Source organism: Nocardia puris (assembly GCF_003315035.1).
GTDB classification, from domain to species: Bacteria; Actinomycetota; Actinomycetes; order Mycobacteriales; family Mycobacteriaceae; genus Nocardia; species Nocardia puris.
Window position 1 is genome coordinate 223,543 of record NZ_QNRE01000005.1, and the last position, 57,671, is coordinate 281,213.

The 57,671-nt window shown below is 70.5% G+C and carries 41 protein-coding genes and 1 pseudogene (2 of these 42 only partly in view); 26 read left to right on the forward strand and 16 right to left on the reverse strand.

Annotated features, from left to right (window positions below):
• Together DFR74_RS16900 and DFR74_RS16905 are read right to left on the reverse strand one after the other, a co-directional pair.
• Positions 1-155, reverse strand: partial view of a pirin family protein gene (locus DFR74_RS16900; RefSeq protein WP_067506279.1) — the 5' portion only. The gene continues 835 nt to the left of window position 1, outside the view; only the first 155 of its 990 coding nucleotides appear in the window; the start codon lies at positions 153-155; its stop codon lies off the left edge, out of view.
• 64 nt (positions 156-219) lie between these two features.
• A complete protein-coding gene (locus tag DFR74_RS16905) occupies positions 220-993 on the reverse strand; it encodes an N-acetyltransferase (RefSeq protein ID WP_067506282.1) in 774 nt (257 codons plus the stop codon).
• 204 nt (positions 994-1,197) lie between these two features.
• Between DFR74_RS16905 and DFR74_RS16910 the strand changes: the two genes are divergently transcribed.
• Positions 1,198-1,971, forward strand: a complete 774-nt coding sequence (locus tag DFR74_RS16910) for an acyl-[acyl-carrier-protein] thioesterase (protein WP_067506285.1) — start codon at positions 1,198-1,200, stop codon at positions 1,969-1,971.
• Between the two features lie 121 nt (positions 1,972-2,092).
• On the opposite strand, the gene DFR74_RS16915 is transcribed toward DFR74_RS16910, so the two are convergent.
• A complete protein-coding gene (locus DFR74_RS16915; protein WP_067506288.1) occupies positions 2,093-3,763 on the reverse strand; it encodes an FAD-dependent oxidoreductase in 1,671 nt (556 codons plus the stop codon).
• A 189-nt stretch (positions 3,764-3,952) separates the two neighbouring features.
• Here DFR74_RS16915 and DFR74_RS16920 point away from each other — a divergent pair, with 189 nt between their 5' ends.
• On the forward strand, positions 3,953-4,444 hold the full coding sequence (locus tag DFR74_RS16920; RefSeq protein ID WP_067506291.1) for a SixA phosphatase family protein: 492 nt from the start codon (positions 3,953-3,955) through the stop codon (positions 4,442-4,444).
• 184 nt (positions 4,445-4,628) lie between these two features.
• Here DFR74_RS16920 and DFR74_RS16925 read toward each other — a convergent pair whose 3' ends face one another.
• Together DFR74_RS16925 and DFR74_RS16930 are read right to left on the reverse strand one after the other, a co-directional pair.
• Positions 4,629-4,832: a hypothetical protein gene (locus tag DFR74_RS16925; protein WP_067506294.1), complete on the reverse strand. Its 204-nt coding sequence runs from the start codon at positions 4,830-4,832 to the stop codon at positions 4,629-4,631.
• Between the two features lie 41 nt (positions 4,833-4,873).
• The gene (locus tag DFR74_RS16930) at positions 4,874-5,452 is read right to left on the reverse strand and encodes a Uma2 family endonuclease (RefSeq protein WP_067506297.1); all 579 of its coding nucleotides are present in this window, start codon (positions 5,450-5,452) and stop codon (positions 4,874-4,876) included.
• A 160-nt stretch (positions 5,453-5,612) separates the two neighbouring features.
• Here DFR74_RS16930 and DFR74_RS16935 point away from each other — a divergent pair, with 160 nt between their 5' ends.
• Together DFR74_RS16935 and DFR74_RS16940 are read left to right on the forward strand one after the other, a co-directional pair.
• Positions 5,613-6,017 (forward strand): MerR family transcriptional regulator, encoded by a 405-nt coding sequence (locus DFR74_RS16935; RefSeq protein ID WP_232331684.1) that lies wholly within the window; start codon positions 5,613-5,615, stop codon positions 6,015-6,017.
• Between the two features lie 122 nt (positions 6,018-6,139).
• On the forward strand, positions 6,140-7,153 hold the full coding sequence (locus DFR74_RS16940) for an aldo/keto reductase (RefSeq protein WP_067506303.1): 1,014 nt from the start codon (positions 6,140-6,142) through the stop codon (positions 7,151-7,153).
• A gap of 48 nt (positions 7,154-7,201) precedes the next feature.
• Here the strand turns inward: DFR74_RS16940 and DFR74_RS16945 are convergent, their stop codons facing one another.
• Together DFR74_RS16945 and DFR74_RS16950 are read right to left on the reverse strand one after the other, a co-directional pair.
• Entirely contained in the window at positions 7,202-8,410 is a 1,209-nt protein-coding gene (locus DFR74_RS16945) for a lytic transglycosylase domain-containing protein (RefSeq protein WP_067506306.1), read from the reverse strand.
• Positions 8,407-8,730 carry a type VII secretion target gene (locus tag DFR74_RS16950; protein WP_067506308.1) on the reverse strand — a complete coding sequence of 108 codons (324 nt, stop codon included), beginning with the start codon at positions 8,728-8,730 and terminating at the stop codon, positions 8,407-8,409. Before DFR74_RS16950 ends, DFR74_RS16945 begins: the two co-directional genes overlap by 4 nt.
• Before the next feature lie 189 nt (positions 8,731-8,919).
• On the opposite strand from DFR74_RS16950, the gene DFR74_RS16955 reads away from it, so the two are divergent.
• The gene (locus tag DFR74_RS16955; RefSeq protein WP_067506312.1) at positions 8,920-9,894 is read left to right on the forward strand and encodes an NADPH:quinone oxidoreductase family protein; all 975 of its coding nucleotides are present in this window, start codon (positions 8,920-8,922) and stop codon (positions 9,892-9,894) included.
• 245 nt (positions 9,895-10,139) lie between these two features.
• Entirely contained in the window at positions 10,140-11,252 is a 1,113-nt protein-coding gene (locus DFR74_RS16960) for a winged helix DNA-binding domain-containing protein (RefSeq protein WP_067506315.1), read from the forward strand.
• Positions 11,253-11,280: 28 nt separating this feature from the next.
• Here the strand turns inward: DFR74_RS16960 and DFR74_RS16965 are convergent, their stop codons facing one another.
• The gene (locus DFR74_RS16965) at positions 11,281-11,805 is read right to left on the reverse strand and encodes an Lrp/AsnC family transcriptional regulator (RefSeq protein WP_067506318.1); all 525 of its coding nucleotides are present in this window, start codon (positions 11,803-11,805) and stop codon (positions 11,281-11,283) included.
• A 156-nt stretch (positions 11,806-11,961) separates the two neighbouring features.
• Here DFR74_RS16965 and hppD point away from each other — a divergent pair, with 156 nt between their 5' ends.
• Positions 11,962-13,131 (forward strand): 4-hydroxyphenylpyruvate dioxygenase, encoded by a 1,170-nt coding sequence (gene hppD, locus DFR74_RS16970; RefSeq protein ID WP_067506320.1) that lies wholly within the window; start codon positions 11,962-11,964, stop codon positions 13,129-13,131.
• Between the two features lie 7 nt (positions 13,132-13,138).
• On the opposite strand, the gene DFR74_RS16975 is transcribed toward hppD, so the two are convergent.
• Positions 13,139-14,713 carry a cation:proton antiporter family protein gene (locus DFR74_RS16975; RefSeq protein WP_067506323.1) on the reverse strand — a complete coding sequence of 525 codons (1,575 nt, stop codon included), beginning with the start codon at positions 14,711-14,713 and terminating at the stop codon, positions 13,139-13,141.
• A gap of 179 nt (positions 14,714-14,892) precedes the next feature.
• Here DFR74_RS16975 and DFR74_RS16980 point away from each other — a divergent pair, with 179 nt between their 5' ends.
• From DFR74_RS16980 to DFR74_RS17020, 9 genes are all read left to right on the forward strand, one after another.
• Positions 14,893-15,420: a DUF3558 domain-containing protein gene (locus DFR74_RS16980; RefSeq protein WP_067506326.1), complete on the forward strand. Its 528-nt coding sequence runs from the start codon at positions 14,893-14,895 to the stop codon at positions 15,418-15,420.
• Positions 15,417-15,968, forward strand: a complete 552-nt coding sequence (locus DFR74_RS16985) for a DUF3558 domain-containing protein (protein WP_084537439.1) — start codon at positions 15,417-15,419, stop codon at positions 15,966-15,968. The genes DFR74_RS16980 and DFR74_RS16985 overlap by 4 nt, the downstream gene beginning before the upstream one ends.
• A 371-nt stretch (positions 15,969-16,339) precedes the next feature.
• Positions 16,340-16,714, forward strand: coding sequence for a 30S ribosomal protein S12 (rpsL, locus tag DFR74_RS16990; RefSeq protein WP_014353064.1), 375 nt, complete (start codon positions 16,340-16,342; stop codon positions 16,712-16,714).
• 1 nt (position 16,715) lies between these two features.
• Complete coding sequence (gene rpsG / locus DFR74_RS16995) at positions 16,716-17,186, forward strand: 30S ribosomal protein S7 (RefSeq protein WP_014353063.1); 471 nt, start codon at positions 16,716-16,718, stop codon at positions 17,184-17,186.
• A 219-nt stretch (positions 17,187-17,405) separates the two neighbouring features.
• Positions 17,406-19,508: an elongation factor G gene (gene fusA, locus DFR74_RS17000; RefSeq protein WP_067506329.1), complete on the forward strand. Its 2,103-nt coding sequence runs from the start codon at positions 17,406-17,408 to the stop codon at positions 19,506-19,508.
• 133 nt (positions 19,509-19,641) lie between these two features.
• On the forward strand, positions 19,642-20,832 hold the full coding sequence (gene tuf, locus DFR74_RS17005) for an elongation factor Tu (RefSeq protein WP_067506332.1): 1,191 nt from the start codon (positions 19,642-19,644) through the stop codon (positions 20,830-20,832).
• Positions 20,833-20,959: 127 nt separating this feature from the next.
• Positions 20,960-21,217, forward strand: a complete 258-nt coding sequence (locus tag DFR74_RS17010; protein WP_067506335.1) for a hypothetical protein — start codon at positions 20,960-20,962, stop codon at positions 21,215-21,217.
• Between the two features lie 77 nt (positions 21,218-21,294).
• Complete coding sequence (locus tag DFR74_RS17015) at positions 21,295-21,513, forward strand: DUF433 domain-containing protein (RefSeq protein WP_067506338.1); 219 nt, start codon at positions 21,295-21,297, stop codon at positions 21,511-21,513.
• Entirely contained in the window at positions 21,510-21,845 is a 336-nt protein-coding gene (locus DFR74_RS17020; protein ID WP_067506341.1) for a DUF5615 family PIN-like protein, read from the forward strand. The genes DFR74_RS17015 and DFR74_RS17020 overlap by 4 nt, the downstream gene beginning before the upstream one ends.
• 2 nt (positions 21,846-21,847) lie before the next feature.
• Here DFR74_RS17020 and DFR74_RS17025 read toward each other — a convergent pair whose 3' ends face one another.
• Genes DFR74_RS17025 through DFR74_RS17035 form a run of 3 tightly spaced genes read right to left on the reverse strand, consistent with a single transcriptional unit; the run spans position 21,848 to position 24,666 of the window.
• Positions 21,848-22,618 (reverse strand): DNA alkylation repair protein, encoded by a 771-nt coding sequence (locus tag DFR74_RS17025; protein ID WP_067506344.1) that lies wholly within the window; start codon positions 22,616-22,618, stop codon positions 21,848-21,850.
• A gap of 47 nt (positions 22,619-22,665) precedes the next feature.
• Complete coding sequence (locus tag DFR74_RS17030) at positions 22,666-23,427, reverse strand: glutamate racemase (RefSeq protein ID WP_067506347.1); 762 nt, start codon at positions 23,425-23,427, stop codon at positions 22,666-22,668.
• Positions 23,428-23,469: 42 nt separating this feature from the next.
• Positions 23,470-24,666 carry an NAD(P)/FAD-dependent oxidoreductase gene (locus tag DFR74_RS17035; protein WP_067506350.1) on the reverse strand — a complete coding sequence of 399 codons (1,197 nt, stop codon included), beginning with the start codon at positions 24,664-24,666 and terminating at the stop codon, positions 23,470-23,472.
• 179 nt (positions 24,667-24,845) lie between these two features.
• Between DFR74_RS17035 and DFR74_RS17040 the strand changes: the two genes are divergently transcribed.
• Entirely contained in the window at positions 24,846-25,202 is a 357-nt protein-coding gene (locus DFR74_RS17040; RefSeq protein WP_067506353.1) for an SPW repeat domain-containing protein, read from the forward strand.
• Positions 25,203-25,263: 61 nt separating this feature from the next.
• Positions 25,264-25,923 (forward strand): TetR/AcrR family transcriptional regulator, encoded by a 660-nt coding sequence (locus DFR74_RS17045; RefSeq protein WP_067506356.1) that lies wholly within the window; start codon positions 25,264-25,266, stop codon positions 25,921-25,923.
• Position 25,924: 1 nt separating this feature from the next.
• Here the strand turns inward: DFR74_RS17045 and DFR74_RS17050 are convergent, their stop codons facing one another.
• The 4 genes from DFR74_RS17050 to mftR2 all read right to left on the reverse strand — a co-directional run bounded on the left by DFR74_RS17050 (position 25,925) and on the right by mftR2 (position 30,954).
• Entirely contained in the window at positions 25,925-26,740 is an 816-nt protein-coding gene (locus DFR74_RS17050) for an alpha/beta fold hydrolase (RefSeq protein ID WP_067506455.1), read from the reverse strand.
• Positions 26,741-26,864: 124 nt separating this feature from the next.
• On the reverse strand, positions 26,865-28,955 hold the full coding sequence (gene fusA / locus DFR74_RS17055; RefSeq protein WP_067506359.1) for an elongation factor G: 2,091 nt from the start codon (positions 28,953-28,955) through the stop codon (positions 26,865-26,867).
• Between the two features lie 216 nt (positions 28,956-29,171).
• Positions 29,172-30,257, reverse strand: a complete 1,086-nt coding sequence (locus DFR74_RS17060; RefSeq protein ID WP_067506362.1) for a ferredoxin--NADP reductase — start codon at positions 30,255-30,257, stop codon at positions 29,172-29,174.
• A 73-nt stretch (positions 30,258-30,330) separates the two neighbouring features.
• On the reverse strand, positions 30,331-30,954 hold the full coding sequence (mftR2, locus tag DFR74_RS17065) for a mycofactocin system transcriptional regulator MftR2 (protein WP_084537440.1): 624 nt from the start codon (positions 30,952-30,954) through the stop codon (positions 30,331-30,333).
• A gap of 215 nt (positions 30,955-31,169) precedes the next feature.
• On the opposite strand from mftR2, the gene mftA reads away from it, so the two are divergent.
• The 8 genes and pseudogenes from mftA to DFR74_RS17100 form a co-directional block, all read left to right on the forward strand.
• The gene (gene mftA / locus DFR74_RS36680) at positions 31,170-31,271 is read left to right on the forward strand and encodes a mycofactocin precursor MftA (protein ID WP_067506365.1); all 102 of its coding nucleotides are present in this window, start codon (positions 31,170-31,172) and stop codon (positions 31,269-31,271) included.
• Positions 31,272-31,288: 17 nt separating this feature from the next.
• A pseudogene (gene mftB, locus DFR74_RS37635) lies at positions 31,289-31,528 on the forward strand (mycofactocin biosynthesis chaperone MftB); the annotation flags it as partial.
• 90 nt (positions 31,529-31,618) lie between these two features.
• Entirely contained in the window at positions 31,619-32,842 is a 1,224-nt protein-coding gene (gene mftC, locus DFR74_RS17075) for a mycofactocin radical SAM maturase (RefSeq protein ID WP_067514417.1), read from the forward strand.
• 231 nt (positions 32,843-33,073) lie between these two features.
• Positions 33,074-34,477 carry a mycofactocin biosynthesis glycosyltransferase MftF gene (mftF, locus tag DFR74_RS17080; RefSeq protein WP_067514409.1) on the forward strand — a complete coding sequence of 468 codons (1,404 nt, stop codon included), beginning with the start codon at positions 33,074-33,076 and terminating at the stop codon, positions 34,475-34,477.
• Positions 34,478-34,538: 61 nt separating this feature from the next.
• Positions 34,539-35,981 (forward strand): mycofactocin dehydrogenase MftG, encoded by a 1,443-nt coding sequence (gene mftG / locus DFR74_RS17085; RefSeq protein ID WP_067514411.1) that lies wholly within the window; start codon positions 34,539-34,541, stop codon positions 35,979-35,981.
• Positions 35,982-36,107: 126 nt separating this feature from the next.
• Complete coding sequence (locus tag DFR74_RS17090; RefSeq protein ID WP_067514413.1) at positions 36,108-37,478, forward strand: GAF domain-containing protein; 1,371 nt, start codon at positions 36,108-36,110, stop codon at positions 37,476-37,478.
• A 487-nt stretch (positions 37,479-37,965) separates the two neighbouring features.
• Positions 37,966-55,779, forward strand: coding sequence for a non-ribosomal peptide synthase/polyketide synthase (locus DFR74_RS17095; protein ID WP_233444444.1), 17,814 nt, complete (start codon positions 37,966-37,968; stop codon positions 55,777-55,779).
• Positions 55,779-57,671, forward strand: the start of a protein-coding gene (locus DFR74_RS17100; protein ID WP_113975145.1) for a non-ribosomal peptide synthetase. Its footprint extends 23,418 nt past the window's final position; 1,893 of the gene's 25,311 nt are visible here — the first part of the coding sequence; it begins with the start codon at positions 55,779-55,781; its stop codon lies off the right edge, out of view. Before DFR74_RS17095 ends, DFR74_RS17100 begins: the two co-directional genes overlap by 1 nt.

The following is a 57,671-nucleotide window of genomic DNA, read 5'->3' on the forward strand; positions in this document are numbered from 1 at the left end:
GTCGGCAGATCCCGTTGCGGCAGCACCCGTTCCACGAACACGCCGCGCACGCCGCCCAGCGGCACCTCGCGCGCCGGATACAACTCGGTGACCGGTCCCGGCGCCTCGGCGGGCTCGCACACCGACTCCGCGGGATGCGGATCCAGATCGCTCACGCCGTCACCTCGCTGCGCTCGGTTCCGGCGCGCGCGATGCACGCTGTGCTGAGGGTTCGCTCGCTCACCGGACCACGCCTTTGCCGACGACGTGCGGGTCGTACTCCGGGTGCTTGTCGAGGTAGGCCTTGATGAACGGGCAGTGCGCGATGATCGTGCGCCCGCGGGCGATCACGTCGTCGAGCGCCTGCTTCGCCAGGATGTTGCCCAATCCCTTGCCGCCGAACGCCTTATCGATCTCGGTGTGGATGAAGTCGGTGTCCTGGCCGCGCTCGATGTACTCGGTGAAGCCGGCGAGTTCGCCGCCGTAGTGGATCTCGTAGCGGTTCTTCTCGGCGTTGCGTGCGACCGTGGTCGTCGTGGGGTCGGTCATGACTGCGTCCTCCTTGCGGGCCCGGGTGGGGTGCTTGCTCAGTATCGATACGCGATTGAACGCGCCGATCGTGGTGGCGATCCAGATGGTGGTCGAGATCTGGTCCGGGGAGAGCTGTTCGGCGGCCTCGGCGTACGCGCGCTCCAGTTCCGCCTCGTCCGGAAGCGTGGCCGTCACTTCGGCGAGTCCGAGCACGGCCCGGTCGCGCGCCGAGAACGGGCCGCCGCGCCGCCAGCCGGCCAGCACCGCGATCTCCTGTTCGGTGACGCCGGCGCGCAGCGCGGCGCGGTGGTGGGTGTCGAGGCAGTGCACGCATCCGTTGATCTGGGAGATGCGCAGGTTGATCAGCTCGGCGATCCGGCGGTCCAGGCCCGCGTCCTCGGCGGCCGCGCGCGCCTGTTTGGCGACCGCCAGCAGCGCCTTGTAGACGCCGGGAGTTTGCCGGTCGACCCATACTCGATCCATGTACCGGATGGTAGTCGCTCATGGTTGACATGTCACCCTAATTGAGTGAACTCCGTGCTCACGAGTCGCCGCGCGGCCCGTGGGTAGGGCGTATACCAGTCAGTACGGGCGGCTCGGCGCGAGGGTGTGACGTACGCCCCGTAAAGTCGTCTCATAACAGCACCGCAAGAAGACGCGGCACGATGTGCAGCGCGAGGAGCACCAGTGTCACTCGATCAGCCACTCGCCCCGCTCGGCCAGGAGGGCTCAGGCTTTGCCTCGGCGTGGCCCGTCCGGGCTGGTGACGTGGATGCGTACGACCGGCTTCGGTTCGACGCCGTCGCCAGATACCTGCAGGATATCGCCTGGGAAGAATTGCATCGGACCTTCCTGCATCGCTCGGACCCGGCCTGGATCGTGCGCCGCACGGTCATCGACGTCATCCGCCCGATCACCTGGCCCGACGAGGTCCAGTTGCTGCGGTGGTGCTCGAGCATGTCGACCAGGTGGACGAACATGCGGGTGCGCATCACCAGCGGCAACGGCGGGCTGATCGAGACCGAGGGCTTCTGGATCAATATCAACGAGGCCACCAACCGCCCCACCCGCATCAGCGACGAGGGCCTGGCCTACCTGGCGCGCACCACCGGCGAGCACCGGCTGCGCTGGCGGCCGTACCTGACCGACGCCACGCCCCCCGAATCGGACACCGACCTGCCCTTTCCGGTCCGGGCCACCGATATCGACCAGTACAACCACGTGAATAACGCGTGTTACTGGCAGGCGGTGGAACAGTTCCTGGTCGAATACCCCAAGCTCGTCGCCGCGCCGCACCGCGCGGTGATCGAATACCTGGCGCCGGTATGGGCGCGCCAGCACATCAGCGTGCGCAGCCGCTACGAACCCGGCGATCGCACGGGTAAGCCGGTGCTGCGGCTGTGGTTCGTGGTCGGTGACACCACCACGACCGTCGTACGGATCATGCCGCTGCCGTCCTGAGTCGGGTGTGCCGGCCGCCCTGATCGCCCGCGTCGGTCGGAGTGCCCAGTCGGACGGGCGCCCATGTCGGTTGGCCTGAGCGCCGCGCCGGCCGGGGTGGTCCCGGCCGGCGCGAACGCCGTCAGCCGCGGGCGGCCTTCAGCAATTCCTCGCGGGTGGTGAACTTGACGCGGGGACGTCCGGCGGCTTTGCCCGCCGTCTTCTCCGCGTGGTCGATGGCGCGCCACCCGTCGCGGTCCACCAGGTCGGACTGCCGCTGCGCCAGTAGCTCTTTGAGCGCGGCGCGGTCGGCGGTGGGCGCGGGCAGCACACCGGCGATGAAGTCGGCGAGGACGTGCTCGACGGTCTCCTCCGAGTCGACGCGGTTCGACCCGATGACGCCGCGCGGGCCGCGCTTGATCCACCCGCTCACGTACACCCCGGGCACCGGTGCGCCGTCGGCGCCGATCACCCGGCCCTGGTCGTTGGGCACCACGCCGCGGCGCTCGTCGAACGGCAGATCGGCGACGGGTTCGCCCCGGTAGCCGATCGAGCGCAGCACCAGGGAGGCGTCCAGGTGGTCGGTCTCGCCGGTCGCGCGGGCGACCAGTGCGCCGTCCTCCTCGACCAGTTCGTTGCGCACGACGTCGATCCCGCTCACGCGGTCCTCGCCGGTGACGGCGGTGGGGGAGGCCAGGTAGCGGAACACGATCCGCTTGTTCGCCGGGTCGGCGGACTTCGCGGCGTACTCCTGGGCCAGGGTGTACTTCAACCGCAGCGACGGTTCGGCGTCCGGGTCGTCGAGCGCGGCGCGGTCGGCGGGGCCGAGGTCGAGTTCGGACTCGTCGATCACCACGTCGACGCCCTTCAGGTGGGCCAGCGCCAGGAATTCCGGCGAGGTGTAGGCGGCCTGCAGCGGGCCGCGCCTGCCGAGCACGACGACCTCGCGGATGTTGCTGTGCCGCAGGGCCTCCAGCGCGTGATCGGCGATATCGGTCTTGGCCAGCTCGTCGGGGTCGACGGTGAGCACGCGCGCCACGTCCAGGGCGACGTTGCCGTTGCCCACGATCACCGCACGCTCGCCCGACAGGTCGAACTGCCGGTCGGCGTAGTCGGGGTGGCCGTTGTACCAGGCGACGAATTCGGTGGCCGAATGGCTGCCCGGCAGGTCCTCACCGGGCACGCCCATGCGGCGGTCGGTGGCCGCGCCCACGGCGTAGATCACCGCGTGGTGGTGGGCCAGCAGCTCCTCGTGCGAGATGTGCTTGCCCACCTCGACATTCAAGTAGTACTGGAGCGTCTCGCGGCGGAAGGCCGATTCGAACATGCCCGACACCGTCTTGGTGCCCGGATGGTCGGGGGCGACGCCCGCGCGGACCAGGCCCCACGGGGTGGGCAGGCGGTCGAACATCTCGACCTCCACGTCGCAGCGGCGCAGCAGTTCGTCGGCGGCGTAGCAGGCGGCCGGACCGGCCCCCACGATCGCGACGCGCAGCGTGCCCAGGCTCTTGGGCGGGCGCACCGGCGTGGCGAGCGGGTCGAAGTTCGATTCGAGCGGGTGGCGTTCGAACCAGGCCGCGTTGATCTCGCGGAACCGCGCGAGGGAGGCCGTCAGATCGTCCTCGGAGACGATGGCGTCCACGGGACAGGCGTCCACGCAGGCGCCGCAGTCGATGCAGGTGTCCGGGTCTATGTAGAGCATTTCGGTCGTCGCGAACTCCCGCTGCTCCGGGGTGGGACGGATGCAGTCGACCGGGCACTCGGAGACGCAGCTGGCGTCGTTGCAACAACGCTGCGTGATTACGTAGGCCATAGTGTGCAGATCCTCGGGACGTACGTGGGCTGAGCCGCCTGTGTCGGGGACGGTCCAGCGGCGCCGCAGGGAGCGGGAAGCGAGATGTGACGCCGCTTTCAGTTTGCCTCGAGTGTGGCGCGTACCTCATGCGGGGCCGTTTTCCCGCCTGTCGCACGGTGGCGCGGCGGGGCGGCCTACGGTAGGTCCATGGTGCGGACCCTGATCCTCATGCGGCACGGCAAGTCCGGCTACCCCGAGGGCGTCGGCGATCACGAGCGCCCGCTGGCCCCGCGCGGGCTACGCGAGGCCGGGCTGGCGGGTGACTGGCTGCGGGCCACACAGCCGCCGATCGACGCGGTGCGCTGCTCCACCGCCGTGCGCACCCGCGAGACCCTGGCCGCGACCGGCGTCACCGCGCCGGTCGTCTACGAGCGCGGCATCTACGAGGCCTCGCCCAACACGCTGATCGAATTGGTGCAGCTCGCCGACGACGACGTGCGCACCTTGATGCTCATCGGCCACGCCCCCGGAATGCCGTGGACCGCTTGGGAACTGGCCGCCAACCGCGACTCAGACGCGGCCGTGGAACTGAGCCGTAAGTTCCCCACCTCGGCGCTGGCCGTCCTGGAGTTCCACCACCCCTGGGCCGAAATCCACCCGGGCTCGGGCGAACTGACGACGTTCCATATTCCCCGCTGAACCCGGACGCGCCCGGCGGGGTCGAACTTCGCCGGGCGCAAGGGGTCTCGACAACCGCGTCGACCTCGCTCGCGCTCGGCGGGTAGCCCCGGCCGGGTCATGTCGACTCGCGTCGCGCGCGACAAATCACGGGCCGTCGACGCTACGTCCGAGGGCGGACTCCGGGCCCCCCACCCGGCTCAGCTCATTTGAGCAGCTTGCCGCCCACGACGACCCCCACCCCGAGCAGCACCAGCAGCAGGAACGCCACGAAGCCGTTCGTCAGCCACCACACCACCCCGAGCACGACCACCACCGGCGCCACCGCGATAGCCGCGATCACCGGACTCTCCTTGACCGTCGCCCAAGCCGACCGAGCCCGGATCCGATCTATGTCTTTGCCTGCCATACGACCAGGGTAGGCCGGTTCGGGGGATCGACAAGGAGAGGTCAGTCGGCCAGCCTGTCGAGGTCGATCTTCATCGGCGCGGGCGAGGCTACGGAGAATGCGCCACTCCCCTCGAATTCCTCGACGTAACCGAGTTCGTCGGTGAGGCGCAGCGCGAGCACGCTGATCGGTGAGCTCGGGTCGATGATCCAGTAGTGCGGTATGCCGGCATCGGCATACTCGGCCCGTTTGATGACGTAGTCCATACGGCGCGAGCCGGGAGAGACGATCTCGACTACCAGTCGCACACTCTCGGCGCGGACGATTCCACGCTTGCCGCGAAGCCGGTCGCGCTCATGACGCTCGATCACGATGAGGTCCGGTTTTCTGACCGTCGCGGGCTGGTCGCCCGGCACCAGCTGTAGATCGACGTCCATGTCGAGTGCGGCCGCCAACCTCGATGGCAACTGTGTACGCATCTGGAAGAGGAGCTCGCCGGCCGCCATGTTGTGATCCAGTGTCGGCGACGGTGCCATCGCGAGCTTCCCCTCCTGCAGCTCCCAGCGATTCAGTTCGTCCTGCTCGAGCGCTTCATAGTCGGCGACCGTCAGCAGTCGCCACGGTTCGGGTAGCGCGGTCACCCTCACCCTCCTCAGCTCGCTCCCCCAAGTCGTATCCAGTGTCCCACAGTCCTCGTGGCTGACGAGCAAGCGCGAGAGGGCGCGTCTCGGGGGACGGGAGAATGGGGCTTGCTTGGAGTGCGCTCCAGGTGGATAGCGTCGAGTGGGTTCGAGGAGAGGGGTGAGTGCGGTGAGTGTGAGCGTGCGGGCCGAGGGGAATGCGGAGCGGGAACGGCCGCGGTATTCGATCGGCGAAGTGGCCGAGCGGACCGGGCTGACCAGGGACACCTTGCGGTGGTACGAGCGGATCGGGCTGATGGACTACGTCGGCCGCGATCACGCGGGCAAGCGGCGGTTCAGCGACCGGGATCTGGAATGGCTCGCGCTGATCGGCAAATTGCGCACCACCGGGATGACGGTGGCCGACATGGTCCGCTACGCCGAACTCGTGCGCGAGGGGGAGCAGACCTTCCCTGAACGACTGGAGATGTTCCGCCGCACGCGCGCCGACGTACTCGCCAAGATCGCCGAACTGCAACAGGCCGTGGACGTCCTGGACTACAAGATCGCCATTTACGAGGGGTGAAGCCAACGCCTTCGGCGTATTGCTCGGCAATTGGTGCCAGGTCCACAGGTGAGGACTGTGCCCGGCTGGATGTTCATGTGCGGGAGTCTTCGTGCTCCTGCGACCGTGAAAGGAAACGACGTATGACTACGACGACGCTGCCCACCACCGCCCTTGGCATGGACGGCTTGGAGGTGGGCGCTCAGGGGCTCGGCTGCATGGGCATCAGTGAGTTCTACGGCCCTAGTGACCTGGACGAATCGCGTGCGACGCTGGATCGCGCGCTCGAACTCGGGATCACCTTGTTCGACACCGCCGATATCTACGGCTCCGGCCACAACGAGGAATTCCTCTCCGATTTCGTGCGGGCCAACCGCGAGCAGGTGGTGCTGGCCACCAAGTTCGGCATCGTGCGCAAGGCCGACGATCCCGCCTTCCGGGGTTTCGACAACTCGCCCGACTACATCCGCGAGTCCGTGGACGGCAGCCTGCGCAGGCTCGGCATCGACGTCATCGACCTGTACTACATGCACCGGCGCGATGTGCGGGTGCCGATCGAGGAGACGGTGGCCGTGATGGCCGAACTCGTCGCGGCGGGCAAGGTGCGCGCGCTGGGGTTGTCCGAGGTGACGGGCGCGGAACTGCGCGCGGCGCACGCCGTGCACCCGATCGCGGCGGTGCAGTCGGAGTGGTCGCTGTTCTCCCGCGACGTGGAGCGCTCCGCCGTGCCCGCGGCCGCCGAACTGGGTGTCGCGTTCGTGCCGTACTCACCGCTGGGGCGCGGGTTCCTCACCGGGTCGTTCGCCACCGCTGGCGAACTGGCCGGTCGGGACTTCCGCAAGGCGATGCCGCGCTTCTCCGGTGACAACGCCGCGCGCAACGCGGCACTGCTGGCCCCGGTGCACTCCATCGCCGCGGCGCGCGGCGTGACGCCCGCGCAGGTCGCCCTGGCCTGGGTGCATGCCCGTTCGGACGCGCACGGCCTGCCGGTGGTGCCGATCCCCGGCACCCGCAGCCGCACCCGGCTGGCGGAGAACGTCGCCGCCGCGACCCTGGCCCTGACCGCCGACGAACTGGCCACCCTCGAGCCCATCGCGGAGCAGGTCGCCGGAAACCGCTACGCGGACATGTCCTTCACCTCCGCCGGACGGGAGTGAGCGTCGCCGCGCCCGGTCCGAGATCCGGGCCGGGCGCGGCGACGGCGCTCAGTAACCCTGGTACGCCCCACCGGAATTGACCGCCGCGACGCCCGGCACGTTCGACAGCGATCCGTACCGGTCGATCGAGTAGCGGGTGGCGGCGACGATGTTGTGCACCGGATTCCAGATGTCGTCGTAGCCCGGCGCCTTGTAGGCGTTGAACGTGCTGTCGATGGTCTGCATGATGCCCTTGGACGGCGTGCCGTTGAGCCAGTTGCTGTCCCAGCGGTTCTCGGCGTGCGGGTTGCCGCTCGACTCGTGCTCGATGATCATCGCGATGGCGCGCTCGTCGATCTCCTCGGGCTTGTAGCCCATCTCGATGAGGATCTTCTTGGCCTCGGCGATCCAGTCCGCGACCTCGCCGGTCGGCATCGGGCCGCTGGGCGCGCCGGAGCCACCGCCCGAGCCGGAATACGGTGTGCTCGAAGACGATCCGGAGTTGCCGCCACTGCCCGACATCAGGTAGCTCGGCGTGTTCGACGGTGACTGGCTGGGGGTCTGCGTCTGGCTGGGGGTCTGCGTCTGGCTGGGTGTCTGCGTCTGGCTGGGGGTCTGCGTCGCCGCGGGTGTGGTGCTCGCCGGGTCGGTGGCGGGGGACGGGGAGGCGATGAGGCTCGGATCGTTCAACGCCTCGACCGCGGCCTGCAGCTTGCCGACGGCCGCGTCCACCTTGGTCTTCGCGGCGGTCGCGACGTTCTGCGCGGTCTGCAGGGCCGTGGTGATCTGGGTTTCCCAATTCGCGGCGTCGGCCGCGATGCGGATGCGCAGGTCCTCGGCCGCCTGGCCGGTCAGATCGCCGAGCAGTTCGGTGGTGCGGGCGGTGGCGTCGACGGTGCCGTCGGGTTTGACGGTGAACCCGGTGATCAGGCCCGCGCCCGCCGCGGGCACGGGCCCGGCCGCCGAAGCCTGGTCGCGCAGCCGCAGCACCGCCGATTTGGCCTCGTTCAGGTTTCCGACCTCGGCGGCGAAGGCGGTGGAGAGTTCGAGCAGCGCGGCGCTCACCGCCGACGCGCGGGATTTCTCGGTGTCCATCCGGGAGGTCGCCGCGGCGGCCGCCGCGCCGGACCAGATGTTCTCGGTCCCGAGCTGGGCGGTCGTGTCGGACGCCGTGCGCACGGCGGTGTCGAGGTTCTGTGAGAGGGTCGAGGCCGCCGTGCCCGCCGCGGCCAGCTGGTCGGGCTGCCAGCCGGCGACGTCGTCGATGGAGAGGGTCATGGCAGCTCCAGGGCGATGGTCTGCAACCGGGTCGCGAAGTCGCCCTCCGCCACCTCGTAGGCGCCCGCGGCATTGCGGGTGGTGTCGGCGACCTTGTCGAGCCGGGTCGAGATCCGCGTGAGCGCGGTGTTCACCGCATCGGTCGCCGGGGTGACCGACGCACCGAACTCCGTGCCGGGTAGCGCGCCCGCGGCGGGGCCGAACCCGTTGCCCGCGTTGAGTCCGCGAATCGTCCCGGCCCCGGTGGACAGTGTGTTCGCGAAGGTCTTCAGCGCCTCAGGATTCACCTGGAGCTGTCCGGCCTGCGGTCCCTCGACCATTGGAAATCCCCCATCTCCCCGACCTGAAAGTCGCGGCCAGCATAACAAAGGCGGGCCCGCGAGGAGAGGGTCTCGACGCTCTGATCAGCCGGTGTCGGTCGCGGCGGTTATGTTGGTCGAGGTGTCTCCGGCGGCGGGCCCGCGTGGGCCGGGAGCGACGGCCGCCGGATCGGACAGAGAGGTCGGCACATGCGCGCAGCTCAGGTCAGCAAGCTGGAGGGTCCCGAGGCCATCGAGGTCGTCGAGATCCCCGAACCCGCGGGGTACGAGGGCGGGGTGGTGATCGACGTGCACGCCGCGGGCGTCGCGTTCCCCGACGTGCTGATGACGCGCGGGCTGTACCAGATGAAGCCGCAGCTGCCGTTCGTCGTGGGCGGCGAGGTGGCGGGCGTGGTCCGCGAGGCGCCCGAGGGCGCGCAGGTGCGCGCCGGTGACCGGGTGCTGGCGCTGACGATGCTGGGCAACGCGATCGCCGAAGTGGCGGTGGCTCCGGCGCCGATGGTGTTCCGCCTGCCCGACAACATCTCGCTGGAGGCGGGGGCCGGCATCCTGTTCAACGATCTGACCGTGCACTTCTGCCTGCGCAACCGCGGCAGGCTGGCCGAGGGCGAGACCGTGCTCGTGCACGGCGCCGCGGGCGGCATCGGCACCTCCACGCTGCGCATGGCCGCGGCGCTGGGCGCGGGCCGGGTGATCGCCGTGGTGAGCACGCCGGAGAAGGCCGAGGTGGCCAGGGCCAACGGCGCGAGCGATGTGGTGCTCACCGAGGGCTGGCTCGCCGCGGTCAAGGAACTCACCAGCGGGCGCGGCGTCGACATCGTGCTCGACCCGGTGGGCGGGGACCGGTTCACCGACAGCCTCCGCTCGCTGGCCCCGGCCGGGCGGCTGCTGGTCGTCGGGTTCACGGCGGGGGAGATCCCCACCGTGAAGGTGAACCGCCTGCTGCTCAATAACGTCGAGGTGGTCGGCGCGGCGTGGGGCGAATGGGTCATGCGCAACCCCGGTTACCTGGCCGAACAGTGGGCCGAGGTGGAGCCGCTGCTGGCGTCGGGCAAGATCGCGCCGCCCGAGCCGGTGCTGTTCCCGCTGGAGCGCGCCGCCGACGCCGTCGCCTCCCTGGACAACCGCACCGCCACCGGCAAGGTCGTCGTCACGCTGCGCTGAGGTGCGGGCCCGTCCGCCGCGCCGATGACCAGAACGCCGATCCGGGTGGTGGCCGGATCCTGCTGACGCCGGAGACCCCGCATCGGCGCGGCATCGGCGCGGTCACCGACCTCGAGGCGCCCTACCGGGCCGCCCGCCATCCGGTCGGTGGCCGCAGCTCGATCCGGACCTTGCCTAGGCCGGGCCGGTCGAAGCGGACCGGTCCGGCACCGACCTCACCGCCGCCGAACGAGAGACCATCGACCATGACACTCACCGACCGGGTGCTCAACCGCACGCTGCTCGAGCGCCAGCACCTGCTGGAACGCTCCACCCTCACCACGCCGCGGATGTGCGAGCACCTGATCGGGTTGCAGGCCCAGGACGTGCCGCCGCCCTTCGTCGGATTGTGGAGCCGGATCGCGGATTTCGATCCGTCGACGGTGTCGGACGGTTTGGACGACCGTTCGCTGGTGCGCATCACGTTGATGCGCGGCACGGTGCACCTGGTCACCCCGTCCGACGCGCTGCGCATCGCGCCGCACATCCAGCCGGAGCTGGAGAAGGTGCCGTTCCGCAAGGGTTTCAACTTCGGCGCGATGGTCGGCATGGACCCCGACGAGGTGCGTGCGCGGGGTGAGGAAGTGCTCGGCGACGAGCCGATGGCCGCCTCCCAGATGCGCGGCCGCGCCGCCGAGCTCTGGCCGGACCGCGACGCCGGGGCCGTGCTGCAGACCTGGCTGTACCAGCTGCCGGTGTTGCAGACGCCGCCGCGCGGACGCTGGAAGGACAACAGCCGCCCGGTGTGGTCACGCGTGGAACCCTGGCTCGGCGCACCGCTCGACCCCACCTACCCGCTCGCCGAACTCCTGCTGCGCTACCTGCGCGCGTTCGGCCCGGCCACCACCTCGGACATGCAGGCCTGGTCGAAGCTCACCGGCATCAAACAGGCCGTCGATCAGCTCGGCGAGCGGGTCCGCACCTACACCGACGCGCGCGGGCGCACCCTCTACGACGCGGCCGACGCCGCGCTCGCCGATCCCGATCGCCCCGCCCCGGTCCGCCTGCTCGGCTGGTACGACAACCTGCTGCTCTCCCACAAGGACCGCGCGCGTGTGATCCCCGAGGGCGGCGCGTCGCATCCCGCGTGGAGCCGGATCAACGTGTCGTCGGTGCTGATCGACGGCTTCGTCGCGGGCGTCTACAAGATCTTCCCGAAGGCGGGCGTCGCCGAGCTGCGCGCCGCCCCGACCCGCCCCTGGACGCGCGCCGAACGCACCGAATTCGACGCCGAGGCCCACGCCCTGCTCGGCTTCCTGGAACCCGATCTCACCCCACGCGTGGAGATCCTGGACGTCGGCGCGGATTTACGCCCCTGAGCGCTGCGGCGGACCCTCTCGCCCACCCTCACCGCTCCCGCGCCTCCCGGTACGCCGGCGCCTTGCTGCTCCCGGTCGGCGTCAGCGTGCGCAGCAGCGGCAGCGCCCGGCGCTCGACCACGGTGGACAGCACGATCACGCTGTGCGAGCGCACCACCGCGCTGGTCCGGTCGATGCTCAGCAGTACCGCTTGCAGGCCGGCGTGCGAGTCGGCGCCGAGGCGGCACAGCACATCGCCGGAGCCGGTGGTGGCGTAGGCCTCCAGCACGCCGGGGATGGCGTCGAGTTCTGCGCTGACGATGTCGAGCGCGCCCTGCGCGATCTCCAGCGTGACGAACGCCTGCACGTCGAAACCGGCCGCGGTGACGTCGATCTGCGGGTCGTAGGAGGCGATCACCCCGGCCTCCTCCATCCGTCCGATGCGGGATTGCACGGTGGCCCGCGCGACCTTGGTGCGGCGGGACAGCTCCAGGATCCCGGCCTTCTGGTATTCGTGCATCGCGGTGAGGATGGCGAGGTCGAGCTCATCCAGTTTCGCCGGGGTGCGGGACATGGCGGCCTCCGGTATCGGGCGCGGGCGGACGGCGGTGTCCGCTCTCTACTATTCAAATTGTCCAGCATCGAGCGCGCTCAGCTAGCCGAATCCGCCACTGTGTCCACAGAATTTCGGGGAAGTTGCCTACCGTAAGCCGTGGCGATTTCCTGGGGTATGACCATCGAGCACCTGCCCTCCGACGGCGAGCTGCGCGGCCTCGTCGGACTGGTCGACCACGACGACAGCGTCGATCCGTTCCCCGTGATCGGCTGGGACGCCCTGGTCTGGGTGGTGGGCAACGCGACGCAGACCGCGCATTTCCTCCGCTCGGCGTTCGGGATGCGGCTGGAGGCGTACTCCGGTCCGGAGACCGGCAACCGCGACCACAAGGCGTACGTGATGCGCAGCGGCGCGGCGCGTTTCGTGGTGACCGGCGCGGTGTCCCCCGACAGTCCCCTCATCGAGCATCACGCCAAACACGGCGACGGCGTCGTCGACATCGCGCTGGAAGTCCCCGACGTGGACCGCTGCGTGACATGGGCCCGCGAGCACGGCGCGACCATCTTGGACGAACCCCACGACGAGACCGACGATCTCGGCACCATACGCACCGCGGCTCTGGCGACGTATGGCGACACCAGGCACACCCTGGTGGACCGTTCCGCCTACTTCGGCCCCTACCGCCCCGGCTATGTCGCGCGCCGCGCACCCGAACCTAGTGAGGGGACCAGGCTGTTCCAGGCCATCGATCACGTCGTCGGCAACGTCGAACTGGGCATGATGGACCGCTGGGTCGAGTTCTACCGCCGCGTCATGGGTTTCACGAACATGGCCGAATTCGTCGGCGACGACATCGCCACCGAGTACTCGGCGCTGATGAGCAAGGTCGTGGCCAACGGCAACCACCGGGTGAAGTTCCCGCTCAACGAGCCGGCGGTGGGCAAGAAGCGCTCCCAGATCGACGAGTACCTGGAGTTCTATCGCGGCCCCGGCGTGCAGCACATCGCCCTGGCCACCTCCGACATCCTGGCCTGCGTCGACGCGCTGCGCGCCGCGGGCGTCGAGTTCCTGCCGACCCCCGCCACCTATTACGAGGACCCGGAACTGCGCGCCCGCATCGGCCACGTCCGGGTGCCGGTGGAGGAGTTGCAGCACCGCGGCATCCTGGTCGACCGCGACGAGGACGGCTACCTGCTGCAGATCTTCACCAAACCGCTCACCGACCGCCCCACCGTCTTCTTCGAACTCATCGAGCGCCACGGTTCCCTCGGCTTCGGCAAAGGCAACTTCAAGGCCCTCTTCCAGGCCATCGAACGCGAACAACAGGCCCGCGGGAATCTGTGACAGCGGTCTAGGTTTGAGTCAACCGGCTGCACGCGTCATCGGCCAGCGCCTTACCCGCCTCGCCGTAGAGGTGGAACACTTCGTCCGCACCGCGCTCGCGCAGCTCCTCGATATCCTCGGCGTGCGTTACGACGCCGGCGATCACGGCACGGCAGTGCCCCTTGCGCAGCTGGTCGAGCGCTGCCAGATTGCCGCGCTGATGTGGCATCGCCAGCACGATGAGCTCGACCTCGTCGGACAGGTTCAGGCGTTCCCAGAAGTCGGAATCGGCGGCATCCCCCTGGACGATCCGGTAGCCACGCGCCCGCAACTCGTCGGCTACGGTCGGGTCCTGTTCGACCCCGATCACGGTCATGCCGTGCTCGTCGCGAAGTTGATCGTAGGCGCCCCGCCCGACCCGGCCCATGCCGAGGATCACCGTGCGCGCGTCGTCCACCATCATGGGCCGGTCGATCGGCAGCAGTGGGTCGCGTTCGAAGCGCCTCCACCGGTCGGCGTAGGCCTGGTACAACCGGGGAGCATTCGAGTTGAGCACGGCGGAGGCGGTGAAACTCATCGCCACGGTCAGCGCGATCACCACCAGCCAGTCCGGTGACAGCAGGCCGCTCGCGGTCGCCAGCGCGCCGACGATCAGCCCGAACTCCGAGTAATTGGTCAGCGCGGCGCCGGACAGGAGCGCGGTGCGCGCGCGCAGCCTGGCGCGGAGGAACAGCGCGACGAACAGGGCGCCCTTGAACAGCGCCAGCAGCAGCAACCCGGCCGACACCGCGAATGTCTGCGCGGTGGGCATCCCGGCGAGTCCGATGCTCAGGAAGAAACCGACCAGGAACAGCTCTTTCAGTGCGAACAACGACTTCGCCAGCGGCGCCGAATTCGCCGCGGGCGCGATGAGTACGCCCAGCAGCAGAGCGCCCAGATCGCCTTTGATGCCCACTAGATCGAACAAACCGTAGCCGAGGACCAACGCCGCGACCACGCCGAAGAGTACCTGCATCTCACCGTGTCCGATCCGGTCGAGCAGCCGGTGCAACAGGGGCGCCATCGGGATCAGCAGCAGCAGTGACAGCGCCCACAAGCTGGGGTAGTTCCCGGTCGACGCCGTGATGTAGACGACCGCGAAGATGTCCTGCATGACCAGGACGCCGATGGCGGCCCGGCCGTAGAGCGAGGAGGCCTCGCCGCGTTCTTCCAGCACCTTCACCGCGAAGACCGTGCTCGAGAACGACAACGCGAATCCGATCAGCAGCAGGTCGGTCCACCCGCTGCCGGACAGCAGCGACAGCCCCGTGTATTTCAACGCGCCGACGAACAAGGCGATCGCCAGTGTCGAAACCGCCATATGCGCCGTGGCGGTGCCCCAGATCTCGCGGCGAGCCAGCGAACGTACGTCCAGTTTGAGCCCGATGGTGAACAACAGGAGCGTCACGCCGAGGTCGGCGATCGTTCCCAGTCCGTCGGTGAGTTCGTAGCCCATCCCGTTGAGTACGAATCCCGCGATGAGAAATCCGACGAGCGGTGGCAGGCGAACCGCCATGGCGCAGAGACCGCCGACGAACGCGGCGATGATGAACGCGATTTCCATGACCCCTCGAGGGTGCGCGCGGTGGAAGGGAACGCCCGACACTAACCGGCGTCGCCGAATTTCGCCGTCCGTGCGGGACGGGTGACGGGCCTGACCGGCCGGCCGCGATCACGCCGGTGACGGGCCTCCGCCGAGCTCGGGCCGACCGCACTCGTGGCGGTCTGGGTAGAGTTCATGGCATGCGGATCCCAGCGGCGCTCGTCATCGGAGTGGCGGTCGTGGGTGTAGTGACGGCGTGCGGTTCCAGCGGTGACGGTAGTTCGGGTGACGTCCCGCTGCGCCCGCCGCCCAAGGTCGCGACGCTGGGCCCGTTCGTGGGGGAGTGCGGCAACGTGACCGATGACGAAGTGCGCGAAATCGCGGGCCTGCAACAACTTACGACGGTGTTCAAGAACTCGGTCGGCTGCAACTACCAGTCCGGCGGGCTGGTGTCGCCGAGCGTGACCTTCGCCTCCTATCGCGGCAGCCCCATCGAGCGCGAGCGCGCCTGGGTGGCCAGCGTGGGTCGCGAACCGGACAAGATCGAGGTCAGCGGCCACTCCGGATTCATGGCACTGTCCCCGGGCGGGCAGGTGTGCGATCTGGCCGTGCAGTTGGAGGACGACTTCTTCGAATGGTCGATGTCGTACGGGATCTACGAGCCCACCGGCAACGCCTGCGACAAGATGCGCAGGCTGGCCGAACTCACGGTGGAGCGACTCGGATGAGCGGGCTGCGCGCGCGACGCGCGGCGCTGGCCGCGGCGATGCTGGCGCTGGCCGCCACGGCGGCGGGCTGCGGGCAGACGATCGAGGGCTCGGCCTACCCGGTCGGCGGCAGCCAGCCGGTGAACACCAATTTCGACAAGCTGCTGCGCGAATGCGAGGTGGTGGAGCCGGCCCAGATCGGCAAGGCCGTCGGCGACGCGCGCGACGTGCAGGGCTCGTTCAACGGCGCGATCTGCATGTGGGACGTGTCGGATGCGCCGGGCGGGCTGGCGATGGTCACGCTCAACTGGTACGAGATCGGCTCGCTGAGCAACGAGAAGATCACCAACGACAAGCTCGGCTACACCTCGGAGAGCATCCAGGTGCAGGGCAGGCGCGCGCTGCAGACGCGCCGTCCCGACGACCCCGACTCGTGCGGTGTGAGTGCCAGCGCGGCCGACACCGGCGTCATCGGCTGGTGGATCAACTACCGCGCGGGCTCGTCACATCCCGACCCCTGCGTCGGCGCCAAACAACTGGTCGAGTTGACCTTGAATCTGGCCAGGTGAGCGGCCCTTCCGCACCGGGGCGCACCCGGGTCGGAGGACCCCGCTTTGACCCTGCCTGAGCGTCGCGAGTATCGTGGATCGCTGTGCCCGGAAGCTTGCGGGCAAGTTCGTGTGCGGGACGTAGGCCAGCGAGAGCGGCCGACACCTCCGGCATGCCCGGAACCAGGGTTCCGTCCGGCGCGCGACACGCCCGACCTCGGGACGCGAGAAACGTGGTTGGACGTGCGAGTGAATGCTCGATGAACGGCGGTGCGAGCGCCGGAACCGACAGGCGCGAGCCTGCGAGACCGTGCCCGGATCCGCGCGTACGCCCGCCAATTGAACACAGACACGAAGTCCAGACACCGCGTATCAACAAGGAAAGCCGGTCTATGCCAACCATCAACCAGCTGGTCCGCAAGGGTCGCCGCGACAAGGTCGCCAAGACCAAGACCGCGGCCCTCAAGGGGAGCCCGCAGCGTCGTGGCGTGTGCACCCGCGTGTACACCACGACCCCGAAGAAGCCGAACTCCGCGCTGCGCAAGGTCGCGCGTGTTCGCCTGACCAGTGCGGTCGAGGTCACGGCGTACATCCCCGGTGAAGGCCACAACCTGCAGGAGCACTCGATGGTGCTCGTCCGCGGCGGTCGTGTGAAGGACCTCCCCGGCGTTCGCTACAAGATCATCCGCGGCTCGCTCGACACCCAGGGTGTCAAGAACCGCAAGCAGGCCCGCAGCCGCTACGGCGCCAAGAAGGAGAAGAGCTGATATGCCGCGCAAGGGCCCCGCTCCCAAGCGTCCGTTGATCAACGACCCGGTCTACGGGTCGCCGCTGGTCACCCAGCTGGTCAACAAGATCCTGCTGGACGGCAAGAAGTCGACCGCCGAGCGCATCGTCTACGGTGCCCTCGAGCAGGCGCGCGAGAAGACCGGCACCGACCCGGTCGTCACCCTCAAGCGCGCCCTCGACAACGTCAAGCCGTCGCTCGAGGTGAAGCCCCGCCGCGTCGGTGGCGCCACCTACCAGGTGCCGGTCGAGGTCCGTCCGGGCCGCGCCAACACCCTCGCGCTGCGCTGGCTGGTGAACTTCTCCCGCGCGCGTCGTGAGAAGACCATGGTCGAGCGGCTCGCCAACGAGCTGCTGGACGCGAGCAACGGTCTGGGCGCTTCGGTGAAGCGTCGCGAGGACACCCACAAGATGGCCGAGTCGAACCGGGCGTTCGCGCACTACCGCTGGTGATCGCCGCCCGGCCCGTCGCTGGTGTCGGCGCCGGAAGGCTCACGGCGTGAGAGGTCAAGCCCGGAGGCGGCAGCCGGTCGTCACCACGGAGGGCTCCGATCACGCCAAGTCGCAGCAGTGTCGGAGGGCACTTCGGTGCCCTTTCCGGCGTTGACATAGTGATGACCCGACAGGGTCCGACCCGAAGATCCCAACTAGCTACGAGCGGGGAAGATTTCCGTGGCACAGGACGTGCTCACCGACCTCAACAAGGTCCGCAACATCGGCATCATGGCCCACATCGATGCCGGTAAGACCACCACCACCGAACGCATCCTCTTCTACACGGGTGTCAACTACAAGATCGGTGAGACGCACGACGGCGCGTCGACCACCGACTGGATGGAGCAGGAGCAGGAGCGCGGCATCACCATCACCTCCGCCGCGGTGACCTGCTTCTGGAACCAGAACCAGATCAACATCATCGACACCCCCGGCCACGTGGACTTCACCGTCGAGGTGGAGCGTTCGCTGCGCGTGCTCGACGGCGCCGTCGCCGTGTTCGACGGCAAGGAAGGCGTCGAGCCGCAGTCCGAGCAGGTGTGGCGCCAGGCCGACAAGTACGACGTCCCGCGCATCTGTTTCGTCAACAAGATGGACAAGCTGGGCGCGGACTTCTACTTCACCGTGCAGACCATCAAGGACCGCCTCGGCGCCAAGCCGCTGGTCATCCAGCTGCCGATCGGCGCGGAGGACACCTTCGAGGGCATCGTCGACCTGGTCGAGATGAACGCCAAGGTGTGGACGGGCGAGACCAAGCTCGGTGAGAAGTACGAAGTCAAGGAGATCCCGGCCGACCTCGCGGAGAAGGCCGAGCAGTACCGCCAGGAGCTGCTCGAGACCGTCGCGGAGTCCGACGAGGCGCTGCTGGAGAAGTTCTTCGGCGGCGAGGAGCTCACGATCGACGAGATCAAGGGCGCCATCCGCAAGCTGACCGTCACCTCCGAGCTCTACCCGGTGCTGTGCGGCTCGGCGTTCAAGAACAAGGGCGTGCAGCCCATGCTGGACGCCGTCGTCGATTACCTGCCCTCCCCGCTGGACGTGGAGAGCGTGCAGGGCCACGTCCCCGGCAAGGAGGACGAGGTCATCACCCGCAAGCCGAGCGCGACCGAGCCGTTCGCGGCGCTGGCGTTCAAGATCGCGGTGCACCCCTTCTTCGGCAAGCTGACCTACGTGCGCGTGTACTCGGGCAAGGTCGACTCCGGCGCCCAGGTCATCAACGCGACCAAGGGCAAGAAAGAGCGTCTGGGCAAGCTGTTCCAGATGCACGCCAACAAGGAGAACCCGGTTCCCGAGGTGACCGCGGGCCACATCTACGCGGTGATCGGCCTCAAGGACACCACCACCGGCGACACCCTGTGCGATCCGCAGAACCAGATCGTGCTCGAGTCCATGACCTTCCCGGACCCGGTCATCGAGGTCTCCATCGAGCCCAAGACCAAGTCCGACCAGGAGAAGCTGGGCACCGCCATCCAGAAGCTCGCCGAGGAGGACCCCACCTTCTCCGTGAAGCTGGACGCCGAGACCGGCCAGACCGTCATCGGCGGCATGGGCGAGCTGCACCTGGACATCCTCGTGGACCGCATGAAGCGCGAATTCAAGGTCGAGGCCAACGTCGGTAAGCCGCAGGTCGCCTACCGTGAGACCATCACGCGGCCGGTCGAGAAGCTCGAGTACACCCACAAGAAGCAGACGGGTGGCTCCGGCCAGTTCGCGAAGGTGATCATCGGCCTCGAGCCCTTCGTCGGCGAGGACGGCGCGCACTACGAGTTCGAGAACAAGGTCACCGGTGGCCGTGTGCCGAAGGAGTACATCCCTTCGGTCGACGCGGGCGCGCAGGACGCCATGCAGTACGGTGTGCTCGCCGGTTACCCGCTGGTCAACCTGAAGGTCACGCTGCTCGACGGCGCCTACCACGACGTGGACTCGTCGGAAATGGCGTTCAAGATCGCGGGTGCGCAGGCCCTGAAGGAAGCGGCCCGTAAGGCCGGTCCGGTGATCCTCGAGCCGCTGATGGCGGTCGAGGTCATCACGCCCGAGGACTACATGGGCGATGTGATCGGCGACCTCAACTCCCGCCGTGGCCAGATCCAGGCCATGGAGGAACGCAGTGGTGCCCGTGTCGTCAAGGCGCTGGTTCCGCTCTCGGAGATGTTCGGCTACATCGGTGACCTGCGGTCGAAGACCCAGGGCCGGGCGAACTACTCCATGGTGTTCGATTCGTACGCGGAGGTTCCGGCCAACGTGTCGAAGGAGATCATCGCCAAGGCGACCGGCGAGTAGTCCCTCCGGGGCGAGTGGCACACTTGCCCCGGAACTCACCGGGAGTCTGCAAGACCCCGAATTCCCGCACTCGCGGGGATGACCCCCGCACTGCTGCAACTGCAGGAACCAACACAGTCCAGGAGGACCCAAAGTGGCGAAGGCGAAGTTCGAGCGGACGAAGCCCCACGTCAACATCGGCACCATCGGTCACGTCGACCACGGCAAGACCACGCTGACCGCGGCGATCACCAAGGTGCTGGCTGACAAGTACCCGGATCTGAACGCGGCCTTCGCGTTCGACCAGATCGACAAGGCGCCGGAAGAGAAGGCGCGTGGCATCACGATCAACATCTCGCACGTCGAGTACCAGACCGAGAAGCGCCACTACGCTCACGTCGACGCCCCGGGCCACGCTGACTACATCAAGAACATGATCACCGGCGCGGCGCAGATGGACGGCGCCATCCTCGTGGTCGCCGCCACCGACGGCCCGATGCCGCAGACCCGTGAGCACGTGCTGCTCGCCCGCCAGGTCGGCGTGCCCTACATCCTGGTCGCGCTGAACAAGGCCGACATGGTCGACGACGAGGAGATCCTCGAGCTCGTCGAGATGGAGGTCCGCGAGCTGCTGGCCGCGCAGGAGTTCGACGAGGAAGCCCCCGTCGTGCGCGTGTCCGGCCTGAAGGCGCTCGAGGGCGACGAGAAGTGGGTCAAGTCCGTCGAGGAACTGATGGACGCCGTCGACGAGTCCATCCCGGACCCGGTGCGTGAGACCGACAAGCCGTTCCTCATGCCGATCGAGGACGTGTTCACCATCACCGGTCGTGGCACCGTCGTCACCGGTCGTATCGAGCGCGGCATCATCAACGTGAACGAGGAAGTGGAGATCACCGGCATCCGCCCGGAGACCACCAAGACCACGGTCACCGGCATCGAGATGTTCCGCAAGCTGCTCGACAACGGCCAGGCGGGCGACAACGTCGGCCTGCTGATCCGTGGCATCAAGCGCGAGGACGTGGAGCGCGGCCAGGTCGTCATCAAGCCGGGCACCACCACCCCGCACACCGAGTTCGAGGGCCAGGCGTACATCCTGTCGAAGGACGAGGGCGGCCGCCACACCCCGTTCTTCAACAACTACCGCCCGCAGTTCTACTTCCGTACCACCGACGTGACCGGCGTCGTGACCCTCCCCGAGGGCACCGAGATGGTCATGCCGGGCGACAACACCGAGATGAGCGTCAAGCTCATCCAGCCGGTCGCCATGGACGAGGGCCTGCGCTTCGCGATCCGCGAGGGTGGCCGCACCGTCGGCGCCGGCCGCGTCACCAAGATCATCAAGTGATTCCCTGAATCACCGATCTCCTTGCGGCGCCGCTCCTTCCGAGGAGCGGCGCCGTTCGGCGTTTTTTGGGGGGGAGGGCTGCGAAAAGCGAACGCTGATCACGGCATCCGAGATGTAGGTTGGAGCGATGAGCGCCGCCGATGCTGTGCGTGAGGTCCCGCCGGGTGCGGCGCATTGGGTGTCGCTCCTGCCGCCCGAGGACCTGAACGAATTTCTGGCGGAGCTGATCGCGGTCGTGCGCGGCGGCGTCGCACCGGAGGCCCAGTCGACTCTGTTGACCCAGTGGCGGCACACGGCCGAGATCTACGCTGATCCCGCACTATTGGCTGCCCTGACACGCGAACCCGAAGGCGATCTCGGCCCGGTTCCTTACCCTGATCGCTGACAAGCATCTCTTGGGCCAGACGAAGGGCGCCGCGAAGATGCGAGCAGAAGTTCCAATCGCCGAAGTATGCTTGTTTCGTGTCCAGGATTACCTTCGATCCCAACCAGTGCGGTGGTCGGCCGTGCATCCGCGGGATGCGGATCAGGGTGAAAGATGTGCTCGAGTTGTTGGCGGCGGGGGACACCGAGGACGACATCCTCGCTGACTACCCGTACCTCGAACGCGAAGACATCCGAGCCGCATTGGCGTTCGCAGCCGCAGAATCGGATCATCCGATCTTGCGGACCGCGTCGTGAATTTCCTGGTCGACGCTCAGCTACCACCCGCCTTGGCACGAATGCTCGTGGAATCGGGGTACGAGGCGGTTCATGTGTGCGATATCGGGATGACTTCGGCCCCCGACCTGGATGTCTGGGAAGTGGCGTTGCAGCGCAACGCTGCGATCGTCTCCAAGGACGAGGATTTCGTGTTGATCGGACAAGCGCGAAGCGACCTGCCGGCGCCCGCCGTGGTCTGGATCAGGATCGGAAACTGCTCGCGCAAAGCGTTGCTCGACGCGGTCCGCTCGGTTCTGCCGCTGATCGTGGACATGCTCGTCGCGGGCGAGAAGGTTGTCGAAGTGCGCTGAACTCAGCGGGCGGTGCGGTAGGTCGCTCGTTCTTCCGGGGTGAGGTGTTCGGTGGCGTAGCTGAGTGCGGTGCGGCTCATGGTGGGGGCGTGGGTGTCGAGGAAGGTGGTGAGGGTGGGGCGGGAGACGCGTTTGCCGACCTCGCGGAGCATCCAGCCGACGGCCTTCTGGATGAGGTCGTGGCGGTCGGGGAGCAGTTGTTCGGCGAGGGCGAGGGTGGTGGAGGGGTCGCCGGCCTTGAGGAAGGCGAAGGTGGTGAGGACGGCGACGCGGCGCTCCCACAGGTCGTCGGAGGCGGCGAGTTCGAAGAGCAGGTCGCGGGGGCGGTCCAGCAGCCAGGGGCCGAGGATGTGCTCGGCGGAGGTGTCGACCAGGTCCCAGTTGTTCACGCGGCCCCGGCGCACGGCGGCCAGGTAGAGCTGGACCATGTCCTCCTGTGCGGCCACGTCGAGCGTGCGCGGTTTCGACGCCTTGGCGAACCGGGCGTTGAGAATCAGCAGCGCCGCCAGTCGCTCCTCGTGCACCGGACTGTCGAGCAATGTGTCGATCTCGGAAAGCGGAAGGGCCGCAAAGCGTTTCGCGATCGCCCGCGTGACGGGTACGCGCACACCCGCGAACACGTCCCCCTCGCCGTACTCGCCCGGCCCGGTCTTGAAGAACCGCTGGAGGTGCACCGCGTCGGCCGGATCACCCGCCTCCTGAACAGCTGCCCGCACCTGCACCGCCGTCGGCTCGCCCACCACGCACCTCCGCTCTCGACGAACTCCGCCCATTCAACACCCGCCACCCGACAGAACCCGGGGCGACGAGCCTGGAACCCTCAGAGCTCCGCGCCGAGCAGCCGCCCGGATTCATACGCGGCGGCGCTCGCGGGCAGCGCGCCCGGCCGCCCGCTGGCGAGGACGCGGACCACACCGTTCCCGGTGGTCGGCCGCCCGAGCGCGTCCATCCGCCGCAGCGTCTGGGCGGCGACGGCCTGGGCGCTGTCGAACAGCCGCACACCGACCGGCAGCGCCGCCACGATGGCATCGGTGACCAGCGGATAGTGGGTGCAGCCCAGCACCACGCCGGTCACGTCGCCGGGGGTCTGCTCGGCCGCCCGCGCGATCGCGTCGGAGGCGGCGGGCAGATCGCCGCGGTCGATGGCGTCGGCTAGCCCGTGGCACGCGACGCCGGTGACCTTCGCGTCGCCGGCGAACTTCGCGATCAGATCGGCCTGGTAGCGGCTGGACGTCGTCGCCGCCGTCGCCCACACCGCGATCGAATCACACACCGCCGCAGCGGGTTTGATGGCGGGCACGGTGCCGATCACCGGCACGTCGGGCCCCACTTCGGCGCGGACCTGTTCGAGCGCGGTCACGCTGGCCGTGTTGCAGGGGAGCACGATGACCTCGGCGCCCGACGCGATGGACGTGCGCGCCGCGCCGACCACCCGCTCGATCGTCCACCGCTCGGGTTTGGGCCCCCACGGCGCGCCCTCGGGATCGAGTTGCAGCAGCAGATCCACATCCGGCCGCAGCTTGCGCAGCCAGGCGGCCGTTGGCAGCAGCCCCAGCCCCGAATCGATGAGCGCGACGATCACCCGACCACCGTATTACACGCCCGTCCGGCGCTTCGGCCCCGCTCAGGTGGGCGCGAGCAGCTCCGCCACCGGCACGCCCGCGGCGATCTTGGCGCGGGCCTTCATCACCTGGGCGGTCATGCCCGCGCCGACCACGCCGGTGAGCACGCCGTCGTGGGCATAGTAGGCGAGGAACTTGCGGCCGTCGTCGGCGACGACGCGCACCTCGTCGGTGGCGGTGGGAGTGCCGAGCGCCTGGATCTTCACGTCGTACTGGTCGCTCCAGAAGTAGGGCACCCGCGCCGCGGTGGGCGGTTCCGCGCCCAGCAGCGCGCAGGCCAGCAGTTTCGCCTGCTCACCCGCGTTGGTCCAGTGCTCGACGCGTTTGCGTTCGCCGGTGTCGTGCCGCCAGGCGGCCACGTCGCCCACGGCCCACACCCGGTCGGCGGAGGTGCGGCCCACCTCGTCGGCCAGCACGCCGCCGCCGTCGGCGGGCTCGGCCAGCGCGATACCGGAGTCGGCCAGCCATTCGGTGGCGGGGCGAGACCCGACACCGATCACCACGAGATCGGCCGGCTCCTCCGTGCCGTCGGAGAGCACTGCCCCGCGCACGCGCCCCGCGTCGTCGGCGAGGAAGCTGTCCAGCCCCGTCCCGCAGCGCAGGTCCACGCCTTCGGCGCGGTGCATCCGCGCGACGAGTTCGCCGACCTGTTCGCCGAGCACCGAGGCCAACGGGGTGGGCTGCGGTTCGATCAGCACCACGTCCACGCCGGTCGCGCGGAAGCTGGCGGCCAGCTCGCATCCGATGAATCCCGCACCGACGACGAGAGCCTTTCGCGCACCAGCCAATTCGTCCCGCAGCGCGGTGGCGTCGGCGTGGCCGCGCAGCACGTGCACGCCGCGCAGATCGGGTAGACCCGGCAGGCGGCGCGGGCGCAGGCCGGTCGCGATGACGAGGTGGCTGTAGTCGAGCGTGCTGCCGTCGCCGAGGGCGAGCCGCCGCGCGCCGGTGTCGACGGCGACCGCCTGCGCGCCGAGGCGCAGGTCGATGTTCTTCTCCTCGAAGAATTCCGCGGGCCGCAGGGTGGTGTCGTCGGTCTCGCCGCGCACGAACTGCTTGGACAGCGGCGGGCGGTCGTAGGGGAGGCGGGACTCGTCGCCGAGCAGCACGAGTCCGCCGTCGTAACCGCCGCGGCGCAGCTCCTCGGCGGTGCGCAGGCCGGCCAGTCCGGCACCCACGATGACGATCGGCGCGGCCATGGGCGCTCCCTTCCTCGGTGAACTCGCCCCTCACCCTAGCGTCTGCTTGGTTGACCAAGGGTGTGTCCGGCGTCACTTCAGTACTGCAGCGCAATCGTATCCGTACCGATATTGATCGGGCGGTCAATCAGGACTACAACGAGGTTAGGAGACACCATCCGAGCCCTAGGAGGCACACCATGTTCACCGAGAGCCGCGCGCAAGATCTGCTCGCCGTCATCCTCGGCGTCTTCACCGCTCTGTCCCCCCTCTGGGTGGACACCAGCGATCGCGCCATGTGGACGCTCATCGTCCTCGGCGTGGCCATCGCCCTCACCGGCCTGGCGCAGATGGCCCGTCCCACCATGGCCATGGCCGACTACGCCATGGGCCTGTTCGGTGCGCTGCTGTTCATTTCGCCGTGGGCGATGGACTTCACCGCGTACCGGGGTGCATCCTGGACCGCATGGGTCGTCGGTGTGGTCACCGTGGTCGTCGCCGTCGCGGCACTGCCCGCCGTATCGGGACGTATGCACCGCGCGGCACCGCATCACTGATCGCCGCACGTGCGCATCCTGACCCGGTTCCACCACGGACGGCAGTGAGGACGCACCACTGATGCACAGGGCCGAGCCCGGCCGTCGCCAGCGGCGGCCGGACCAGCGGGAGAGCACCGGGCGCCGCCGCAGCGCGAAGGTCGACGGCGACGCCCGGCAGCTGATTCTCGACGCCGCCGAAAGCCTGTTCGCGGCACAGGGATTCGACGCCACCGCGACCGCCGCCATCGCCGCGGCGGCCGGCGTGCCCAAGGGCTTGGTCTTCTACTACTTCCCCACCAAGGATTCGATCCTCTCCGCGCTCATGGCCGAGCGCGTGCCCGCCACGCCGATCGACGACATCGGCACCGTCATCGCCCCGGGCGACCCGGCCACCAGCCTGGTCAACCTGGACGCCGCGCTGAATCTGCGCGACCACCACTCCTCGGTGCTGCGGGTGATCATGTGGCGCGAGGCCGACACCCACCCCGACGTGCGCCGCCAGCTGCGCCACCTGCGCGATCAGCTGCTCGACGTCACCGCCCGCGTGTTGCAGGCCAGCGCGCCCGCGCCCGTGCGCCCCGGCACCGTGCGCGCGTGCGCGGCGGCCTGGGTGTCGGCGATGTTCGCCATCGCCAGCACCGACCGCCTGCACGCCCTCGACGGCGTGCCGCTGCCCACCGCCGAGGAAGTGCTCGGCGTCGCCCGGGTGGTGGCGGCCGGAATGACGCAGCTGGGTTGAGTCAGGAGAGCAGGAAGGCCGTCACGTCCGGCGTGAAGTACGGATGGTTGACCGCGCCCGTGTGCGAGGCGCCCGGATAGATGACCAGGCGCGAGTCGGGGATACCGTCGGCGGTGCGGCGGAAGATCTCGGTGGTGTAGAAGCCGTCGTTCTCGCCGCCGACGATCAGGGTGGGAACCGTGATGTCGCCGAGGCGGCCGGACAGATCGAATCCGTCCTCGGCGCGCACGAACGCGAGCGTGTCGGCCGGATTCGCCGGGCGTACAAAGGGATCCACCAGCCAGAACCCGGCGGCCGCCAGCTTCGCCACCACCGGCGACTTGAACCCGGCCGAAGCCATGTGGTGCAGCGCCCGCTTGCCTTCCGCGGCGGCCGTCGCGTACTTCATCTGCGACGATTTGGCCGGCTCCTCCAAGCGATACGCCGAGGCGGCCACCACCAGCTTGCGCACCACCTCGGGATGATCCGCCGCGAGTTGCAACGCGACGGACCCGCCGGAGGAGATCCCGAGCACGTCCACGGGCTCGCCGAATTCCGCGTGCAACGCCTCGGCGTGCTGGGTCGCGATATCCGCCATCGTGGTGCCCTCGGGCATCCCGGGCGCGCGGGTCACCGCGTAGATCCGGAACACCCGCGCCAACCCCGCCAGCGCCTTGACTTCCGAATTCCGCATCCACCCTTTCGGATTCGCGTGATCGGGGGTGAACCACCGCAGGAACACCAGCGGCCGCCCTTCGCCGAACGCGTAGTACGGCATCCCGTGCTCCAGCGTCCCTTCGGTCACCACCAGATCCCGCACACCGGCCGACCTCGCCATCACAACCTCCCGATTCACCATCACCGTCGCCGAGAACGTAACCCACCGACGGGCTGCGCGCGATAACTGCGGAGGTCATGGCGAGTGCCCGCGCCACCGGGAGGGTGGCGCGGGCACCGGCCGGTCAGCGACGGGCGTCGCCGGCACCACCCCGGCCCGGGACCTCGGCGTAGGTGTCGAACGCCATCGTGTAGGTGGCCCGGCCCTTCGTCCGCGAGCGCAGATCGCCGATGTAGCCGAACATCTCGGCCAGCGGGACCGACGCGTCGACCACGCGGGCGCCCGCCCGCTCGGTGATCGCGCGGACCCGGCCGCGCCTGCCGTTGAGGTCGGCGATCACGTCGCCGAGGTGCTCCTCGGGCGTGACGATCTCGACCGACATCACCGGCTCCAGCAGCGCGGGCCGCCCCAGCTCGAGCGCGCGGCGCACCGCCCCGGCGGCGGCCGTGCGGAACGTGAGCTCGCTCGAATCCCGCACGTGCGCGGCGCCGTCCAGCAGTTCGACGCGCACGCCGACCACCTGGTGCCCGGCCAGCACACCGTCGGACAGCGCGTCCTGCGCGCCCGCGTCGACGGCGGGCACGAATTCCTTCGGCACCCGGCCGCCGACCACCCGGCTGGCGAACTCGTAGGTCGCGCCGTCCTCGGCCGCGAACGGCCGCACCGCGAGCACCACCTTCGCGAACTGGCCGTGCCCGCCCACCTGCTTGCGGTGGGTGAACTCGACCCGTTCCACGGCGGCGGTGATCGTCTCCCGGTACGCCACGCGCGGCGCGCCCGCGTTCGCCGACACCCCGAACTCGCGGCGCATCCGGTCGACGTACAGGTCGAGTTGCAGCTCGCCCATGCCGCCGAGGACCGTCTGCCCGGTCTCCGGGTCGACGCGCACCGCGAACGTCGGGTCCTCCTCGGCGATCCGCGCGATGGCCAGCGCCAGCTTGTCCCGGTCGGCCGCGGTGCGCGGTTCGACCGACACCTCCAGCACCGGGTCGGGGAAGGTCACCGGCTCCAGCACGATCTGGTGGTGCGGATCGCACAGGGTGTGGCCGGTGGTGGTGTCCTTCAGCCCGATCACAGCGCAGATGTCGCCGGCGAGCGCCTCGGTGACCGGCAGCTCGCGGTCGGAGTGCATGCGGAACAGCTTGCCGATCCGCTCCTTTCGTCCGGTTGTCGAATTCAGCACGGCCGCACCGGGTTCCAGTCGCCCGGAGTAGACGCGCAGGTAGGTGAGGCGCCCGAAGTACGGGTGGGCCGCGACCTTGAACGCCAGCGCGGCGAACGGCGCGTCGACGCTCGGGTCCCGGCTCTCGAGCGCGAACTCCGCGCCGGGCCGGTGCCCGACCGCCGGGCCCACGTCCACCGGAGCGGGCAGGTACTCGACCACCGCGTCGAGCAGCGGCTGCACGCCCACGTTGCGGAACGCCGAACCGCACAGCACGGGGTGCAGGCGTGCGTCCAGCGTCGCGCGGCGAATGGCCGCGGTGAGCCGGTCGATCGTCGGCTCGACGCCGTCGAGGTAGCGTTCCATCAGCTCGTCGTCGGTGTCGGCGACGGCCTCCACCAACAGCGTGCGGTACCGAGCGGACAAGTCGCGCAAGGCTTCCGGGATCGCGACGGTTTCGTAGCGGGTACCCGAGGCGGTGTCGCCGCGCCACACCTTCGCGTTCATCGCGATCAGGTCGACGACGCCCTCGAAGGTGTCCTCCGCGCCGATCGGCAGCTGAATCACCAACGGCCGCACCCGGAGTCGCTCCTCGGTGGACCGGACAGCGGCGAAGAAGTCCGCGCCGAGCTTGTCCATCTTGTTCACGAAGCACAGGCGCGGCACGCCGTACCGGTCGGCTTGGCGCCAGACCTGTTCCGACTGCGGCTCGACACCCTCTTTGGCGTCGAAAACCGCCACCGCGCCGTCCAATACGCGCAGCGAACGTTCCACCTCGGCCGTGAAATCCACGTGGCCGGGCGTATCGAGGATGTTCACGCGATACCCGCGCCACGCGCAGCTGGTGGCCGCCGCCGCGATGGTGATGCCGTGCTCGCGCTCCTGCTCGGTGCGGTCCATGACCGTGGTGCCGTCGTGCACCTCGCCGAGCTTGTGGGTCACGCCGGTGTAGAACAGGATGCGCTCGGTGAGCGTGGTCTTGCCCGCGTCGATATGCGCGGTGATGCCGATATTGCGCAAGCGGGTGCGGTCGATGCGTGTCTCGCGAGTCATGGGAATTCCCCGGTCCGTCAACTGGATTCGTCGTCTGTCGCGACGCTCGCCTGGTTGTTGCGTTCCGGGGACGGCACGAGCATCGTGTCGCGCGGAGCCTGCAGGCGCCCGCGGGGGACACGCTGCCGATCTACCTCCGCGCTCGCGGAAATGCCGTAATCATGGGGAATTGTCTACCCGCCGGGGCGGACGTTTGTCGACCGAATTTCGCGGACCTCAGAACTGGATGCGGAGTTTGTCGGTCACCGGCCGGGCCTGGCAACCCAGAATGTAGCCGTTCTCGATGTCCTCGGGGTCGAGGATTTCGGCGTTCTCCATCTCGACCTTGCCCTCGAGGACGGTGCAGGCGCAGGAGCCGCACTCGCCTTCCTGGCAGGAGTAGGGGACGTCGATGCCCTTGGCGAGCATGATGTCGACCAGGGTTTGTTTACGGGGCCAGGACAATTCGTGGATCTCGCCGTCGAGTTCGACCTCGACGGTGGCGGCGTCGGCGGCCTCCTCCTCGCTCACCTCGACCGGGGCCTGGTCGGCGAAGGGGTCTCCGGCAAGCGAATTGAAGACTTCGGCGTGGGTGCGGGTGCGCGGGACGTCGAGTTGGGCCAGCGCGTCGTGCACGCGGTCCATGAAGGGCTTCGGGCCGCACATGAACGCCTCGTACTCGGTGTAGGGCGCGACGAGCGCGGCCAGCGAGTCGGCGGTGGGCAGGCCCTGGAGGGGTTCGAGCCAGTGGATCACGCTGAGCCGCTGGGGATTCTTGTCGACGAGCTCGCGCAGCTCGGCGGCGAAGATGACGCCGTCGGCGTCGCGGTTGGCGTACACCAGCACGATGCGCCCGGTGCCGCGCGCCAGCGCCGACTTCAGGATCGACATGACCGGCGTGATGCCGCTGCCCGCGCCGAACAGCAGCAGGTTCTCGTCGAGGTTCTTGGGCGTGAAAACGCCGGAGGGCGGCAGGAGTTCGAGCTCGTCACCTGCTTTGACGTTGTCGCACAACCAGTTCGAGCCGTAGCCGCCCTCGGTGCGCTTGACCGTGACCTTGGGCAGGTCGTCGGTGTGCGGCGAGCTGGCCAGCGAGTAGCAGCGGGCCACCGATCCGGTGAGTTCGCTGGGAATGCGCAGGGTGAGGAATTGGCCCGGTTTGTAGTCGAACTTCTCGCGCAGGTCGTCGGGTACCTCGAACACCAGGGAGCAGGCGTCGGCGGTCTCGGTGACGACCTCGGCGACGCGCAGCACGACCGACCGGGACCCGTGGGGTACCTCGACGGTGGCCGCGCCCGTGGTCGGCTGGCTGCGCTCGGTCATGTCGTCCTCTCGAACCCGGCGGCGCCGCCGGGGCGTGCGGGCGCCGGCGGCAAAACTAGAACGTGTTTCAGTTTCATCGTACGTCGCCACCCCGCTGCCGGACAAGCTGGGCTTCCAAGCCGGCGACGAGCACCTCCATGCCGAAGTCGTAGGTGTATTTCCCGCGCAGGTCGGGCATGTACTCGGTGGCCCGGCGCACCACCTCGGGCAGGGCGACGTCGGTCAGCGGCGAATGCTCGCGCGGATTCACCCGGCGGCGGCCGAACAGGTAGGTGTGGACGGTCGCGTAGCCGGAGAGCACATTGCGATCGGAGAAGCCGGCCTCGGCCAGGATCTCCATGATCGCGGCGATGAGGTCGAGCTGTTTGCCGAGCATCTGCTCGATGAGCACATCGCCCAATCCGGGATGCTTGCGCAGCTTCTCGTCGATCTGGTCGACCAGATCGCGCAACCGCTCCTGCCATGGACCCGATTCCGGCGGCGGGGTGCGCACGCCGGTGAGCGCGGCCGAGGCCACCAGATCGAGCAGTTCCCGCTTGTCGGCGACGTAGTAGTACGGCGCCATCGGGGAGACGCCGAGCTCACGGGACAGGCGCCGCATCGACAGCTTCTCCACGCCGTCCTCGCGCACCACGCGCAGCGCGGCCTCGACGATCTCGGACTCCGACAGGGTGTTGCCGCCCCCGCTCGTCTGCATTCGCCCCATGCCACCTCTACTGCCGCGGGCATCTGCCGCCCGTCACGTCCTGTTCAGCTGCTCCCTCGGAGTCTAGAGTGCCGCGCCCGGCGTCGTCGGCGGTGCGGTCAACCCGGTCACCGGGATCGGGTGTTCCTTTTTGTCACTCTATGACGCTAAAGTGTGTGACGCGCGCTACATGGGCGCGCCCAGCCCGCATCACTCGGAGGTTTGTCATGTCGCACCGGTTCCTCGCGCCCACCGACACCGACGAAGAGCTCGTCGAGGAGACCCTCATCGAAGAGGTGTCCATCGACGGCATGTGCGGCGTCTACTGACGCCGGGGGAGCGCACCGTGCTCGATCTCGATACCCGCTGGCAACTGCACCCGAGGGTGGCGCTGCGCCCCGAGCCGTTCGGCGCGCTGCTCTACCACTTCGGCACCCGCAAACTCTCGTTCCTGAAGAGCCCCAGGATCGTCGAGCTCGTCCGGTCGCTCCCGGAGCACGCTTCGGCGCGGGGCGCGCTGCGCGCGGCGGGGATCGCCGACGCGTCGGCCGACCCGTACGTCCGCGCGCTGGCGCAACTGGCCGAAGGTGAGATGATCATCGGCGCGCCCGGCCCCGTGCCGGACGCCGCGGGAGCCGAGCCCGCGAAGGCGCGGGCCGTCCGGCCGGATGCGGGGGTGGTCCCGCGGCCGGACGGCGCCGCGCCCACCGACCGCGCGGTGCGGCTGATCGACCGGTTCGAAACCGGTCTGGCCGCGCCGATCTGCCTCACCTGGGAACTCACCTACGCCTGCAATCTGTCCTGCGTGCACTGTCTTTCGTCGTCGGGTCGCCGCGACCCGCGCGAGCTGAGCACCGAACAGTGCAAGGCGCTGATCGACGAGTTCGAGCGGATGCAGATCTTCTACGTCAATATCGGCGGCGGCGAACCGACTGTGCGCCCGGACTTCTGGGAACTGGTCGACTACGCCACCGCCCACCACGTGGGAGTCAAGTTCTCCACCAACGGCGTTCGCATCACGCCGGAGGTGGCCGCCCGCCTGGCCGCGAGCGACTACGTGGACGTGCAGATCTCGCTGGACGGCGCGACCGCCGAGGTGAACGACGCGGTGCGCGGGCCGGGCTCCTACGACATGGCGATCCGCGCGCTGGAGAACCTGGCCGCGGCCGGCTTTCGCGACGCGAAACTCTCCGTCGTGGCGACCAGGCACAATATCGCCCAGCTCGACGAGTTCCGCGCCATCGCCGAAAGGTACGGCGCCACACTGCGGTTGACGCGGCTGCGGCCCTCGGGACGCGGCGCCGACGTGTGGGACGAGCTGCACCCCACCCCCGAGCAGCAGCGCGTGCTCTACGACTGGCTGCTGCGCAACGGGGAGGGCGTGCTGACCGGCGACTCGTTCTTCCACCTCTCCGCCTTCGGCCAGGCACTGCCCGGCCTCAACATGTGCGGCGCGGGCCGGGTGGTGTGCCTGGTGGACCCGGTGGGCGACGTGTACGCCTGCCCGTTCGCCATCCACGACCGCTTCCTGGCCGGAAACGTGGTGTCCGACAGCGGTTTCGAGCGGGTGTGGCGCGAGTCCGCGTTGTTCTCCGAGCTGCGCGCGCCCAGCGGCGGCGGCGCGTGCTCGGGCTGCGCGCACTACGACTCCTGCCGGGGCGGCTGCATGGCGGCGAAATTCTTCACCGGACTGCCCGCCGACGGCCCCGACCCGGAGTGCGTGCAGGGGTACGGCGAGGCGGCGCTGGCCGACACGGGGCGCACGATTCCGCGCTCCCCGGTGGATCACTCGCGGCGGGCGGCGCCGCGGCGCTCTGGTCCGCGCAAGTCGGGTCCGGTGCCGTTGACGCTGTCGGTGGGGCGGCCCTCGCGCGCGTGCGACGAGAGCCCGCTGGGATGACCGAGGTCCGGTTGCCGGCGGTGCGCTGCCGACCGGATCCCGGCCCGTCGGCGGCGCGGGCCGCGGCGGTAACCATCGCGTTGCCAAGGGTTGTGGTCGGGGTGATCGCAACCCGGGGGCAACACGCGCTCGCGGGTGCCGCGCGCGGTCACGGTCCGATTCGTGCGGAATTCCGTCCTTTTTTACGGACCGATGATGCTCGCGCGCGAATCTCCGCCTAGCATGCCAGGAATGCGCCATGATCGATTGCCCGACGGCTTCGGGGTACGGATCGATCCACGGGTACGCGCATACTCCGGGGGACGCATCCTGGTCGGCGGTTCGCCCGCCCGGTTGCTGCGACTTGCCCCGGAGGCCGCCGAGATGATCGGCGACGGGTACCTCGAGGTCGACGGTCCCAAGTCGGCGGTCGTTGCCAGACGGCTGCTCGACTCCGGTGTCGCCAATCCGCGGCCGCGGTTGCTGCCCTCGCCCGACGACGTCACCGTCATCGTGCCGCTGTACAACAACGCCGAGGGGCTGGCCCGGTTGCTCGCGGCGCTGCGCGGCCACCACGTGATCGTCGTCGACGACGGATCCGATCAACCGGTCCGCGTGCCGGAGGGCCACGGCAGCCGCTGCCGGGTCACCGTGCTGCGCCACGACCGCCCGCAGGGGCCGTCGGCGGCGCGCAACGCCGGGTTGCGGGCGGCGACAACCGAATTCGTGGCCTTCCTGGACTCCGACGTGGTGCCGCGCAGCGGCTGGCTCGAGGTCATGCTCGGTCACTTCAGCGATCCGGAGGTGGCGCTGGTGGCGCCGCGCATCGTGGCGCTGGACCCGGAGTCCAACGCGCTGGCGCGCTACGAGCACACCCGCTCGTCGCTGGATCTGGGCAGGCGCGAGGCGGCCGTCACCTCGCGCGGCATGGTGTCCTACGTGCCCAGCGCGGCGCTGCTGGTGCGGCGGCAGGCGATGCTCGCCGAGGGCGGCTTCGACGAGACCATGCGCGTGGCCGAGGACGTCGACCTGTGCTGGCGGCTGGAGCGCTCGGGCTGGCGGCTGCGCTACGAGCCGGCCGCGCACGTCGCGCACGACCACCGCGTTTCGTTCACCTCCTGGTTCGGCCGAAAGGTGTTCTACGGCACCGGCGCGGCCCCGCTGGGCGATCGCCACGGCAAGGAGAAGGTGTCGCCGCTGTCGGTGCCGTCGTGGACGGTGCTGGCCGCGGTTCTGTTCGCCACGCTCACCCGGTGGGGATTCCTCGGCGCGCTCGTTACGCTCGCGACGGCGCTGACGCGGCTGCGGCGGGTGTTCGCGGAACTGGACAACCCCACCCGGGTGGCCGCGATCTATCTGGCGCGCGGCTTCTTCGCGGGACTGTGGCGGCTGGCTTCGGCGATGTGCAGGCACTATTGGCCGATCACGGTGCTGGCCATGGTCGCGTCGCGGCGCATCCGTCATATCGCGGTGACGATGGCGGTGGCCGACGGTCTGGCCGACTGGTTCACCCATCGCGACGCGGGCGGGCTCGACCCGTTCCGCTACATCGCCTACAAGCGGCTCGACGACATCGCCTACGGCACCGGGCTGTGGGTCGGCGCGTTCCGCGCGCGCAGCCTCGAGTCGCTCAAACCCACGGCGCCGCCGCAATGATCGCCGCGCGCTGATCTCTTCCCGCCGCCGCGCGTGGCGGCGCAGTCAGGAGCGAGTTCGGATGGTCCACACCTTGATCGTGGGTGGTGGCACCGCGGGGTGCGTCCTGGCGGCCCGGCTCAGCGCGGACCCCGCGCACACCGTCCGGGTGCTCGAAGCCGGGCCGGGCGTCGTCCCGCCGGAGCTGCGCGACGCGAGCCGGATGCCGATCGGCCCGGACTCGCCGTGGTTGTGGCGCTACCCCGCGACGCTGGCCGACGGCCCCGAGGTGACGGCGGAACTGGTGCGCGGCAGGGTGATCGGCGGTTCCAGCTCGGTCAACGGCAGTTACTTCGTGCGCGCGCCCGCCGCCGATTTCGCGGCGTGGACGAAGGAACTCGGCGGCGACGAGTCGTGGTCGTTCGACGCGGTCCTGCCCGCCTATCGCGCGCTGGAGCGCGATGCGGACTACGGCGCGGCGCCCGGTCACGGCGCGGACGGCCCGATCCCGGTGTGCCGCACCGCCGATCCGGCACCGGTGAGCCGCGCGTTCGCGGCGGCCGCCCGCGACGCCGGGTTCGCCGAACTGCCCGACCTCAACGCGTTGCCGGGCTCGGGTCCCGCCGACGGCGTGGGGCCGGTGCCCTGCAATGTGGCCGACGGCGAACGGGTCGGCACGGCGACGGCGTACCTGGCGCCGGTGCTGTCGCGGCCGAACCTCACCGTGGACGGCGGAATCCTGGTGACGCGCATCCTCTTCCGCGGTGACCGCGCGATCGGCGTCGAATACCGCCGCGGAACCGCGGCGTCGTCGGCGTGGGCGGACCGGATCGTGCTGTGCGCGGGCGCGATCGAATCGGCGGCGTTGCTGTTGCGTTCGGGGGTCGGGCCCGCCGCCGACCTGGCCGCGCTCGGCATCCCGGTCGTGCGCGACGCGCCGGTGGGGCAGTGGTGTACCGATCACCCGGAGATCGGCGTGGCCTACCGCCCCGGCCCACAGCTACCGCCCCGGGCAACCGTTCCGCTGGAGTTCGCGCTCACCGTCGGCGGGGTGGAGATCCGCCCCTACACGGTGTCGTTCGCCCCTCCCGAGTACCGGATGGGGGTTGCCCTCATGCGCCCGCGCGGCAGCGGCGCGCTCCGGTTGCGCGTGGCCGATCCGGACCGCCCGCCCGCGATAACTCAGCACTGGCTGGCCGAACGCGACGATCGCGAAACGCTGCGCGCGGGCGTCTCGGTGGCGCTCGACGTGCTCGCCCGCATGCCGGGTACGCTGCCCCTACGCGCCGACCCGGACACCCCGTGGCTGCGTGCGAATCTTTCCATCTCGCAACATCTCTCGGGTAGCTGCCGGATGGGCACGGCGGACGATCCGCGCGCCGTGGTGGATGCCCGTCTCGGCGTGCGCGGCCTGACCGGGCTGTCCGTCGCCGATCTGTCGGTGGTGCCGGTGCCGCTGGGGCGCGGGCCGCAGGCGAGCGTGGTGATGATTGCCGAACGTGCCGCGAGGTACCTCACACCATGAAGTGAAAGACGCGTGGGTCACAAAACGGCGAGGAACGCACCGGGTGTGAGCTGGCGGACAAAGAAGAGCATCCGTCATTGCCTGGGGATACGCGCCGGTACAGTTTGGGGCGGGAAAGAAAGGCAAATGGTCAGCAATCTCGCAGGTGGGCGGCCGTCACGGCAGAGCATCGAGCCGGGCACGCAACTCGGCGCCCTGGAAGCCTATGCCGCGCAAGCACACGGATATCTTAGCGCCGGTGGCGAACAACTGTCGCAGCTGGCCGGTTTGCTGCGCCCGCTGGTGCTGGAGTCGTGGATGCGCAGCCTGCGCGGCGGCGTGGACCCCATGGACGTGCTCAGCGAACGCGGTCTGCGCGGCACCGATCTGCAGCGCTACCGCGACGCCCATCCCATCGCGGCGCTCATGCCGCTCATCGACAAACTGCTCGTCCAGGACGCGGCGGCGACCGGTCTCATCGTGGTGGTCGCCGACCAGTTCGGCCGCGTGCTCTCGGTGCACGGCAAACCGGAACAGGTCACCGCGGCCGCCGAGATCGGTTTGCGCGCCGGTGACGATCTGAGCGAACGCCGCGTCGGTACCAATGCCGTCGGGCTGGTGGTGCGCACCGGGCGCGCCACCTGGATTCACGGTCCCGAACATTTCCTGCACCGCATGCACCAGATCACCGGCGCCGCCGCGCCCGTGCACGATCCGGACGGCCGGTTGGTCGGCGTGCTGATGATCGCGGGCGGCGTGCGGGTGGCCAGGCCCGAGATCCTGGCGCTGGTGAAGGCCACCGCCACCGCGGCCGAGATGGATCTGGTGCTGAGCGCGATGCGGTCGGCCCAGCACGGCGGCGCGGGGCGGGCCCGGCCGGAGCCGGCGGTGAGCGCCGAATCGCGCGGGCTCGGTCTGGACGTGCTCGGGCTCGGCCAGCCGCAGTTGACCATCGCGGGCGACCGGGTGCCGCTGTCGCAGCGGCACGCCGAGATCCTGCTGTTGCTCGCCGAACATCCCGAGGGTCTCGGCGCCGATCATCTGGCGCTGCTGCTCGACGACACCGATCTGGACAACGGCACCATCCGCGCGGCCATGTCGCGCTTGCGGTCGGTGGTGGGCCCGACCGTATTCGGTTCGCGCCCATACAAGTTGCGCGTCCATGTCGCAACCGATGTGGAGGCGTTGCGGGCCGCTTTGGATTCCGGTGATGTCGATTCCGCATTACGGCTTTATGCCGGACCGGTATTACCGCGTTCGGCCGCGCCGGGCGTCATAGATATTCGCGACGAACTGCGCGTGCGGTTGCGCACCGCGGTGCTCGGCTCGGGCGAGGCGGCCGTGTTGCGCCGGTGGACGGCGGGCGCGGAGGGGCGCGACGACGCCGCCGCGTGGGCCGCCTACCGGGCGACGGTGGACCGGGACTCCCCGCTGTATGCGCAGATCGAGGCCAAGATCCGGGTGCTCGACCGGCGCCTGGGCGCCGATGCAACGCGGATGCAACGTTTCGGCTCATAGTCTGCACATCCGAAAGTGCGATAGCTCACATTCGTGACCCCTGGGCGGTCGCGCGCACGAATCTGCTCGGAGTTTGCTGTGGCCCGAGAGCGACCAGGTCGAACGTCCAGAACTTTTTAGCTGAAATCGTTCCTTTTTATTATCGAACCGCCTAGTGTTCGCAATGCGCGGGTGACATCCGTGTGATCTAGGAAACATCGCCGGGATCGAGGACCGAGGTCCCGGCAGTGACGTTGGAGGCACGATCAAGAGTTAGGCAGTACCGGGGCGCCAGTGGTGTCCGCCGCGGCGGTGGCCCACGGCCACCGATCCGTCTCACCGAATCTGTTGGATCTCGCGCGGGTGACGTCGTCACCGTCCGCGCTCATGCCGAATCGCCGAGGGCGCCGAAGCCGGGCATCCGGGTCGACCGACCCATCTGCTGCGGCCCGATCGTTGCTGCCCGAAAGCCGTTCGGACGGTTGTTGTTTCGCCGAAGGAGGCTCTGGTGCACGGTACGGAGTTGGGTGGGTTCAGCGTGCCGCCGGACGAGGAGGTCCACGGGCCCGCGCCGTTCCCGCTCGCACCCGCGCAGCTGGGTCTGTGGTACGCGCAGCTGCTGGAGCCGGACGTGCCCATCAACGTCGCGCAGTACGTCGACGTCCGCGGCGAACTCGATGTGGCGGTGCTGCAAGAGGTTTCGCGCGAGGCGGCGCTGGACTACCAGTCCACGCTGGTGCGTCTGACGCAGGACGGCGGCGAGCCCGCGCAGTGCGTCGACCCGGCGCTATCCATCGATATCCCCTTGGTGGACTTCCGCGATCACGACGATCCCGCCGCCGCGGCCATCGAATGGATGCGCGCCGACGCGGGCACGCCGGTGGACCTGGTGCGCGACCGGCTCTTCGCGGGCGCGGTGCTGCGGGTCGGCGAGCGGCGGTGGTTCTGGTACCTGCGGGCGCACCACATCGTGCTGGACGGCTACGGCGCGCTCACCAACACCATGCGGGTCGCCGAGCGCTACACCGCGCGCGTCCTCGGCACCGAGCCGGAGCCGATCGCGCCGGGCGCGCTCGCCGATCTGGTGGCCGGCGAACTGGCCTACCGCGAGACCTCCCGCTTCGCCGCCGACCGCGCGCACTGGGCCGAGCGGATCGCCGGACTCGACGGCGTCACCAGCCTCGACACCCGCACCGCGCCGCGCTCGGCGAGCAACCTGGTGGTCGGGCGCGGACTGTCCGACCTGCTCACCGAGCGCATGAACACCCTTGCCGAAAGCCAGGATTCGACCATCTCGGTGGTGCTGCTGGCCGCGTTCGCGGGCTACCTGGCCCGGCTCACCGACCGCGACGACGTGGTGCTGAGCCTGCCGGTCACCGCGCGCACCACGGCCGTGATGCGCCGCTCGGCGGGCATGCTGTCCAATATCGTGCCGCTGCGCCTGCGGCTCGGCTCGGCCACCTGGGGCGAGCTGCTGCGCGCGACCCGGGTGGAGGTGGCCGGCGCGCTGCGCCATCAGCGCTACCGCCACGAGGACATCCGCCGCGACGCCGAGCACGACGGCCGCCCGGCGCGACGCGCACTGTTCGGCCCGCTGGCCAATATCATGCTGTTCCGCAGCGACCTGACCCTCGGCGCCACCACCGGCCGCTACCGCGTGCTGTCCACCGGACCGGTGGAGGACCTGAGCCTCAACGTCTACTACGGCGAACGCGACCGCGTGCACGTGGATTTCGAGGCCAATCCGAATCTGTACGCGGCCGACGATCTGGCCCGTCACCACGCCAGGTTCCTGCGCTACCTGGAGCGTCTGGTGGCCGCCGACCTGGACACGCCGATGGCCAGGGTGGACGCGGCGACCGAGCTGGAAGCCGAGGTCAGCACCCGGATCTGGAACGCGACCGGCGTGGATGTGCCGACCTTGCTCGCCACCCGCGGGCAGGCGCCGACCCTGGTCTCGATGTTCGAGGCGCAGGTGGCGCGCACGCCCGACGCCGTGGCGCTGCGGTGGTCGCCCGCGGGCGGCTCGCTCACCTATCGGGAGCTGTCGGCGCGGGCGAACCGGCTGGCCCGGTACCTGATCGCGCGCGGGATCGGCCCGGAAGACCTTGTCGCGCTGCACCTCCGGCGCTCACCGGAGCTGGTGGTAGCGATGTACGCGGTGCTCACCGCCGGAGCGGCGTACGTCCCGCTGGACCCAGATCATCCCGCCGACCGGACCGCGCACATCCTCGCCACCGCGCGCCCGGCGTGCGTGCTGACCGGCCCGGAAGAGGGTGCCGTCCCGGGTGCCGAGGTGGTGCGGGTGGACGAGCTGGACCTGTCCGCCCACCCCGACGGGCCGGTGTGGGAGCGCGAGCGGGTCGCGGCGCTGCGCAAGGCGCACCCGGCGTACGTGATCTTCACCTCCGGATCCACCGGTAGGCCCAAAGGCGTCGCGGTGGCGCACGAGGCGATCGTGAACCGCCTGGTGTGGATGCAGGAGACCTACCGGCTCACACCGGCCGACGTGGTGTTGCAGAAGACACCGGCGACGTTCGACGTTTCCGTGTGGGAGTTCTTCTGGCCCTTGCAGATCGGCGCGCAGCTGGTGCTGGCCGGACCGGACGGGCACCGCGACCCGGATTACCTGCGCGGCGTGATCGCCGAATACGGCGTCACCACCGCCCATTTCGTGCCGTCGATGCTGGAAGTGTTTCTGGCGCACCAGGACATCGCACGGGACAGTTCGCTGCGGCGGGTGTTCGCCTCGGGCGAGGCGCTGCCCGCCGCGTTGGCCCAGCGGCTCCGGGTGCTGACCGGCGCCCGGCTGCACAATCTGTACGGTCCCACCGAGGCCGCGGTCGACGTCACCTATCACGAGGTGACCGACGCCGACGTGCTCTCGGTGCCGATCGGCGCGCCGGTGTACAACACCCGGCTCTACGTTCTCGACTCCCGGCTGCGGCCGGTGCCGGTCGGGGCTCCGGGTGAGCTGTATCTGTCGGGGGTACAGCTCGCCCGGGGCTACGTGGCGCGGCCCGGCCTCACCGCCGAGCGGTTCCTCGCCGACCCGTTCGCCGGTCCCGGCGGGCCCGCCGCCGCGGGCGACCGCATGTACCGCACCGGCGACCTGGTCCGCTGGACCACCGGCGGCGAACTGGAATACCTGGGGCGCACCGACTTCCAGGTGAAGCTACGCGGCCTGCGCATCGAACTCGGGGAGATCGAGTCCGTGCTCGGCACCGTCGACTCGGTGGTGCGCGCGGTGGTCGTGGTGCGCGACGACGCGGGCGCGGGCGAACAGCTCGTCGCCTACGTGGTGGAGGCCGAGCCGGGCACGGTGCGGCCCGAGCAGTTGCGCGCCGCCGCGGCGGCCAGCCTGCCCGCCTACATGGTGCCCGCCGCGTACGTGGTGCTGGAGGCACTGCCGGTGAACGCCTCCGGCAAGCTGGACCGCGCCGCGCTGCCCGCCCCGCGCCGGGTGGCCGACTCCTACGCCCCGCCCGCCACGGCGGCCGAGGCGGCGGTCGCGCGGGTGTTCGGCGAGGTGCTCGGCCACGACCGGGTCGGCCGCACCGACGACTTCTTCGCCCTCGGCGGCAACAGCCTGGTGGCCACCCGGGTGGCCGCGCGGTTGGCCGCCGATCTGGACTGCTCGCTCGGCATCCGCGAATTGTTCACCGCCACCACGGTGTCCGAACTCGCCGAGCTGATCGAGCGGATGGCGGGAACCGGCGACGCGCACGCGACCCGCCGGCTGCGGGCGGTGCCGCGGCCGTCGCCGGTTCCCCTGTCACCCGCGCAGCGGCGCATCTGGTTCCTGAGCCGGTTCGAGCGCGGCGCCGACTACAACATGCCGTTCGCGGTGCGCATGCGCGGCGCGGTGGACCTGCCCGCGCTGCGCAGCGCCCTGGCCGACGTGGTCGCCCGGCACGAGGTGCTGCGCACCGTCTTCCCGGCGCTGCTCGCCGAGCGGGCCGACGCCGAGCCCGCCTGCCAGGTGGTGCTGCCGCCGTTCGCGGCCGAGGAACTGATCACCGACGCGCCCGATCCGCACACCGCGATCACTCACGTGTTCGACCTGGAGCGCGAGATCCCTTTGCGGGCACATCTTTTCGAGGCCGACGGTGGTTACGACCTGGTGATCGTGCTGCATCACATCGCGGCCGACGGCCTGTCGCTGCGGGTGCTGGCCACCGACATGATGACGGCCTACGCCGCGCGCGTGGAGGGCCGGGCGCCGGGGTGGCCGGTGCTGCCGGTGCAGTACGCCGACTACAGCCTGTGGCAGCGCGATCTGCTCGGGGCGCCCGCCGACCCGGCCTCGCCGCTGGCCCGCGGACTGGCCTTCTGGACCGATGCCCTCGCGGGCGCGCCGGATCTGATCGAACTGCCCACCGATCGGCCGCGTCCGGCCGTGGCCTCGGGGCGCGGCGGCGTGCACCGCTTCGAGCTGCCCGCCGAGCTGGCGCGCGCGCTGGCCGCGACCGCGCGGGCCTCCGGCGTCTCCGAGTTCATGGTGCTGCACGCGGCCATGGCCGTGCTGCTCGCGCGCCTGTCCGGCTCCGGTGACGTGGTGATCGGGACCCCGGTCGCGGGCCGGGGCGCGCGCGAACTCGACGACCTGATCGGCATGTTCGTCAACACCCTCGCGCTGCGCACGGCCGTCGATCCGGCCGCCACGGTGGCCGAGCTGCTGGCCGCCGTGCGCGAGGCCGACCTGGCCGCGTTCGAGCACGGGGCGGTGCCGTTCGAGCAGGTGGTCGAGGCCGTGGGCCCGCCGCGCTCGCAGGCCAGGCACCCGCTGTTCCAGGTACTGCTCTCGGTGGACGACACGGGCGATATCGGCGTGGAACTCCCCGGTATGTCGGTGTCCGTCGGTACCCTGGACGTCGGGGTGACCAAGTTCGATCTCCAACTGACGGTCACCGCGGGCTCCGCCGGTGCCGGGCTCGGGGAAGGCACGGCACCGGCGGGGATACCGGCCGAACTCTCCTATGCCACAGACCTGTTCGACGCCTCGACCGTTGCCGGGCTGGCCCGCCGTTTCGTCCGCGTGCTCACCGCGCTCACCGGAGACCGGGAGGCGATCGTCGGTGAGCTGCCGCTGCTGGACGCCGAGGAACTGCGCGCCGCGATCGCCCCCGAACCTACGCCCGCCGTCGCGGAGACCGTGCTCTCGGCCTTCGAGGCGCAGGTGCGCCGGACGCCCGACGCCGCGGCGGTCGTCGAAGGCAATCGGGCGCTCACCTACGCGGAGTTCGCCGGGCGGGTGAACCGGCTCGCGCGCCACCTCGCGGCGAATGGCGTCGGGCCGGAATCGCTTGTGGTGCTGGGGATGCGGCGGGGGACGGAGTTCGTCACCGCCGCCTACGCCGTGCTGGCGGCGGGTGGTGCGTATGTGCCGGTCGATCCGGATCAGCCGGTGGCGCGGATCGGTCATGTGGTCGAGTCGGCGCGGCCGGTGTGCGTGTTGACCACGGTTGCGGACGGGTGGGACTTGCCCCGCGATGCGTCGGGCGTGGTCGGCGGCCGAGGTGCGGCCGCGGCGTTGGACGTTTCCGCGCACGAAGGCCCTCGCTCGAGCGAGCCGCAGCCTGCGGTGCTGACCATCGACACCCTCGACCTGTCGGCCTACTCATCGGAACCGCTGGCCGACGCGGATCGCCTCCGCCCCCTGCGGCCCGCGAACACGGCGTACGTCCTGTTCACTTCCGGGTCGACCGGTCGCCCGAAAGGTGTTGCCGTCCAGCACTCTTCGGTGGCAAACCAGGTGCGCTGGATTGCCGAGGAGTACGGCATCGGGCCCGCCGATGTCGTGCTGTTCAAGACGCCCGCGACCTTCGACGTGTCGGTCTGGGAGTTGTTCGCGCCGCTGAGCACCGGTGCGCGGCTGGTGGTCGCCACCCACGACGGGCACCGCGACACCGCCTACCTCGCCGCGACCATCGCGCGGCACGGCGTCACCATGACGTCGTTCGTCCCGTCCATGCTGACGGTGTTCGCCGCCGAGGCGCCCGCGTCGTCGGTGGCGAGCCTGCGCACCGTGTTCGTCGCGGGCGAGGCCATGACCGGCGAGGCCGCCGCGGCCTTCGCGGCCATCAGCCCTGCCGAACTGCACAACCTTTACGGACCAACGGAATTCACCGTGCACGCCACGCACGCTCCGGTGGCGGTCGACTCGGGTGCCGTGCCGATCGGCCGGGCGGTGCGGGCGAGTCAGGCGCTGGTGCTCGATGCCCGGTTGCATCCGGTGCCCGACGGCGTCGTCGGCGAGCTGTACCTCTCCGGCATCCAGGTGGCGCGCGGTTACCACGGCCGCGCCGACCTCAGCGCCGAACGGTTCGTCGCCAACCTCCACGGCCCGGCGGGCGCGCGCATGTACCGCACCGGCGACCTGGTGCGGCGCGGGCGCGATGGGGCTCTGGAGTACCTGGGGCGCAGCGACTTCCAGGTGAAGCTGCGCGGCCAGCGCATCGAACTGGGGGAGATCGAGGCGGCGCTGCTGGCGTGCGAGCCGGTGCGGGCGGCCGCCGTGCGGGTGTTCGCGCACGCGACCGGCGAACTGCTCGTCGCCTACGTCACGGGCGATCTCGCCGAGGACGCGGCAGCGGTGCTGGCGCCGCGCCTGCGGGGCGTGCTGCCCTCGTACATGGTGCCGTCCGCCTACGTCACGCTGCCCGCGATGCCGCTCACCCCCTCGGGCAAGCTGGATCGCAAGGCGTTGCCCGATCCGGTGTTGGCGGCCAAGACTTTCCGAGCACCGGTATCCGAGGCTGAGCGCGCCGTGGCGGAGGTCTTCGCGGCGGTACTCGGTGTCGAGCGCGCGGGCCTGGACGACGACTTCTTCGCCCTCGGTGGCAACTCGCTGGTCGCCACGCGGATCGCGTCGCGCCTTACCGCCCGCGCCGGTCGCGAGGTGCCGGTCCGGTTGCTGTTCGAGCACCCCACCGTCGCCGGCCTGGCCGCGGCGCTGGCGGGGGCGGAGGTCAGCGAGCGCGAACCGCTGGTGGTCGCCGAGCGGCCCGGCGTGATCCCGCTGTCCTACGCGCAGCGGCGTATGTGGTTCCTCCACCAGTTCGACACCGAGTCCGCGGCGGAGAACCTCACGGCCGCACTGCGTCTCACCGGTGACCTGGACCGCGACGCGTTCGCGGCCGCCGTGGCCGACGTGTTCGCCCGGCACGAAGCGCTGCGCACGAGATACCCGGCGGTGGACGGGGTCCCGCGTCAGGAGGTGCTGCCGGTCGAGGCCGTGGCCGACGCGCTGGCCGTGGAATCCGTTCGTGCGGAGGATGTTCCGGAGTATGTCCGCGAGCTGGGCGCGCGGCCGTTCGCGCTGACCGAGCGGCCTCCGGTGCGGCTGACGCTGTTGCGAGTCGGCGACACCGAACATGTGCTGGTAGTGGCGCTGCACCACATCGCGGCCGACGGCTGGTCGATCGCGCCGTTCGCCCGCGACCTGGTGCGCGCCTATCTCGCTCGCCGCCACGGCGAAGAGTCGCAAGTCGCGCCGCTGCCCGTCCAGTACGCGGATTACACCCTCTGGCAGCGGCGGGTGCTCGGTGACGAAAGCGATCCGGAGTCGCCGCTGGCCCGCCAATTGCGTTTCTGGGCAGGCGAACTAGCCGGACTGCCCGATCTGCTCGCGCTGCCCACCGACCGCCCCCGTCCCGCGACGGTCTCCGGCCGAGGCGCCCGGCACGCGTTCACCATTTCCGCCGAGACCGTGCGCGGACTGCGCCGGATCGCCGAGGACAACCACGCCACGCTGTTCATGGCCCTGCACGCCGCGTTCGCCACCGTGCTGGCGAAGCTCTCCGGACAGCGCGACATCGCGCTGGGCACCCCGGTCGCGGGCCGCGGCGACCAAGCCCTCGACGAGGTGGTCGGCATGTTCGTCAACACGCTCGTGCTGCGCGCCGACGTGCGGCCCGACCTCTCCTTCGCCGACCTCGTCGCCGAGGTGCGCGCCGCCGATCTGCGCGCCTTCGACCACGCCGACGTGCCGTTCGAGCGGCTGGTCGACACCCTCGAGCCCGAGCGCTCGGCGGCGCGGCACCCGCTGTTCCAGGTCATGATGGACCTGCGCAACACCGCCCGCGCCGACCTCGAACTCGACGGGCTGCGCGTCGAAGAACTCGACATCGATACGCGCTCAGCCAAATTCGACCTCCAGCTCAGCCTCACCGAGACCGGCGACGGCCTCGCCGCGGTCTTCGAATACGCCACCGACCTGTTCGACGCCGACACCGTCGCCCGCGTCGCCGACCGGCTGCGGCTGGTGCTGGACGCGGTGTGCGCCGACCCGGGCGTGCGCGTCGGCGAACTCGACCTGCTCACCGGCGCCGAGCGCGCCCGCGTACTCGGCGAGTGGAACGCCACCGACCACGCCGTCGATCGGGAGGCCACGCTGGTCTCGCTGTTCGAGGCGCAGGTGTCGCGCACCCCCGGCGCGGTCGCGGTGCGGTTCGACAGCGGTGCGCTGAACCATGCGGTGCCCGATCTCCACCCCGCGACGCTCACCTACCGCGACTTCGCCGCCCGGGTGAACCGATTGGCCCGGTTGCTGGTGTCGATCGGTGTGGGCCCCGACCGCACGGTGGCCGTCGCGACGCGGCGCTCGATCGATCAGGTGGTCGCCCTGTACGCGACGCTCACGGCGGGCGGCGCGTACGTGCCGGTCGATCCCGATCACCCGGCCGAGCGCATCGCCCACGTGCTCGACGGCGCGCGCCCGGTATGTGTGCTCACCCGCACCGAGGACGGGCTCGACCTGCCGTCCGACGGGACGCGGCCGTGGGCGGTGCTCGATGTGGATCTGCTCGATACCTCGGACTACTCCGACGCGCCGCTCACCGACGACGATCGCCTCGGCACGCCGCGCCCGGACGACACCGCGTACGTGCTCTTCACGTCTGGGTCGACCGGTCGCCCGAAGGGTGTGGCGGTATCGCACGCGGCGATCGTGAACCGTCTGGTGTGGATGCAGACGAAGTACGGGCTGACCACGGATGATGTGGTGTTGCAGAAGACCCCCGCGACGTTCGACGTGTCGGTGTGGGAGTTCTTCTGGCCCTTGCAGATCGGCGCGCGCCTGGTGATCGCCGAACCCGAAGGTCATCGCGACCCCGCTTACCTGGCGGACTTGACTCAACGGGAGGGCGTCACCGTCACGCACTTCGTGCCGTCCATGCTGGCCGCCTTCGTCAGTTCGCTCTCGGCGCTGCCGGTGCCCGCCGGGGCGACGGACGCTTCCGGATCCGAACAAGCGGCGGCACAGTGTGATTCGCTGCGGATGGTGTTCGCCTCCGGCGAGGCGCTGCCCGCCGCGACGGCGGCCGCGTTCCGCGAACTGACCGGTGCGCGCCTGCACAACCTCTACGGCCCGACCGAAGCTGCGGTCGACGTGACCTACCACGAGGTCACCGACGCAGATGTCCACACCGTGCCGATCGGCACGCCGGTGTTCAACACCCGCGTGTACGTGCTGGATTCGTGGCTGCGCCCGGTGCCGGTGGGTGTGCCGGGTGAGCTGTACCTCGCGGGCGCGCAGTTGGCGCGCGGGTACGTGCGGCGGGCGGATCTCACGGCGGACCGGTTCGTCGCGAACCCGTTCGCGGCCGGAGAGCGGATGTACCGCACCGGCGATCTGGTGGCGTGGCGCGCCGACGGGGAGCTGGAGTACCTGGGCCGCACCGACTTCCAGGTGAAGCTGCGCGGGCTGCGCATCGAGCTGGGTGAGATCGAGACCGCGCTCACCGCGCTGGACGAGGTGGACCAAGCCGTCGCCGTCGTCCGGGACGGGGAGACGCTGGTCGCCTACGTCATCCCGGCGCCCGGTGCGGTGCCCGCGCCCGTGGACGTGAAAGCGGCTCTGGGGCGACGACTGCCGTCCTACATGGTGCCCGCCGCGCTCGTGGTGCTCGACGAGTTCCCGCTCAACGCCTCCGGGAAGCTGGACCGCAAGGCGCTGCCCGCCCCCGACCTCGCGTCCGTCGAGTACCGCGCGCCCGAGACTCCGGTGCAGCGCATGGTGGCCGAAGCCGTCGCCGATGTGCTGGGCGTGGATCGGGTGGGCCTGGACACCGACTTCTTCGCCCTCGGCGGCAACTCCCTCACCGCGACCCGCGTCACCGCCCGGCTCGGCGCGGCCCTGGACGCGCACCTGCCGGTCCGGGTGCTGTTCGAGGCGCCGACGGTGGCGGCGCTGGCCGAACGCGGCGAGGCGCTGCGCGGCTCCGGTGCGCGTCCGGCGCTGACCGCGCGTCCGCGTCCCGAACGCCTGCCGCTCTCGCCGGCGCAGCGGCGCATCTGGTTCCTCAACCGTTTCCTCACCGACGCGGACGGCCCCGGCGACGCGACCGGCAACATCCCCGTCGCACTGCGGCTGGACGGCCCGCTGGACGTGGCGGCACTCGGCAGGGCGCTGGCCGACGTGGTGGCCCGCCACGAGACCCTGCGCACGGTGTTCCCCGCCGGGCCGGAAGGGGCCGAGCAGGTGATCCTGCCCGCGCCCGCCACGGTCGAGCTGTCCGCGGAGACCGTCGCGGAGCCTGATCTCTCCCGGCGCATCTTCGGCTGTGCTGCAAGGGGTTTCGACCTCACCGAGGAGACGCCGTGGCGCGCGCACCTGTTCGCGCTGCCAGGCGAACCGGCCCACGTGCTGGTCCTGGTGCTGCACCACATCGCCGCCGACGGGTTCTCACTCGGCCCGCTCGCCGGGGATCTGCTGTCCGCCTACGCCGCCCGCCGCGAGGGCGCCGCGCCGGACTGGGCGCCGCTGCCGGTGCAGTACGCCGACTACACGCTGTGGCAGCACGAAATCCTCGGCGCCGACGACGATCCCGCGTCCCGCGCGCACCGCCAGCTCGCCTTCTGGCGGCGCACCCTGGACGGCCTGCCCGAACAGCTCGACCTGCCCACCGACCGCCCCCGCCCCGCCGTCTCCAGCGGCCGCGGCGCCACGCACCGGCTGCGCATCGATTCCGATCTGCACAGCGAACTGCGCGAACTGGCCCGCAAGCGCGAGACCACGCTGTTCAGCACCGTGCACGCGGCGCTGGCCGTGCTGCTGGCGCGCCTGTCCGGCGGTACCGATATCGCCGTCGGCACACCGGTCGCCGGGCGCGGCGTGGCCGAACTCGACGCCCTGGTCGGCATGTTCGTCAACACCCTCGTGCTGCGCACCGCGGTCGATCCGCGCGCCAGGTTCGAGAGCGTACTCGACGACGTCCGCACCGGCGATCTGGAGGCGCTCTCGCACGCCGACCTTCCGTTCGAGCGGCTGGTGGAGGCGCTGGCGCCGAGCCGGGCCCGCAACCGGCACCCGCTGTTCCAGGTGGCGCTGACCATGCAGAACTTCACCCTGCCGTCGCTGCGGGCGGCCGGGCTGGCGGTGCGCCCGCTCGACATCGACGCCGTCGCCGCCGAATTCGATCTCCAGTTCACCGTGGTCGAGACCGGCGACGCCGAGTCCCGGGCCGACGGCCTCGACATCGAGATCACCTACGCCACCGATCTTTTCGACGCCGGAACGGTCGCGGTGCTGGGCCGCCGCTTCACCCAGGTGCTGGCCGCGGTGGCCGCCGACGCCACCGTGGTGGTCGGCGATATCCAACTGCTCTCCGGCGAGGAACAGCAGCGGGCGCTCTACGAATGGGCGAGCACCGGGCCCGGCCGGGCGCGGGACGAGACCCTGGCGCAGCGGTTCGCCCGGGTGGCCGCGCTCGACCCCACCGCCGTCGCGGTGCGCGCCGGTGACACCACGCTCAGCTACGGCGAACTCGACGCCAGGTCCAACCGGCTGGCACGGCGGCTGATGGCGGCGGGCGTGGGCCCGGAGTCGCTGGTGGCGGTGGCTCTGCCGCGCTCGGCCGACCTGATCGTGGCCCTGCTCGCCGTGGTGAAGGCGGGCGGTGGATACCTGCCGATCGACCCCGGCTACCCGGCCGACCGCATCGAGTACATGCTCGACGACGCCCGCCCGGTCTGCGCCCTGACGCACGCCGACGCGGGGCTGCCGCGCGGCTGGTTCGGCGGACCGGTCCTGGACGTGCGCGCCGAGACCGCCGCGAGTGCCGCGCCGCTCACCGACGCCGACCGCCGCGCCCCGCTGCGCCCGGCGCACACCGCCTACGTCATCTACACCTCCGGCTCCACCGGGCGACCCAAAGGTGTTGTGGTGCCGCATCGCAACGTGGTGCGGCTGTTCGACAACACCGAGGAGCGCTTCGGGTTCGGCGCCGACGACGTATGGACGATGTTCCACTCCTACGCCTTCGACTTCTCGGTGTGGGAGCTGTGGGGCGCGCTGCTCTACGGCGGCACGCTCGTGGTGGTCGACTACTTCACCTCGCGCTCGCCCGACCAGTTCCGCGCGCTGCTGGTGGACGAGCGGGTGACCGTGCTCAACCAGACGCCGTCGGCGTTCTACCAGCTCATCGCCGCCGACGCGGCGGCCGAGCCCGCCGACTTCGCTCTGCGCCACGTGATCTTCGGCGGTGAGGCGCTGGAACCGCAGCGCCTGGCGGGTTGGTTCGAGCGCTACCCCGACTCGCCGCGCCTGGTGAATATGTACGGCATCACCGAGACCACCGTGCACGTATCGCACCGCCTGCTCACGCCCGGCGGGGGCGCGGCCAGCGTGATCGGCGGGGCCATTCCGGGGCTCACCGTCCGCGTGCTCGACGCCAGGCTGCGCCCGGTGCCGGTGGGCGTGCCCGGCGAAATCTATGTCTCCGGTGGGCAATTGGCGCGCGGCTATCTCGGGCGAGCCGCGCTCACGGCGAGCCGGTTCGTGGCCGATCCGTACGCCGCCGACGGGTCCCTGGCCTACCGCTCGGGGGATCTGGCCCGCTGGACCGCCGACGGTGATCTGGAGTACCTGGGCCGGGCCGACCAGCAGGTGAACCTGCGCGGCTTCCGCATCGAACTCGGCGAGATCGAGGCCGCCGTGCTGGCCGCGCCCGAGGTGCGCGAGGCGGCCGTGGTGGTGCGCGCCGACCTGGCCGACGAGCAGCGGATCGTCGCCTACGTGGTGCAGGCGGGCGACCTGGACACCGCCGCGCTGCGCCGCGAGCTGGCGCACACGCTGCCGGAGCACATGGTGCCCGCCGCGATCGTCACGCTGGAGCGGATTCCGTTGACCGTCAACGGGAAACTCGACCGCGCGGCGCTGCCCGCACCGGTCTTCACCGCCACCGCCTACCGCAAGCCTGCGACGCCGGCCGAGGAGATCGTCGCCGGTGTGTACGCGGAGGTGCTCGGCTTCGCCGCCGACGCGCGCCCGGTCGGCGCGGACGACGACTTCTTCGCCCTGGGCGGCAGCTCCCTGCTGGCTGCCAAGGCCGCCGCGCGGATCGGCGCGGCGCTGGGCCGCACGGTAGCGGTGCGCACGCTGTTCGAGTCGCCGCGGGTCGCCGAACTCGCGGCGGCGGTGCAGGCGGCCGAACCGGGTGCGGCGCGTCCGCCGCTGGTCGCGGGCGCGCGGCCGGACCGGTTGCCGCTCTCGCCCGCCCAGCGGCGGATGTGGTTCCTGAACCGCTTCGACGGCGCCTCGGCCGCCTACAACATCCCGCTGGCGCTGCGGCTCACCGGCGCGGTGGACGTGCCCGCGCTCCAGGCGGCGCTGGCCGACGTGATCGGCAGGCACGAATCCCTGCGCACCACCTACCCCGAGGTGGACGGCGCGCCGACGCAGCGGATTCTGCCCGCCGCGCAGGCGATTCCGTCGCTGTACCCGGTGGACGTACCGGAATCCGCACTGCCGGAGCGCATCCGCGAGCTGGCCGCCACGGGATTCGACGTGACCGCCGAGATCCCGGTGCGGATGCGGCTGTTCCGCGTCGACGGCGCCGCGGACGACGTGGTGCTGGCCGCCGTGCTGCACCACATCGCCGCCGACGGCTCCTCGGTCGCGCCGTTCGTGCGCGACCTCATGACCGCCTACACCGCCCGCCTCGATGATCGGGCGCCGTCCTGGTCGCCGCTGGCCGTCCAGTACGCGGACTACGCGCTGTGGCAGCGGGACCTGCTCGGTGACGAGTCCGACCCGGCCTCGCGCGCCGCCGAGCAGATCGCCCACTGGACCGACACTTTGGCCGGGCTGCCCGATCAGCTGACGCTGCCCACCGATCACCCGCGCCCGGCGCGGCAGAGCCTGCGCGGCGGCAAGACCGCGCTGACCGTGGACGCGCGCCTGCACGAGGCGTTGACGTCCCTGGGCCGTACGCACGGGGCCACGTTGTTCATGGTGGTGCACGCGGCGTTCGCGGCCCTGCTGGCGCGGCTCTCCGGCACCGGCGACATCGCGGTAGGCACCCCGGTCGCCGGGCGCGGCGAGGCCGAATTGGACGACGTGATCGGCATGTTCGTCAACACGCTGGTGCTGCGCAGCGCCGTCGACGGCGGCGAGCCCTTCGCGGCGCTGCTGAACCGAGTGCGGGGCACCGACATCGCCGCCTTCTCACACGCCGACGTGCCGTTCGAGCGGTTGGTGGAGGTGCTCAACCCCGAGCGCTCCACCGCGCGGCACCCGCTGTTCCAGGTCGGCTACTCGTTCCAGAACCACGAGCGTGGCACCCTGCGGCTGCCGGGGCTCACCGTGCGCGAACTCGAATTCGACAACGGCGTCGCGCAATTCGATCTGCACCTGTTCGCCGTGGACCGGTACGCCGCCGACGGCTCGGCTGAAGGTATCGACCTGAGCCTCGGGTACGCGACGGACCTGTTCGAGCCCGAGACGGCCGACCGCGTGCTCGCGCAGTTCTATTGCGTGCTGGAACATATTGCGGCCGCGCCGGATACGGTCGTCGGCGATCTGGACGTGCTGGGCGCGGATCGTGACACCGTGCTGTCCGTGTGGAACGAGACCGCCCGTCCGGTGGCCCGCGCGACGCTCTCCGATCTCGCGGGCCGGCAGGCGGCACTCACCCCCGACTCGGTCGCGCTCATCGACGCGGCCACCGGAATCGCGCTCACCTACGAGGATTTCGACGCGTGGGTGAACCGGTTGGCGCGCGAGCTCATCGCGCGCGGCGTCGGGCCGGAGCGCACCGTGGTGCTGGCCATGCGCCGCTCGGTGGGCCTGGTGGTCGCGATGTACGCGGTGGTGCGGGCGGGCGGCGCGTACGTGCCGATCGACCCGGATCACCCGGCCGGGCGCATCACCCACATCCTGCGGACCGCCGCGCCCGCCTGCGTGCTCACCACCGCCGCCGACGGCATGCCGGTCGACACCGAACTCCCCGTGATCGCCGTGGACCGGGTGGATCTCGACTCTCTCTCGGCGACGCCCGTCACCGATCGCGACCGCGTGCGTCCGCTGCGACCGGAGCACCCGGCCTACGTCATCTTCACCTCCGGCTCGACGGGCCTGCCCAAGGGCGTCACCGTCCCGCACTCGGCGATCGTCAACCAATTGACCTGGCTGCGCACGCATTTCGCGCTGGACGCGACCGACCGCACGCTGTTGAAGACGCCGGCCACCTTCGACCTGTCCGTGTGGGAGTTCTGGTCGCCGCTCACCACGGGCGGCGCGCTGATCGTCACCGCCCCCGGTGACGAGCGCGATCCCGACCGGCTGCACGCACACCTGGCCCGGTACGGCGTTTCGACGCTGTACGCGGTGCCGTCACTGCTCGCGATGTTGCTGGCGACCGCGCCGGGCGAATCGGCCCGCCCGCTGCCCGCCACCTTGCGCCGGGTGCTGGCGATCGGTGAGGCGCTGCCGGTCGCGACCGCGTCGGAGTTCGTGGCACGCGCGGACGGACGCGCGCGGCTGTACAACCTGTACGGCCCCACGGAGGCGGCGGTGTCGATCACCGCGCACGCGGTGGCCGAGGTGCCGCCGTACTCGGTGCCGATCGGCCGGCCCGCGTGGAACAGCCGGGTCTACGTGCTGGACGGCAGGCTGCGGCCGGTGCCGGTCGGCGTGGCGGGCGAGCTGTACCTGGCCGGCGCGCAGCTGGCGCGCGGGTATCACGGCAGGCCCGCGCTCACGGCGGACCGCTTCGTGGCCGATCCGTTCGCCGGCGCCGACCGCATGTACCGCACCGGCGACGTGGTGCGCTGGCGCGCCGACGGCAGCCTGGAGTACCTGGAGCGCGCCGACTTCCAGGTCAAGATCGGCGGATTCCGCATCGAACTCGGTGACGTGGAATCCGCGCTGCGGCGACTACCCCGGGTGCGTGCGGCGGTGGCCGTGGCGGCCGGTGGCCGGCTGCTCGCGTACGCGGCGGTGGGTGACCACGATGCGCCCGGACTCGCCGCCGAGCTGCGCGCCGAGCTGGCCGAACATCTGCCCGCCTACATGGTGCCCGCCGCGGTGATCGTGCTGGACGCGTTGCCGCTCAACGCGAATGGGAAGGTCGACCGCGCCCGGCTCCCCGAGCCGGTGTTCACCGATGCCGGGTTCCGCGCGCCCAGCGGCGAGGTCGAACGACTGGTCGCCGACACGTTCGCCGAGCTGATCGACGGCCTCGAGCGCGTCGGCGCGGACACCGACTTCTTCGCCGTCGGCGGCAATTCGCTGCTGGCCACCAAGCTCGCGGCGCGGCTCGGTGCGGCGCTCGGGACGCAGGTCCCGGTGGCGGCCGTGTTCGAGGCGCCGACTGTGGCCGGGCTGGCCCGCCGGTTGGCCGAGCCCGGCGCGGCCGCCCGGCCACCGCTGGTGCGCCGCACCGGGCCCGGGCCCGCGCGGTTGTCGCCGGCGCAGCAGCGCATGTGGGTGCTGAACCGGTTGTCGCCGGAGTCGGCCGCCTACAACATCCCGGCCGCGCTGCGCCTCACCGGCGCGCTGGATCGCGCGGCGCTCGCGGCGGCGGTGGCAGATCTGCTCGACCGGCACGAGTCCCTGCGCACCCGCTACCCCGACACGGCCCGCGGTCCGGTGCAGGAGGTGCTGGCGACGGTCGCCCCCGACCTCACGCCCATCCAGGTCGAGGCGCACGAGATCGACTCGCGCATCGCCGAATTCGTCGCCACCGGCTTCGACATCACCGCCGCGCCTCCGGCCCGCCTCGCGCTGTTCGAACTCGGCGCGCGCGAGCACGTCCTGCTGGTCGTGCTGCACCACATCGGCGCCGACGGCTACTCCGTCGCCCCGCTCACCCGGGATCTGGTGCGGGCCTACGTCGCTCGCGCGGCGGATGGCGCGCCGGACTGGTCTCCGCTCGCCATCCAGTACGCCGACTACAGCGAATGGCAGCGCACCTTGCTCGGCGCCGCCGACGACCCGGATGCCCTCGGCAGCCGCCAATTGGCCTACTGGGCCACCGAATTGGCGGGCTCGCCCGAAGTGCTCGCGCTCCCGTCCGATCGACCGCGACCCACGCAGCGCGAAATGAGCGGCGGCACCCTCGATTTCGAGGCGAACGCCGAGCTGGTCCGCGCGCTCGACGCCATGGCGCGCGAGCACGGCACGACGCTGTTCACCACCGTGCACGCCGCGCTCGCGGTGCTGCTGGCCAAGCTCTCCGGCTCGGCCGACATCACCGTCGGCGCGCCGGTGGCGGGGCGCGGCGCGGCCGAACTCGACGACCTGGTGGGCATGTTCGTCAACACCGTCGTGCTGCGCACCGAGGTCGATCCGCGCGCGTCCTTCGCGGACCTGCTGCGGCAGGCGCGCGACCGCGACCTGGCCGCGCTCTCGCACGCCGACGTGCCGTTCGAGCAGGTGGTCGAGGCCCTGGGACGCACCCGCTCGACCGCCTGCACGCCGCTGTTCCAAGTGATGCTCACCTTCCAGAACATGCCGGCCACCCGCGTCGCACTGCCGGGCCTGGACGTGGAGGTGCTGGACCCCTCGCCGGACGAGGCCAAGTTCGACCTGCACCTCACCGTCCTCGAACGCTTCGACGCCGACGGTGCCCGCGACGGCCTGGCCCTGCGCTTCGGCTACGCCCGCGACATGTTCGACGAGCCGACGGTGCGCGGTTTCGCCGACCGCCTGCTGCTGGTGTTCGAGGCCGTGGCCGCCGATCCGTCGATCGCGGTGCGCGCCATCGACATCCGCACCGAGCGCGAACAGCGCCCGGCCGGGCCGCCCGCGACACCGGCCGACCTGCCCGCGCTGATCGCGGCCGCGGCGGAGCTCGCGCCCGAGGCCGTCGCCTTGGCACACGGCGCGCATCGCGTCACCTACGCCGCGCTGGCGGCCAAACTCGCCACCGTGGCCAAGGCCATGGGCGCGGCGGCGACGCCGGACGTGCTCATCAACGTCTCCCTCGCCGGGCTGGTGCCCGGCGTCCTCGCGGCACTCGGCGGCGACGGGCTCGCCGCCGCGCTGCGCACCCTCCTCATCGAGGCACAGGCAGTGGTCTCCGAAAGGAATAGCTGATGTCCCAAGCAGATTCGGTCACCTCGAGCGAGATCGGCACGCGCGCCCCTTCGCCGCGGCACGCGATCCTGCGCCGCGCCTACGGCGTCGCGGACCTGCCCTTGCTGCTCGACACCGTGGCCGAGCTGGCACCCCGGCGGGCCGCCCTGCGCCACGACGGCGTCACCGTCACCTACGCCGAACTGGCGGCCGAGGTGACCGCGCTGGGCGAGGCGATGGGCGGCGGGCTCGGGCCCGACGCGCTGGTGTCGGTGGTGCTCTCCGGCCGCCTGCCCGCGCTGCTGGAGGCCGGGGAGGGCGCGCTCGGGGAGGTGCTGGAAGGCCTGCTGGACGACGCCCTGCTGGCCGCCGCCGACGTGCTGCCCACCTCGTTCGCGCCGGTGGAGACCCTGGTGAGCGAGTTCGAGGAGCAGGTGCGCCGCACCCCGGACGCCGTCGCCCTCGAATTCCGCGGCGAATCCCTCACTTACGCCGAGTTCGACGCGCGCGCCACGGCTTTGGCGCGCCGGCTGCTGGCGCTGGGCGTGGGCCCCGACGCGCTGGTCGGGCTCTCGGTGCGGCGTTCGATCGAACTGCTGGTCGGCATGTACGCGATCCTGAAGGCGGGCGGCGCGTACGTGCCGATCGACCCGGACCACCCGGCCGAGCGCGTCGCCTACGTGCTGCGCACCGCCGCGCCGACGCTGGTGCTCACCACCACCGCCGATCAGCCGGACGCCCTGGCCGACAGCCGGGTCCTGCGCATCGACGAGTTCGAGGCGGCGGCCGGCGCGGCGGGCACGGCCGGCGACACCGAGATCCTGCCGCTGCCCTCGGCCGACGCCACCGCCTACGTCCTGTTCACCTCCGGTTCCACCGGCCGCCCCAAGGGCGTGGTCGTCTCGCACCGCGCGATTCTGGCCAACCTGCGCTGGCGCCAGCGCAGCTACGGGCTCACCGAGCGCGATGTGGTGTTGCAGAAGACGCCGTTCACCTTCGACGTGTCGGTGTGGGAGTTCTTCTGGCCCTTGCAGATCGGCGCGCGCCTGGTGATCGCCGAGCCCGACGGGCACCGCGACCCGGCCTACCTCGCGCGCGTCATCGCCGAATCCGGCGTCACCGTCACGCATTTCGTGCCGTCCATGCTGGCGGTGTTCGTCAGTTCGATTTCGGCGCTCCCGGTGCCCTCTGTGGTGACGCAAGCTGCCTCCTCCGGGCCCGTCGCTCGCGCCGGTGCGGAACCCACTGCCGCGCAGTGTGATTCGCTGCGCCTGGTGTTCGCCTCCGGCGAGGCGCTGCCCGCCGCGACAGCGGCCGCGTTCCGCGACGTGAGCGGCGCGACCCTGCACAATTTGTACGGCCCCACCGAGGCCGCGGTCGACGTGACCGCGCACGAGGTGACCGGCGCCGACCTCACCTCGGTGCCGATCGGCGTACCCGCCGACGACACCGACCTGCTCGTCCTCGACGACGCGCTGCGTCCCGTCCCGGACGGTGTGGTGGGCGAGCTGTACCTCTCCGGTGTGCAATTGGCGCGCGGCTACATCGCGCGGCCCGGCCTCACGGCCGACCGTTTCGTCGCCAATCCCGAAGGCGCGCCGGGCGAGCGGATGTATCGCACCGGCGACCTGGTGCGCTGGGTGGCGGGCGTCGACGGCGGCCCGGCCGAGCTGGAATACCTGGGCCGCACCGACTTCCAGGTGAAGCTGCGCGGCCTGCGCATCGAACTCGGCGAGGTCGAGGCGGGCCTGCTGCGCGACGAGCAGGTGGCCCAGGCCGCCGTCGTGCTGCATCGGCACGGGGGCGGCGACCACCTCGTCGGCTACGTGGTCCCGGCGGTGGGCGTGACCGTCGACGTGGCCGCCGTACTGGACACCGCGCGGGCGCATCTGCCCGAGTACATGGTGCCGTCG

What these genes read in the sequence shown, in the direction of transcription:
- DFR74_RS16905 (WP_067506282.1), bottom strand. Translation starts at nt 993, where the DNA reads ATGGATCGAGTATGGGTCGACCGGCAAACTCCCGGCGTCTACAAGGCG.
- DFR74_RS16915 (WP_067506288.1), bottom strand. Translation starts at nt 3,763, where the DNA reads ATGGCCTACGTAATCACGCAGCGTTGTTGCAACGACGCCAGCTGCGTC.
- DFR74_RS16920 (WP_067506291.1), top strand. Translation starts at nt 3,953, where the DNA reads ATGGTGCGGACCCTGATCCTCATGCGGCACGGCAAGTCCGGCTACCCC.
- DFR74_RS16925 (WP_067506294.1), bottom strand. Translation starts at nt 4,832, where the DNA reads ATGGCAGGCAAAGACATAGATCGGATCCGGGCTCGGTCGGCTTGGGCG.
- DFR74_RS16940 (WP_067506303.1), top strand. Translation starts at nt 6,140, where the DNA reads ATGACTACGACGACGCTGCCCACCACCGCCCTTGGCATGGACGGCTTG.
- DFR74_RS16945 (WP_067506306.1), bottom strand. Translation starts at nt 8,410, where the DNA reads ATGACCCTCTCCATCGACGACGTCGCCGGCTGGCAGCCCGACCAGCTG.
- DFR74_RS16950 (WP_067506308.1), bottom strand. Translation starts at nt 8,730, where the DNA reads ATGGTCGAGGGACCGCAGGCCGGACAGCTCCAGGTGAATCCTGAGGCG.
- DFR74_RS16955 (WP_067506312.1), top strand. Translation starts at nt 8,920, where the DNA reads ATGCGCGCAGCTCAGGTCAGCAAGCTGGAGGGTCCCGAGGCCATCGAG.
- DFR74_RS16960 (WP_067506315.1), top strand. Translation starts at nt 10,140, where the DNA reads ATGACACTCACCGACCGGGTGCTCAACCGCACGCTGCTCGAGCGCCAG.
- DFR74_RS16965 (WP_067506318.1), bottom strand. Translation starts at nt 11,805, where the DNA reads ATGTCCCGCACCCCGGCGAAACTGGATGAGCTCGACCTCGCCATCCTC.
- hppD (WP_067506320.1), top strand. Translation starts at nt 11,962, where the DNA reads ATGACCATCGAGCACCTGCCCTCCGACGGCGAGCTGCGCGGCCTCGTC.
- DFR74_RS16975 (WP_067506323.1), bottom strand. Translation starts at nt 14,713, where the DNA reads ATGGAAATCGCGTTCATCATCGCCGCGTTCGTCGGCGGTCTCTGCGCC.
- DFR74_RS16980 (WP_067506326.1), top strand. Translation starts at nt 14,893, where the DNA reads ATGCGGATCCCAGCGGCGCTCGTCATCGGAGTGGCGGTCGTGGGTGTA.
- DFR74_RS16985 (WP_084537439.1), top strand. Translation starts at nt 15,417, where the DNA reads ATGAGCGGGCTGCGCGCGCGACGCGCGGCGCTGGCCGCGGCGATGCTG.
- rpsL (WP_014353064.1), top strand. Translation starts at nt 16,340, where the DNA reads ATGCCAACCATCAACCAGCTGGTCCGCAAGGGTCGCCGCGACAAGGTC.
- rpsG (WP_014353063.1), top strand. Translation starts at nt 16,716, where the DNA reads ATGCCGCGCAAGGGCCCCGCTCCCAAGCGTCCGTTGATCAACGACCCG.
- DFR74_RS17010 (WP_067506335.1), top strand. Translation starts at nt 20,960, where the DNA reads ATGAGCGCCGCCGATGCTGTGCGTGAGGTCCCGCCGGGTGCGGCGCAT.
- DFR74_RS17025 (WP_067506344.1), bottom strand. Translation starts at nt 22,618, where the DNA reads ATGGGCGGAGTTCGTCGAGAGCGGAGGTGCGTGGTGGGCGAGCCGACG.
- DFR74_RS17035 (WP_067506350.1), bottom strand. Translation starts at nt 24,666, where the DNA reads ATGGCCGCGCCGATCGTCATCGTGGGTGCCGGACTGGCCGGCCTGCGC.
- DFR74_RS17040 (WP_067506353.1), top strand. Translation starts at nt 24,846, where the DNA reads ATGTTCACCGAGAGCCGCGCGCAAGATCTGCTCGCCGTCATCCTCGGC.
- DFR74_RS17045 (WP_067506356.1), top strand. Translation starts at nt 25,264, where the DNA reads ATGCACAGGGCCGAGCCCGGCCGTCGCCAGCGGCGGCCGGACCAGCGG.
- DFR74_RS17050 (WP_067506455.1), bottom strand. Translation starts at nt 26,740, where the DNA reads ATGGCGAGGTCGGCCGGTGTGCGGGATCTGGTGGTGACCGAAGGGACG.
- fusA (WP_067506359.1), bottom strand. Translation starts at nt 28,955, where the DNA reads ATGACTCGCGAGACACGCATCGACCGCACCCGCTTGCGCAATATCGGC.
- DFR74_RS17060 (WP_067506362.1), bottom strand. Translation starts at nt 30,257, where the DNA reads ATGACCGAGCGCAGCCAGCCGACCACGGGCGCGGCCACCGTCGAGGTA.
- mftR2 (WP_084537440.1), bottom strand. Translation starts at nt 30,954, where the DNA reads ATGCAGACGAGCGGGGGCGGCAACACCCTGTCGGAGTCCGAGATCGTC.
- mftA (WP_067506365.1), top strand. Translation starts at nt 31,170, where the DNA reads ATGTCGCACCGGTTCCTCGCGCCCACCGACACCGACGAAGAGCTCGTC.
- mftF (WP_067514409.1), top strand. Translation starts at nt 33,074, where the DNA reads ATGCGCCATGATCGATTGCCCGACGGCTTCGGGGTACGGATCGATCCA.
- mftG (WP_067514411.1), top strand. Translation starts at nt 34,539, where the DNA reads ATGGTCCACACCTTGATCGTGGGTGGTGGCACCGCGGGGTGCGTCCTG.
- DFR74_RS17090 (WP_067514413.1), top strand. Translation starts at nt 36,108, where the DNA reads ATGGTCAGCAATCTCGCAGGTGGGCGGCCGTCACGGCAGAGCATCGAG.